The organism is Sphingopyxis sp. RIFCSPHIGHO2_12_FULL_65_19 (assembly GCF_001830555.1).
Lineage (GTDB): Bacteria > Pseudomonadota > Alphaproteobacteria > Sphingomonadales > Sphingomonadaceae > Sphingopyxis.
Window position 1 is genome coordinate 148189 of record NZ_MIAM01000014.1, and the last position, 57075, is coordinate 205263.

Here is a 57075-nt window from a genome sequence, read left to right on the forward strand (position 1 = left end):
GATCCTGTTCGCCTTCCAGCACTGGTGCCGCGGCTGCCATGTGCATGGCTTCCCGACGCTACAAAGATTGCATAGTGCATTGAGCCCCAGGGGCGTGGGATTTGCGGTGATCCAGACCGTCTTCGAAGGTGCGGATGAAAACACCTTCGAGAAGTTGCGTGTGAACCAGCTCGAATATGCGCTTCCTGTCGCCTTCGGCCATGATGAACCACTGGTCGGCGCGACGCTGCCTACCTTCATGGAGGATTATCGCACGCGAGGAACGCCCTGGTTCTCGATCATTGACGCTGGCGGCCGTATCGTCTTCTCGGACTTCCATCTCGACGCGGACAGGATCGTAAAGGATCTGGAGCTGGTGTAATCCGTGCGGCCTTGGCTCTTCCTGACCGCCAGCCACCTCGCAATGCTCGGCATTGGTTTTGCGGCCGGCATTTACACGCTGCCAATCCTCACCGCGGCCAGGCCGCCGAAGCCGGCAGCCTATCAGGCCATCGTCGACGTGCCTGTCGGGATCGATGTTCGCGACTACAACACGGTCGTCATCTGGTGCGAAGCGTTCGACCAGTTCATCAGCGCGGCAGCGTATCGACCGTCGCGTCAGGCGCTAAAATGAGCCCGGCGATGGATAGCATGCGGTCGGCGGGCCGACGTGGCCTCAAGCTCGCACCGGTGGCGGCGTTGCTGGCGAGCGTCGCGGCTCTGCTGCTGGGTAATGGTTTGCTGGGCACGCTCCTGATCGTCAGGGCCGGCCAGGAGGGCTTCTCGTCCGGCGCGATCAGCGCGATGATGTCGTTCTACTTCGCCGGTTTCACGATCGGCGCGCTCATGTTGCCGCGGATCATCGTCGCCGTGGGTCATGTCAGAACCTTTGCTGGCTTTGCGGCGATCGCCTCGATGACTGCCCTTCTCCATGTTGCGCTCGTGGAACCGATCGCCTGGATACCGCTTCGCCTGATCACGGGCTTCGCCTACGCGGGCATGATCCTCGCAACGGAGAGCTGGCTCAACGCCCATGCAGTGCCATCCACGCGCGGCCAACTCCTGTCGATCTTCGGAGTCGTCTCGATGGGCTCATGGGCCATCGGCCAGGCCTTGCTCAACGTCGCCCCGCCCGCCGACATGACCTTGTTCCTTATCGTGTCGCTGTTAATTTCCGCGGCGGTGGTTCCGATCACCTTGCTGCCCAGCCATCCGCCGGCGCAGGTGACACAGGAACGGGTCGCGTTCAGCGACCTCGTGCGCGCATCACCGCTCGCTGCGGCTGGCGCTTTCCTCGCTGGCCTGGCTATCGGCGGTTTTTGGGGCATGGGCCCGAACTTCGCCCAGAGGATCGGACTCGATGTCGGCGGCATCTCCGCTTTCATGGCTGCGGTGCTGGGTGGGACGCTCCTATTGCAGTGGCCCCTCGGCTGGCTTTCGGATCGCGTGTCGCGGAACCTTGTCATCGCCGCTGCGGCCCTGGCGTCCGCAGCGGCGGCCGTCGGCGTCGCCCTCGCGGTAGGGGCGCCCCTGCCGCTGCTCCTCGCGGCGGGCGCGCTGTTCGGCGGCTTTGGCATCCCGATCTATTCATTGTGTCTCGCGGTTGCCAACGACGACCTTCCGGCCGGCCGGCTGCTCGGTACCGCCCGCGGGCTTCTGCTGCTCAACGGGATCGGGACAGCCGCCGGACCCCTTATCGGGGGTGCTGCGATGACTATCGCCGGCCCCGGTGGGCTGTTCCTTTATGCGGCCGCATTGCTTGCCATATTGGCGGTGTTGGCTATCGGGAGCAGCCAGCCAAGGCGCCGCATCCACGCCAAGGCTGCCCGCTCTCCAAGCACACCGATGATCACGGGATCTCTTGATGTGATGATATGCATGGAGTCAGAGACGGAGGCCGCCCGGCACTAGCGCGCCTACTGCGACGGGCGTCCTATTCTACATCTTCTACGATGAGGTCCCGGCCGTTGAACTGCACGGTCTCTCCTGTTCGTGCTCCTTCGATCGCCTCGAAGATCGGCGCCATCGTTGAAATGCCCATGAACTCACGCCCATCACAGGTGAACTTGCTCGTTGACACTGCGATCACGAAATGGCGCCCCGACAGTTTGATGACAGCACCCTCCTCCACTGCCGACTTGGGGCCGAAGTCGATCGTCCTGAGCTTTTCAAGTTTATCGGCATAGTCGTGCAATGTGTCGTCAAGCGCTTCAGCCAAGTCGCTCGCGACTTCGGCCTGCGCCTGCTCGTCATTCTCGATCGGCTCGCTCCGATCCAGCTGAGCGATGGAGACATAATCCAGATAATTGGTGCGAGCGCTATGCAGGGCGGCAGTCTCCAGCGAAAGCATGGTTTCGCGGATGTGGCTTTTATTCCAGTTCATCATCACCTCGTTGTGTTTGGATCATTCGAAAGTTCGTGCTTCGGTCCGTCACCGCCGCGGGAGTGCCCCCATTGGGCTCGCCGGCCCGCTACTCGTCGCCTGGGGCGTCATCTCCCTGGTAGGGCGCTCTGATCAGCCGGGAATCCCGGATGATGCTGGTTACAAGCCAGACATAGGATTGCTCGGCGGTATCGAAGCCGAGAATGCTGAAGGCGCCGCCGAAAGGGCATAGCGGGAAGTCTGGAAAGCCCTCGCGCAGCACATAGCGCTCGGGATCGCGCTCAAACTCATTCTTGTAGACTTTGCGCAGGCCGTGCTTGCTCGGAACATCCTCGTCGCCCGCTGGCGTCGTTTGCCGATCCGCGACAAGCCGCTCGGAAAGGTCGCGGTGACAGATTTCGTCGAAGACATCGAAGGCGTCGATCAGCAGACCCTTATGGTTGGTCGCGGGATCGGTAATCGCGTATATGTTGGACGCGTCTTCTCCATCATCCCCGCTTTCGAGGCGCAACGCCGCATCGACGGTTATCGCGCATGGATCGAGCGTTGATCCCAGTTCGAGATCGATGAGATGGCCGTCCTTGACGCGGTACTCGCGGTCGTAGCCCTTCGCGACGAAGGACTGGACTGCTGCTAGGACGTCGGTCACTTGGGATGTCATTGTTGCACCTTGGCTTTGCATGGCATTGGACACGCTCTAATATCAGGGAGGCTGTTGCGGCTCAGCTGACGGAGATGAAAAGCAAACGCGCGCTATTCATATCCACTTGGCCTTCTTGAACCGCACGAACAGGTACAGGCAGAACATCGTCATCAACCCGAGCACGACAAAATAGCCATAGACCGTGTCCAGCTCGGGCATGTTCCTGAAGTTCATGCCATATATCCCGGCGATGGCCGTCGGGACCGCCAATATGGCGGCCCAGGCCGCGAGCTGGCGCGTGGTCACGCCCGTTCTTTGCGCTTCCAACAGGCTGCTGAACTCGAAGACGGTGGACAGAACCTGCAGGAGGCCATCGACCATGGTCTGCACGCGAGCGACATGATCCGCGACGTCGCTGAAATAGGGTCTGACTTCTGAACTGATGCAGGGGAAATGGCCTCGGACGAGTTTCCGGACCAGTTCAGCCATAGCGCCGAGCGTGCGCTGGAAGCGCGTGAGTTCGCTTCTCAGCCCGAAGATGCGGTCGATTTCTGCCCGTCCGAGAAAGTCGTCGAGCGATCGTCTCTCCATCGCCAGAACGTCATCCTCGATCATCTCGAAGATGGGAAGATATTGATCGACGATCCGGTGCAGGATCGCATGCAGCACATAGTCGACACCTTTGCCAAAAAGCGCCGGCGAAGCCTCGAGTTGCTCGCGAAGATTGCCGAGCGCTCCGCCGTTGCCGTGCCGTACGCTGATGAGATGGTTGTGACCGGTGAAGATCGCCATCTTGCCGTAGCGGATCTGGTCTCCATCCAGCTCGGCGGTCTGAGCGACAACATAGAGCTCTTCATTATACGCTTCGAGCTTGGGCGGGCAGAGCGGGTGCATCGCGTTGTCGATTGCCAACGGATGGAGGTTATACGTCGTTTGGATCGCTTTAAGCTCGTCGGCGGTGGGCTCGCGAAGCGCGATCCAGCAAAAGCCGGAGCGATCCTTATCGAGCTGGACCTGCTCGTCGATCGCGATTTCGCGGACCCGCAGGCCCTTGTTGTAATAATAAGCAGCGATGACGCTCATGCCGGTCTCGCAGGGATGCGCAGGCCGCGCTGCACCGCGGGCCGCGCCAGCCCGCGGCGGAGCCATGTCTGGACGTTCGAATATTCGCCGAGGCCGAGGATGTCGCCGGCCGCGTAGACTTCGGCCAGTGCGTTGACCCACCCAAGTGTCGCAATGTCCGCGATCGAATAATCATCGACAAGCCATTCGCGGCCTTCGAGCTGGCGGTCCAGCACCCCCAAGAGACGCTTGGATTCATCGATAAAGCGCTGCCGAGGGCGCTTGTCCTCATAGTCCTTGCCGGCAAATTTCAGGAAAAAACCAAGCTGACCGAAGGTCGGCCCGACGCCGGATACTTGAAAGAATACCCAAGCCAGCGTCTCGTAACGCTGCGCGGGCGCACTCGAATTGAGCTGGCCGGTTTTGTCGGCCAGGTAGAGGAGGATCGCGCCCGATTCCCATATGGCGATAGGGTTGCCGTCAGGACCAGCCGGATCGATGATCGCCGGTATGCGGCCGTTGGGGTTCAACGATACGAACGCTGGATCCTTCGACTCGTTGTTCGAGATATCGACCAGGTGGGGCTCGTACGCCAGGCCGGTCTCCTCGAGCATGATCGAGACCTTGACGCCATTGGGGGTGGGAGCGGCGTAGAGTTGCAGGCGATCGGGATGCAATGCGGGCCAGCGCTGCGTAATAGGAAAGGTCGAGAGGTCTGGCATAAATCTGCGATCCTGTGCTGCGATGGCGACTATATGGACCGACCCGTCTCTCTGAAGCAGGGTTGGATGACCGCGTCGTTGTACGACGCGGTCATGAAGATTGCGAACGGGATCGGCGGAGCGGCAACAGCAGTTAAGCCTATCCCGCTGCCGTCCCCGCCGCGGACTGATCATCATCAACTTTCTGGCGCTTTGGAAGCACCCAGCCGGGACGGACGAAATGGCAGGTGTAGCCGCCCGGGCGTTTCTCGAGATAATCCTGATGGTCCGGCTCGGCCTCCCAGAAATCTCCGACCGGCACGACCTCTGTCACCACCTTGCCATCCCACAGTCCGGAGGCATCCACATCGGCGATCGTGTCCTCGGCGACGCGCTTCTGCTCCTCGTCGACATAATAGATGCCCGACCGGTAGGAGAGCCCGATATCACCGCCTTGGCGATTCTTGGTCGTCGGGTCGTGGATCTGGAAGAAATATTCCAGGATATTGCGGAAGGTCGTCACTGCCGGGTCGAAGATGATCTCGATCCCTTCGGCATGCGTGCCGTGATTGCGATAAGTGGCGTCCGGGACATCGCCGCCGGTGTAGCCGACACGGGTCGATACGATGCCGGGCTGCTTGCGGATCAGATCCTGCATGCCCCAGAAACATCCGCCGGCGAGAATAGCGCGCTGGTGCATGTCAGGCCTCCTCGACCTGATCGAGATATTCGCCATATCCTTCGCTCTCCATCTCGTCGCGCGGAATGAAGCGAAGCGACGCGGAGTTAATGCAGTAGCGCAAACCTCCGCGATCGGAGGGACCGTCCGGGAATACATGACCGAGATGACTGTCGGCGTGCACCGATCTGACTTCCGTCCGCACCATACCGTGCGCGCTGTCGCGCAACTCGTTCACATTTGCTGCAACGATCGGCTTGGTGAAGCTGGGCCAGCCAGAACCCGAGTCGAATTTGTCGGTCGAGGCGAACAAAGGCTCTCCCGACACGATATCGACGTAGATGCCTGGTTCCTTGTTGTCATCATACTCCCCCGTGAAGGGCCGCTCGGTGCCCGACTCCTGGGTGACGTAGCGCTGCTCGGCAGTAAGGAGATCAACAGCTTCCTGCGACTTTTCGAACTTCATGATAGTCTCCGATATTGATCTGAGAGGGCGAAAAAGCCGCCGCTTATCGTGTCAGTCACTGCGCCGACTATCGCAGTGCGCCTAGGATTTATCCAATAGGCTGTGCCTATAGTTTCCATAGCACCGACGCTCTCGCGACGGGGTTTAGTGCCACGCATATCCGGCTGCCAGTTGCGCGATCTTCCGTATCTCGACGGGTGCGGTGGAGCCAGATACCGTCGCGATCACGACTTCGCGCTCCAGGGCAAATCCCTCGATCGGCCGCGTAACAAGACCGGGCGCCGTGGCGGATCGTTCCGGAAGAATGCATATGGCGGTGCCATCGGCGACGAAGTGTTGCACCCAGTCCTCGCGGTCCGATCGAAAGCGGGGCTGCATGAGCAGGTCGTGCCGCGCGAAATGATCGAGGATCTGATCGCGAAACTCGCACTTGAGGCGATCGACGAAAGGAAACTCGAGCAGGTCTTCTCCGCGCACGATTTCGCGGGATGCCAAGGGATGGCTCGCAGAACAGCCCAGTACGAAGCGCTCTCTGAATAGCGGATGCACATCGAGCTTAGGCTCCGGCCTTGTCTCGCGCGGCATGATGCACGCATGATATTTTCCGGACAGAATGTCCGAGGTGTCCTCGTTCGGCTGAAGCGAGTGCAGCTTGATTTCAATGGATGGCACCTCCGCCAACGCGCTCTCGAAAAACGCGGCAAACTCCTGCGGTCCGACAGTCGGCGCGACCGCCACATCCAGAACACGGTGCATCCCCATCGCCCAGTTCTCGGAATGATTGCGGACGCTTCGCATCGCCACCAGCATGCGCCGGAATTCTGTCTCGACGTCCCGGCCAAGGCCGGTCAGGCGACTGTTTTTCCCGTCGCGGTGAATCAGCGGCCCGCCGAGCTCCTCTTCCAAGCGGCGGATTGCGCGGGTCAGGCTCGGCTGCGACACACCGCTCAGGCGAGCGGCCGCTGTAAAATTCAGCGTCTTGGCCAAGTTGATGAAATAGCTGACCTGATTGAGTTCCATAGTCCGTCGATCCATGCGCCTGACTGATGCTTCTTCCGAAAGACCGCGTTCCTGGGAGAGGCGAAATAAGTATGCGCGACGCATATAATCATAGTGTGCAGCTTTGTCTATATGCGCGGCGCATATATTTTATACGCGATGCGATGCGTAGCCGTGGCCGTGGCCGTGCGCTCGGGCTGCCGAAAGGTCTGGGAACACAACGGCGAAGCCTCCAGACGGCGGTCCGACGCATATGACAGCGACAATATTCACGTGTATTCGCGAGGCTGGCTCTTAGCTGTCCGGACACCTCGAGGCGTCTGAAGAACTAGATTGATCTAAAGCTTGCGCCGCCTTGCTCTGCGACGGGGCCCTATGCGCCGCCCCTCCGCGCCCGGATCTCGGCGGGATCGAACTGATACAGGATACGGCCCGCAGGCATATAATTTAGGGTCATCAGTGCGCCGTTACGCACCTTGAGGAAATGCAGCGTGTCGCGCGCCGCGCAAACCCAGCCCAAACCCTGCCAATCGCCGGGCCCGGCGAGCTCCACCGCATCATCGACCGGAATCACCAGATCGATCTCACCATAGGGATGGCCGTGACAATGACCAACGAATATCGTGTCGGCGCCCGGCTGCCGGCCAGCCACCACCTCGGTACCGTGGTCTCATTCTTAGCGGACGGGTCACCGTCAGCCTGATTGGCGCCCCTGATATGCCTCTCTGTGAGCGGCGAGGAAGGCGGTCAGCTTGGTTGGCATGCGTCCCGTTATTTGCTCGACCTCTGTTGTGGTCCTGTCCTCCGACCCATATGAGATCGCGTCGTCCATGCGCGCGAGCGTGTCCGCATATCCCTCAGGAATGCCGAACCCGGCGTAGCGGCGTGCAAGCTGCTCCACCGATAACCGGCAGTGGTGGACGGGGCGCTGGGCCACGGCGGTGATTCGGTCCGCAACCTCGTCATATGAGAGAGCTTCAGGACCGGTCAGGATCCTTTCTCCTGACCCGAAAACTGGATCCACCAAGGCTTCGACTGCGACCGCCGCTATGTCGGCTGCGTCGATGAACGGGATACGCCCATGCTTCGTCGCCGAGTAGATGCAACCCTCGTTGATGATCGACGGGAGATGCTGCGTAACGAAGTTCTGCATAAACCAGCTCGGGCGCAGTATCGTCCAGCGAGGCGCGTTGGCGTTGAGCCACCCATGAACCTCACCCATCATCGGCCCGCCCTCGTCGATAGACGATGCGCTCAGCAGCACCAGCTGGGCCACTCCTTGTGCCACGGCCTGTTCCAGCAGCGGGCGCATGACGGTCAGGTGGTCCGTTCGGTCGGTAGGAGCGACCAAGTAGATCGCGTCCACACCCTCGAGCGCGGTACGGTGGGAGGCAACGTCGCCCCACTCGAAGCGAACCTGCTCCGGCATCGTGGCGTTGCGGGTTGCGATGCGGGGTTCGACACCGCGTGCCGTAAGCTGCTGCGCAACCAGCGCGCCCGTCTTGCCCGTGCCCCCAGTCACCAAGACCCGATCAACCATGGTCTGACGCTCCGCCGACAAGGGCATCGACAACCGCGCTGCCGCGAAGCGCGCGCAGCACCACCAGCGGGTTCCAGTAATCGCGATAGTGCATAATCCGCCCGGCGTCCGTCCGGATCACGGATATGTAGCGTTGGTCATAGGATTCCCCGGTCGCAACGCCGCTTCCGAAGCCTTCGAACTCGACAATGGTAACATCGGGGTCGGTCGTGGCGTGAATGGTCGGCTCACCCATGCGGTCGAAGGCTATCATGTCACCAAGGCTTTCAAGGTGACGCGCGATAGCAGCCTTTCCAACCAACCGGGTCGGAAGGCCTGGCGGCGAATAAGGAAATTCCATCACCCCATTTTCAGCCACCATGTCGAGAAAGGTGGCAGCATCGGGAGCGAGACGATCACCCAATGCCTTTCGAAGCATCGCTGAAAAGCTTTCCACACTGTCTGTCATGAACTAATCCCAATCGGTTGGAACGGTAGCGTTCCGCTGAGATATATAGGAAGGCATCGATGGAACACAAGCGTTCCGACGGAAATCCGAAAGCAGCCCGTGTTCTCAGCGGAGCAGCGGTCATGCGTGCTGACGTAACGAATGCACTGACGCGCAGCTTCTTCGAAGAATGGGCAAGGACTGGCTATGCGGGTCTGAGCCTCGAACGGGTGGCGCGAACTGCAGGGGTCGGCAAGGCTGCGCTTTACCGCCGCTGGCCGGACAAGGTGTCGATGGCCAGCGATTTGCTGTCGCATGTCGGGTTGACGATGACCGATGTGGAAGAGCACGGCTCGCTGGAGGCTGATCTGCAAGCGGTGCTCCTCGCCATCCGCCGCGTTCTGAGGCATCCCAAGGTGCGACGGATTCTGACCGACCTTCATGGCGAGATCGAGCGGACGCCGGCATTGGAAATGGCGATCCGGCCTTTCCAGCGCGCACGGCGCGAGCGGATCAATGGCCTGATTAATCGGGCGATCAAACGCCGGGAAGTGTCGCCCTTGGTGGACCGTGAGATGGCGGCCGACCTCATCGCAGCCCCGTTATACTGGCGGATCGCGGTATTGGGGGGACGATCGGATCGCGCCTACATCAAGCGGCTTGCCCTCGTCACGGGCGCCGCGCTTCGCGCAAGCGCGCCTTCGTAATTTGCCTTCCAGATCGGCCCATCACGTCCGCAAATTGCGAGCCCTACCCGTCGCCACTTTTCCCGCGTTCCACCCCCCGTTCGTGCAATTCGGCGTCGATGGGGCAGTTGGTGCAGCCTTCATAGCAGCACAGGCGGCAGATGCGGTAGGAATGCTCCAGGTTTTCCAGGCGATCGCGCAGGACGCGTTCAGCCATGTCGCATAGGATTTTCAGTTCGTCGGGCTTCAGGATCGATAATCCTTCGGCAATCACCTCGTCGCGCGAAGCAAGAACCTCGTCGCTCGCAATCTTTCCGGTTGGAGTGAGGTAGAGGGCCCGCGTGCGCCCATCTGACGAATGCTCCCTGCGTTCGATCAATCCCTCGGTAGCCAATCGATCCACCAGGCGAACCGTCCCTGCATGGGAAAGGCCTACCCCGACCGCAAGCATGCGGATCGAGAGCCCGGGCTGGTGCGCGAGTAGCGCCAGCGCTGAGGCGGCGGGGCCAGCTTCCGGTGCCCGCGATGAACTAGCGCGAACGATGTCGTCGCTGATCATCAGTGCGAACGCCCCAAATATATTGCGGTCTCGAGGTCCATCCATCGGCGCGTCTATATGTGCGCGGGGCATAGACAGCAAGTCATAGACTAGCCTCCTTTTATCCGCGCGTCCGGCGAGGAAATCTCGGTTTTAAAAGGGTTTTGATTCCACCGACTGATAGCGCGCGCCAAAAAAATCACTTCCATCTTATCAAGGCGCCGGGCTGGATTGATACCTTGGGGCTATGGCGCGCGACGAACGGGTTAAAAAAATGCCCGAGGTCGCGGCTAAGAATGTGTCAGCGCCGCCATCGACGCCGCGCAGGTGATGATATGCAAGACCTCAAGCTTCACCCCGGTGTCGCACCTCCACCATGTCACCGCGCGCAATCATGATTGTATCGATTTCATCCAAGAACAGTCCATGCTCCAGGACGCCCGGGATTGTGGTGATCGCGGCGGCGATCTCGCGCGGCCTTGGTATCTCATCCAAAGCTGCGTCCAGGATGTAATTGCCCTGGTCCGTGAGGAAGGGCGTCCCACCCGCTTCGCGAACAGTAACACGGGCTCCGAGTGCGGACAGGCGTGCACGAACAAACTCGGTGGCGAAAGGAACCACCTCCACGGGCAGAGGGAATTTGCCGAGCTGCGCAACAAGCTTGCTGGAATCGGCGATGATGATCACGCGCGTGGATGCGGACTCGGTGATTTTCTCGCGAAGCAGGGCGCCGCCTCCCCCTTTGATGGCTTGGAAGCGGTCATCGATTTCATCGGCGCCGTCGATCGTCAGGTCGACAGCGCTAAGCTGTTGAAAGGGAACAAGCGGCACCGCAAGACGGAGAGCTAGAGCTTCGGTCGCTTGGGATGTGGCGACCGCGGTGATGCGAAGGCCGTGCTTGATGCGCTCGCTGAGGCTTTTCACGGCATAAGCGGCGGTGCTTCCGGTCCCTAACCCGACAAGCATGCCATCGCGAACCTCATCGACTGCTCTCACCGCCGCGATCGATTTCTCAGCGACGAAGTTGGACATGGAGCGAGACCCCTCCTTTCTGGCCGAGCGGCCAGCCTTAATACCTGCGGAATGCAGTCGCGCGAACAAGGTTTGACGCTTCCAACTCGGTAGGCCGTTACCACTTCCTCTCTAAATTGTCGCGCTGCCGCCCATGAGGTGCACGGATACGTATATGAATGGCGCATATATCTGTTTTGCGTTTTATGCCTTCGATCTCACCGTCTGACGTTCCGCGCCCATGTTCAACTGCGCCGCGCGGACGCAGGGCGCAGATGCAGGACTGATTCTGCAAAGCAAGGGAAGACGCGAACAGTTATGTGCATCCGTGCGACCCAAATGGAGGGCTCTTCAACCAAAACTGGAACCGAAAATCGATGCAATTGGAACTTAGCCTTTTCGGATTACGACACGATTGAGCCGGCTCTGGAATCACTTCGCGATAGCCCCGCTCGCATTGTATTGCGAACCGCCCTCACTAGATTAGACCCATGCAACAAAATCTAGTTTCCTTGCGCGAGCATCGCGAGCTCGGCGACGTCGCCTGGCTGCGCGATCTGGACGCCGGTCTCGCGGTCGCAGCCGAGCAGAGAAAACCGGTTCTGCTGCTCTTTCAGGAGGTGCCGGGCTGCTCGACGTGCGTGCGTTTCGGGCAGGATGTACTGACCCATCCCTTGATGGTGGAACTTATCGCAGATCGGTTCGTGCCCGTGGCCATCTTCAACAACCGCCCGGGGGCGGACGCCGAGATCCTGCGCCGCTTCGACGAGCCATCATGGAATAATCCCGTGGTGCGGTTTCTCGGGCCCGATGGCGCCGAGTTGCTGCCCAAGCTCGCCGATCGTTATGATGCGCCGGCTCTGCACCAAAAGATCGTCGCCGTGCTGGAATTGCTCGGCGGCGACGTTCCTGGCTACTTCCGCCTGTTGGGGCGCGACCTGCTGATCGAAAATGGCCTCAGCAAATCGGCGACCTACACGACGCCGTGCTTCTGGTCGGGCGAAACGAGCCTCGCGCAGCATCCGGCGGTCATCACGACCGACGCTGGCTGGATCGATGGCGAGGAAGTGGTGCAGGTCCATTTCGATCCCCGCGCGGCGGCGCGTTCCGAACTCGATGCTTATGCCCACGAGGAGGGATTTGGCGCGATCGACAGTGGCGGGTTCGCGCTTGACGGTGAACCGCAATTCTATCTGCGCAAAAATGCGGCGCGCCATCTGCCGCTGACGCCGGCTCAGCGCACGCAGATCAACCTCGCTATACCCTATCGCACACCGCTCGCGGACTTTCTCAGCCCGCAACAATGCGCGTGGCTAGCCAATCCGCGGCTAGAAGCACCGGGCGAGAATGAAGCCTATCGCAAGGACATTCGCGAAAGCCGGCCCGTGCTGGCGCAGCGGCTTGGTTTGGTCGAAAAGGAGACATGATCATGGATATTGCTGCCATCGGCCTCATCGAAGACGAAGATATCCTGCTCGACCTGGCATCGCTCGCTCTCAGCCAACTCGATCATGAAAATGCGGACATCGCCCATTATCTCGACATGCTCGAAGATATTGAGGACCGGGTGTGCGCTGAAGGCCGAAGCGCGTTCCTTCCGGAAGAACGGGCCGCGGCGCTTTCGCGCGTTCTGCACGGCGAACTGGGGTTCGTTGGCGACGATGAAACTTATGATGCACCCGTCAACGCGGACTTCATCAGGGTGCTGGACCGAAAGCGCGGCCTGCCGATTGCACTGTCGATCCTCTATGTCGCCATGGCCCGCCGGACGGGCTGGAGCGCCTATGTGCTCAATCTCCCCGGCAAGGTGCTTGTCCAGCTGGGCGAGAAGAATCCGGTGGTGCTCGATCCGTTTGCCGGAGGCGCTGTGCTGTCAGCGGGACAAGTTGCAGCGGTGTACCGTGCGAGTCTAGGCCAGGAAGGCGGCGCCGCCGCACTCAGCGCCGTGCGGATGAGCAATCGCGATGTGCTGGCCCGGCTGCTGAACAATCAGGGAATCCGCGCAGAGCAGGAAAAGGATCATCAGCGGGGTCTCGCAATTTATCAGCGGATAACCAGGGTCGCACCGAGGCGCCTCGAGGCCTGGCAAAATCTGGCGCGTCTGCAGTTGCAATCCCGCGATGTCGAGGGCGCCAAGGCAAGCCTGTTCGCCATGTCGGAAGTTGCACCTGACAGGCGGACTCGTGACCGGATCATGGAAGCATTTGAAGCCCTGACCTAGACGAGGCCTGACACATCACATGTCGCTGCGCGCCGTTGCGCTCCTCTCCGGGGAGTCGACGTCGATGGCGATGTCCTTGGCTTCGAAGGGCGTCCCTACAAGCGGTGCGGCCTCGATAACGACATGCCGCGAAATGTCGCAGGGCTGCTCCCCGAAAGGCGGCTCGACCGCGCCGATCGCGCGAAAACGACTGACCACCCGCCGCCGGCATCAAAAAACCATGTTGAAGCCATAGAGGTGGAGAGCGAGCGTCACCCAGACAAACGTGACCCCAGCGAGGACCAGCAAAGTCGCGCCGAGCTTCACAGTCCATCGGCGCTTGTCCCTGATACTCAGCAAGAGATGCCAGAATGCTGTCGCGAGCAAGTAGCGGCAGATCCGCTCTTTCGTGTAGATTCGCGTATAGAGCACTTATTCCGCCCACATGGCATTGAACCGCTGGATGGACATATCTGCTGACCGTAAGTCAGGGCTTGCTCACGGCCAAATCTTGCCATTTAAGGCGCGACCGTCGGCAAAGGGGGCGGTCTTGCGACCGTCCCCTGCTCCACCTCAGGCACCAAATGCGCCGTCGATCGTGTGCATGGCGCCAGTGACAAAACCCGCTTCGGGGCCAGCCAGCCAAGCAACCATGCCAGCGACCTCTTCGGGCCGCCCGTGGCGCTTGATCGCCATGAAGCTGTGCATCAGCTCGCGCATCGGTCCGTCCTCGGGGTTGGCGTCGGTATCGATCGGGCCGGGCTGCACGATATTGATCGTGATTCCGCGCGGTCCGAAATCGCGGGCCAGTCCGCGCGCCATGCCCTGCAGCGCCGATTTGCTCAGTGCATAGGAGGCCATGCCGGGGAGAGGCATGCGGTCGCCGTTTACCGAACCGATCACGATGATGCGGCCGCCGTCGGGCATCTGCCGCGCGGCCTCGACCGACGCATGATAGGGGGCGGTGACGTTGACGCGGATCAGCCGGTCGACGTCGTCGGGATCGAGGTCGAGCGCGTCGCCGAACAGCGCGAAGCCGGCGTTGACGACCAGTATGTCGAGCGGGCCGCTCTCGCGCACGCGTGCAATCACTGCGTCGCGGTCGCCGCTGTCGGTCGCTACCGCGCTGGTGCCGGTTTCGGTCGCCAGCTGCTCGGCCGCCTCGCGCGATCCGTTGTAGGTGAAGACGACCTTGGCGCCGTCGGACGCAAAACGGCGGACGATCGCCGCGCCGATTCCGCGGCTGCCGCCGAGGACCAGAACGGATTTTCCTTGAAAGTTGGACATCGGGAGACTCCTTGCTTATTAATGTATCGTCCACTACATAATATCGCGAAAGCCATCGTCAAGGCATTTTGTAATGGTTACTACAAATAGATCCCGCACGCGTGGCCGTCCACGTAAGTTCGATCCCGAGGCAGCGGTGGCGACTGCGCAGCAACTTTTCCATGAACGCGGTTATGACGCCGTCAGCGTCGCCGATGTCACCGACGCGCTCGGCATCAATCCGCCAAGCTTTTACGCCGCTTTCGGCAGCAAAGCCGGACTTTACCAGCGCGTGCTCGATTATTGGACGGACACCGAAGCGATTCCGCTCGCGGACATTCTGCGTCCCGACGTCCCCGTCGCCGATGCCGTTGCGGCTATGCTGGAGGAGGCCGCGCGTCGCTATGCGTTCAACCCGGCGGCAGGCGGGTGCCTTGTACTCGAAGGCACGCGTTGCAACGACGACGATGCGCGCGAAGCCGCTCGCGCGCTCAACCTCGGTGCGGAAACGTTCATCCATGACTATATCGCGGCGCGCCATCCGGAGGCGGCCGATCAAGTGACCGATTTTGTCGCCACGACGATGTCCGGGCTTTCGGCAAAGGCGCGAAGCGGACACGACCTATCGCGCCTCCTCGCTACAGCGCGGCTTGCAGGCAGCGTTCTCACGCAGGTGCTGCCGGCTTGATAGCAGCATGATCAGAAGGTGGTGAATAAACCGGCCGATTAGAGCTAGCACGATTGACCGAAGATGCCCCTGATGCGCCCTGTGGACAGTACTGGCCGTTGCACGAACCGCTCCGCGGATTGGCGCTAGCCTCGATGTAAAGCGGCCCGACGAACGCCGCGCCTGATTGAACGTCTGCGGTCAGAGGCAGACCCTTTCGACTCCTTCAACTGAGGAGTCGAACGATGAACGAGCTTATCCAGATTGGCCCGATCAGCCCGCTGCGCCAGCGACTGATCGACGATATGACCTTGCGCGGGTTCTCCACGGAGACGCAGCGTAACTATCTTCGCGACGTCGGACGGTTCGCGACCTGGCTGCGTCGCTCGCCCCACACCGCGAGCACCGAGGATATCCGGCAGTTCCAGTTCGAGCAGCAGCAGGCGGGCGTGCCGGCGCCGACGATGAACAGCATCGTCGGCGCGCTGAGGTTCTTCTTTACCCACACGCTCGACCGCCCCGATCTCGTGCGTAAGCTGATCCGCACCAAGCAGGTCCGCAAGATCCCGGTCGTTCTGACCATGGCCGAGGTGAAGCGGCTGCTCGATGCCACACGCTCGCTCAAGCATCAGGCGGCGCTGTCGGTCGCTTATGGCGCGGGCCTGCGGGTGGCCGAGGTGGCAGCGCTCAAGATCAGCGACGTCGACAGCAAGCGGATGCTGCTCCGGATCGAGCGCGGTAAAGGCGGACGCTACCGCAACGCGATGCTGCCCGAAGGCCTGCTCCTGCTGCTCCGCGACTGGTGGCGCGCCGGACGGCAACAGGGCTTCCTCGTTCCCGATGGCTGGCTCTTCCCCGGACAGAGCGCTTCGGCTCCGATCAGCACGCGCCAGCTCTACCGCGTCGTCGTCGAGGCCGCTGAGGCCGCGGACATCGACAAGCGCGTCGGACCGCACACCCTGCGGCACAGCTTCGCCACCCATCTTCTCGAAGATGGTGTCGATATCCGCGTCATCCAGGTCCTGCTTGGCCACGCCGCGCTAAATACGACCGCCTTTTACACGAAGGTCGCCACCAAGACGATGCGCGCGGTGACCAGTCCGCTCGACAGGCTCGCGCTCGCATCGCCGAGCAAGGAAGCCCCTGACGGCTGAGGCGGGATGCGCGCCTCACTCGAGGTCGCCGACATCTTCCGCGCTGCCGGGCCAACCTACCGCGCCGCCCATGTCGGACATCTGAGCCTGCATCAGCTCAAGATCATGTCGGCGATCGAGCATTGCCGCACCGCCGCGCTCGGCGGTCACGTCGAGGCCTGTACCGACTGCGGGCACTGGCGGATCGCCTATAACAGCTGCCGCAACCGGCACTGTCCAAGATGCCAGGGCGCTGCCGCGCGCACTTGGCTCGATGCCCGCGAGGCCGACCTCCTGCCCGTCGGCTATTTCCATGTCGTGTTCACCCTGCCTGCCGAGGTCGCCGCGATCGCCTTCCACAACAAGGCGCTCGTCTATGACCTGCTGTTCAAGGCCGCGGCCGATACGATGCTCACGATCGCCGCCGACCCGAAGCATCTTGGCGCCCGGATCGGCATCACCGCCGTGCTTCACACCTGGGGCTCGGCGCTGACCCATCATCCCCACATCCACATGATCGTGCCGGGCGGCGGCATCTCGCGCGATGGAACACGCTGGATATCCGCCCGCCCCGCCTTCCTGCTCCCGGTCCGCGTCCTTGGTGCCCTGTTTCGCCGCCTGTTCCTGACCCGGCTGCGCGCGCTGCACGATGACGGCAAGCTCGCCTTCTTTGGCAGCCTGACGCATCTTGCCGAACGACGCGCATTCCTGCGCCACCTCTCGCCCGTCAGGAAGAAGCGCTGGGTGGTCTATGCCAAGCCGCCGTTTGCGGGCCCCGAGGCGGTGCTCGCCTATCTGTCTCGATACACCCACCGGGTCGCCATATCGAACAGCCGCCTCCTCCGCTTCGACGATGCCGGGGTCACCTTCCGCTACAAGGATTATCGCAAGGCCGGCGCCGGACGGCAGCAGGTCATGACACTCGCCGCCGACGAGTTCATCCGCCGCTTCCTCCTCCACGCCCTGCCTCGCGGATTCCACCGCATCCGCCACTATGGCCTCCTCGCCAGCGCACGCCGCAAGGATCATCTCGAACGCGCGCGACGTCTGCTCGATGTCGCGCCTCCCCCGTCCGAGGAACCGACCGACGATGCAGAGCCCCGACCGACCTGCCCGTGCTGTGGCGGCATCATGATCGTCATCGAGGTGTTCGAGCGCCGTTATCAGCCTCGCGCGCCGCCACCGCCATCCCTCGCACCCGGGACACCTACGCCGTGATCCGGCACGGCCTGGCACCGACACGATCCAGCGCACCCCCGCCCCTGGAAGCGACCCCGCTCGCGCCGGTGCTGCTCAAAAGCAGACGTCGCCATATCAAAATCGGCCCGTCCGCTTTTCCACGTCCGCTTTTGCGATCTAAATTCAGAAGGTCCGCTATCGCGCACGTCCGCTTTTGGGCAACATCTGGCCTTCCCACCATCAGCACAAAACTGCTTTCCCCATAGCTCAGCCCACGATCCCCGCGGTTCGGGCATCGAAGACTTTCTGACGCCTAACGGCGTCTGAAACTCTCAACGTTTGCTGACTGGCCGCTATTGGCGTCCAAACAAACAGAGCGGACGTTCAGCTGCACGTCAGAGCGCTCGCCCTCAGGGTGTTCAAATCGACACGTCAGACTTCGATGCCTTCCGCCAACGTCAGCGCAACTTCCAAATCAACGCCGAGGTACCCCACTGTGTTTTCAATGCTGATGCGACACCTTGGCCGGCCCCTCTTTCGATCATGCCATGCGTGTAGGCGGTTCGGCTGTCGCTCGATCAGCCGCCGCCTCTGACCATACAGGACGGTTCTGTCCCCACTTCCGCAGCCAGGCCGGCACGCGTTCGAAGCTGATTGCGCGGCTGAACAGATAGCCTTGCGCGATATCGCAGCCGAGATTGCGCAGCTGAACGAGCTGGTTATCGTTTTCCACGCCCTCCGCGACCGTGACGATGTTCATACGATGCGCGATGTCGATCACGCCGTGAACGATTGCGAAATCGGCGCTGTCTGCGCTATCGAGCCGTGAAATGAACGATCTGTCGATCTTCAGAACATCGACCGGAAACTGCTGTAGGTGCGTCAAGGATGCATAACCGGTACCGAAGTCGTCGAGGGCGATCGACACGCCCTCGGCTACCAAGGCTTGCAACGCACGCTCTACATTGAGGGCAAGATGATCGACGAAGACGCTTTCGGTAACTTCCAGTTCGAGCTGCGTCGGCGGAATGCCGGCGCGGTGAAACTTGCCGAGAATACGGTCCGCGAAGTCGTCGCGCCGGAAATCCGCGAGCGAACCGTTGATTGCGATACGGCCGAAGGCAACGCCCTTATCGCTAAAGTCCGCTACGTCAGCAAGTACGCGGTCGATCATCCGGTCGGTCAGTTCACTGGCGAGCAGACTGTCGTCGAATGCAGCCTGAATGCTATTGGGGGGCAGAAGGCCACGCCGATGATGGTGCCAGCGTAGCAGCGCTTCGAAACCGATGACGTCGCCGCTGCGAAGGTCGACTTTTGCTTGATAGAAAGGGATGATCCGGTCGTCGCGAAGAGCCTCGCGCGCCTCGCGCAGCATGGCCTTGCGGCTCTCAGCAGCCTCGCGCATCTCGGAGCGAAATTCGCGTACGACCCCCGCGCCTTCTGCCTTCGCCGCGTAAAGCGCGAGGTCTGCGCTCTTCAGAATCCCTTCGGCGTCGTCGCTGTCGGCCGGCCACACTGCGGCGCCCGCGCTAATGCTGACGGGCAAGACGCTCTCGTCGATGGTCAGTGTATCCGCGACGCCCTTGAGGATTGCATCAACAGCCGAGGCGCGCGCGGAATCAGGAGCCAGCCCCGGCACAATCACCGCGAATTCATCGCCGCCGAGCCGGGCCACCGTCGCACTGGCAGGAAGGTTACCCTGCAGGCGTCGCGCTATAGTTTTGAGAAGCTCATCGCCCGCCGCATGCCCCATGCTGTCGTTGAGGAGCTTGAACCCATCGACATCTATAACGATAACGCAAACGCACGAAGTGTCTGCGGCGGCCCCGGCGAGCGCCTGTTCCAGTACTTCGCTAAAGAGCTTGCGGTTGGGCAGTCCCGTGAGGGGATCGTGGTTCGCAGCCCATCGCAGCTCCTCCTCGGACCGGCGCGCGGCGGTGACGTCAAGAAGCGCGCCGATCGACCGTACTGCATGCCCCTCGTCATCGCGCACGACGTAGCCCCGCGAAAAGAGGTTGATGAAATTGCCATGCGCAGCGCGGAACCGATATTCATGACTCCAGCTATCCTGGACGTTGCGCAGCACCGTGTCATATGTCGCGTCCACGCCGGGCAAGTCATCAGGATGAATCCGCTCCTTCCACCAGCTGACCGGAGTGCCTTTCGACGCTTCCGGATAACCCAGCACGTCTACCGCTCCGTTGCCCCATTCGATGCGGTCGGTGCGGTGCGACCAGTCCCAGATCACATCGTTCGTGGCGTGGGAAGCCAAGCGGTAGCGCTCCTCGCTCTCCCGCAAGGCCAGTTCCGCAGTCACCTGATCGTGGATATCTTCCAGAGTTCCATACCAGCTGACGATCCGCCCGTCAGCGTTGCGACGCGGATTGGCTCGCGCGCGGCACCATCGGTAACTGCCGTCCGTGTTACGAACTCTGTACCGCACGTCAGCAACAGCATTGTCGACCGATGTCAGTGCCTGGCTCCAGTGCGCGAGAACGCTGGGCAGGTCGTCGGGATGGAGATAATTGGTCCAGCCCCCGCCGAGCGCCTCCTCAGCGGGCACGCCGGTGAGCTCGGTCCAGCGCGGCCCCACTTCGACGATCTGTCCTTCGGGATCACTGATCCATGGAATCTGGGGGTTGAGTTCGACCGAAAACCGGTAATGTTCCTCGCTTCGCCGAAGAGCTTCGATCAGCGCAGACATTTCCGACCGCGACCGAAGCGATTCATACACCGCCGACCGCGTGGTCGCGATTGTTCGCAGGATGACCCCGGCTCCAAGCAGGAATGTCAGGCCCATCCCCGTGAAATACCAGTCACGCGAGACGAGTAGGCCGATGGTGACCGGCAAAGCTCCGAACAGGAGAACAAGCCGGGCCGCGGCGGGGAGGGCCTGCAGGCAATAGCAACAGCTGATCGAACCAACGAATATGAACAGCGCGATAGCGGTCGTGTGAAAGGGATCGGCAACCAGGAAAAGAAAGAGGCCCCAGCCTCCGAACATGAGACTGAAGGCACCGGCTCGAAGGACCGTGCCGCGCAGATATCGGCGAATATGATCATCGGTGGCGACGGTGCCTCTTCGCAAATACCACGCTGCTCCGCGCACCCCGATGATCACCGTCAAGGCCAGCGGCGCCATGAAGCTGATGGCCCAAGATTCGCCGTCGGCGGTTACGATCGCGAGAAACAAGACGTTGAGGAACATGAGCGCGTACATGAGCGGAACTTGCCGCGCCAAGCTCGCATATTGCTCGCGTAGGACAGCGTCCGATTGAACGGACAAATTACCGCTGGCGCCGAGGGCCATTTTTACTGCAATCCCGCAAATAGTGGTCAGAGACGATAGTGCTTCCCCGCTTAACGAAGCGTTTAGCCACTCGTTGCGCGAACGGCAGAATTGCGCGCGGTGTCGGGCGACAGCCTTTGATGTTTCGCAGAGCGAGCTCCCAGTAGTCCGTCTGGAGGAACGGCGTCCTTCGGCTCAAAATGGCCGGTTTCAGACGGTCTGCTTCCAGGCGCGAACTGTGAAAAGGAGACGCTCGCCGATTTTGAAAATTTTTTAGCGGGATTCCAATTGATAAAGTGTCGCGCAGAATAGCTCTCGTAAATTGAACTCACGCCACACCAAGCCGCCAGCGAACCAGAAAAGAGGTAATGCTTAAATCTACAAGCCCGCGCGCGCCGAATCCAGACCGGACAAAGCTGCCAAAAGACGAGCGCCATGTTTCATTTCAATTCGATCCTCCCCTTCGACCAAAGCGCATTCGCCGCTGCAGATAGCGACGCCACCAAGTTCGACATGGCCAGCGATCGGGATGATAAGTGTGGACGTCGTCAAATTGACGATTCGACTGTCTGCCGCGCTATAATGGAAAACATTCAATGCAGCCGATCGGAGCAGAGGCCGAGTCTGCATTGGATCGACAAATTGCCTGAGAGCCTGTGGCATCGGACCCGCGTGAGCGACATCGATTGCCTCTCGAAGGTGCAACGGCCGCGGCCGCCCGTAGTCATACAAGCGATAGGTAACGTCACTATTCTGCTGAACTTCGATCAGCGAGATGCCAGCGCCGATCGCATGGACGGTGCCGGGCGGCACATGAAAGAACATGCCTGCGGAGACCGGATGCCACTCCAGCAGCTCTTCGATTTCGCCTGACAAACAGGCAGTTCGCAGCCCGGCAGCGTCAAGTATTCTCCAGGTTCCGATACCGATCACGGCGCCCGGCCGGGCGTCGACAATGTACCAGCACTCCTCCTTTCCCGATGCCTTACCCCTCTGCTTCGCCTGCTGATCGTCGGGGTGAACTTGTATGGAGAGGCGATCGCTCGTGAACAGATATTTGACCAGCAGCTCCGCTCCTGGAGGCGGATCAAACCATATTTCGCCGACCGGGGCGCCGGAAAGATGACCGAACGGCTCAGGAAGTTGTGTCAAACCCCATGGTTTCTCGTGCACGCTGATCGGAAGCTTGGTAATCATGCTCTTTTCGTCCCGGTAAGCAGGTAATCCAAGTTCGCCGGCCGGGCCGCAAACGCCAGGGCGCCGAGCAGGCCGGTATTTTCACCAAGTGCTGGCGCAACGATGATCTCTTCCGGCGTACCGGCAAAATAGCCCGCCGCCGCCTTGCCAGTCTCCGCCCGAACGCGATCGAGCAGGCCGGGTGTCCCCATCACTCCGCCGCCGAGAATGATCCGCGCCGGTTCGAGAATCGCCTGAAAGGTCTGCGCCGCCTGCGCGAGATACCAGGCGATGATCTCGTGCCCTATGTGATCGGCGGGCAGGTCGGAGAGAGATGCGCCCCAGCGCGCAATGATCGCGGGGCCGGCGGCGAGGCCTTCGAGGCAGTCGCCGTGGAACGGGCAATGCCCCGCGAAATCGAGATCGGCAGGATGGCGCGGCATGCGGATATGCCCCATCTCGGGGTGGCTGAGGCCGTGGATCGGCCGTCCGCCGACGACTGCGCCGCCACCGACACCGGTGCCGACGGTGAGATACAGCGTCGAGCTCGTCCCCTGCCCCGCGCCCCACTTCCATTCGGCGAGCGCGGCGCCGTTGACGTCGGTGTCGATCGCGACCGGGCAACCGAAGGCGCGCGCGAACGGCCCGGCGATGTCGGCGTCGCTCCAGTGCGGTTTGGTGGTGCGGGTGATATGGCCCCATTTGGGCGAGGCGGGGTCGAGGTCGAGGGGGCCGAAGCTCGCGATGCCGACCGCCGCATAGTCGCCGCCCTGCGCGCGGAGCCATTCGACCGCGGCGGGGATCGTTTCGTCGGGGCGCGTGGTGTCGATGCGGGTGCGGGCGTGGATGTTGCGCGAGGCATCGCCGACGCCAACGATGAACTTGGTGCCGCCCGCTTCGATCAGCGCAATCTTGTCGCTCATATCCTGTCCCTTGCGCCTGCTTTTAGAGGAAGGACGCGCCGGCGTGGGCGCGTTCGACCATGATTAGCGGCTTGTTGCCTTCCGGCGTGCGATAGCGCGCTTCGATGTGGGCCACCGCCGTTTCGACCGCATCGGCCGCGACGAGCGCGACGACCGCGCCGCCGAAGCCGCCGCCGGTCATGCGTGCGCCGCCGCGCGGGCCGGCCGCGGCCTGCAGCTCGGCGACGAGCTGGTCGATCGCGGGAAGCGTGATCTCGAAATCGTCGCGCATCGAAGCATGTGAGGCGGCCATCAGCTCGCCGAGCGCGGCGAGATCGCCTGCGGCCATCGCATCGGCGGCGGCGAGCGTGCGGGCGTTCTCGGTGACGACGTGGCGCGCGCGGCGGTAGGCGACGGGGTCGAGGTCGGCGCGCGCGGCTTCGAGCTGGCCGAGCATGACATCGCGAAGTGCGGGGCCGTCAAGTTGGCGCGCCACGGCTTCGCACTGGGCGCGGCGCTCGTTGTAGTGGCCATCGACGAGGCCGCGGCTGATCCCCGAGTGGACGATCAGGATAGCGGTATCGGTCGGCAGGGCGACCGGGCGAACGTCCAAGCTGCGGCAGTCGATGAGCAAGGCGTGATCGGCCGTACCATGGGCCGACGCGAGCTGGTCCATATTGCCGCAGCGCATGCCGACGAAATCGCATTCGGCGCGCTGGGCTATCAGCGCGATCCCGGTCGCGTCGAAGCGGCCGGGTGCGAACAGTTCGCCGAACGCCATCCCGCTCGCGACCGAGAGCGAGGCCGAGGAGGACAGGCCCGAGCCCTGCGGAATGTCGCCCGCAACGAGCATGTCGAGACCGCCGAGATCGACGCCTTCCGCCTGCAGGATGGTGGCGACGCCGCGGATATAGTCGGACCAAGGCTGGTTCGGGTCGCGCGCCATCGGCTGTGCGAGATCGAACGCGCTAACCGCATCGCCGAAGTCGGCGGCGATCATGCGGACGATGGAGTCGGGGCGGCGGCGGACCGCGACGATGCTTTGCAAGCCGATCGCGGCGGGGAGTACGAAGCCGTCGTTATAGTCGGTGTGCTCGCCGATCAGGTTGACGCGGCCGGGGGCGCGGACGGCAAAGTCGGGCGCGGCGCCGACGAGTTCGGCGAAGCGTACGAGGATGCGGTCGGCGAGCGTCATGGCTTGACGGCGCGGAGGCGCTCGGCGGCTTGCTCGGGGGTGAGGTCGCGCTGCGCCTCGGCGAGCAGTTCGTAGCCGACCATGAACTTGCGCACCGTCGCCGAGCGGAGGAGCGGCGGATAGAAATGGGCGTGGAGCTGCCAGTGGCCGACGTCGCCTTCACCGAACGGCGCGCTGTGCCAGCCCATCGAGTAAGGAAAGGCGCAGTCGAAGAGCGCATCGTAGCGACGGGTGAGCTCGCCGAGGATCGCGGCGAGGCTTTGGCACTGCGCGGCTTCGAGATCGGGCAAGCGCTGCACCGCGAAGCGCGGCAGCAGCAGCGTCTCGAACGGCCAGCTTGCCCAATAGGGGACGATCGCAAGCCAGTCGTCATGCTCGACGACGACACGCGGGCCGCCGACTTCGCGTTCGGCGAGTTCGAGGAGCATCGGCTTCGCGCCGGCCCACGCGCGCTGGCTCGCGTCCTCGCATGCGATCTCGGCGGGGATGTGCTTCGTCGCCCAGACCTGCCCGTGCGGGTGCGGGTTCGAGCAGCCCATCATCGCGCCGCGGTTCTCGAAGACTTGCACGTTCGCGTGCGTGCGGCCGAGGTCGGCGCATTGCTCGCACCAGCAGTCGACGACCGCGGCGATCTCGGCGTCGGACAGCAGCGGCAGCCCGCGCGCATGATCGGGCGAGAAGCAGATCACGCGGCAGGTGCCCGATGCGGCTTCGGTGCGGAACAGCGGATCGCCCGACGTTTCGGGCGCGGGCGTGTCGGCAAGCAGCGCGGCGAAGTCGTTGTCGAAAACGAACGGTCCCGCATAGGCGGGGTTGGTCGTGCCATTGGCGCGCGTGTTGCCGGGACAGAGGTAGCAGGTCGGATCGTAGCTCGGCGGCAGCTCGGTCACGTCCCTGCCCTGCTCGCCCTGCCACGGGCGTTTCGCGCGGTGCGGCGATACCAAAATCCACTCGCCGCGCAGCGGATTGTAGCGCCGGTGCGGATGTTCGGTCGGGTCGAAGGTCATGGCCAGACCGCCCCGGCGCTGTCGGTGCAGCGGCTCTCGCCGGTTTCGGGATCGAGCCGGAGTTCGAGCGTCCGGCCGTCGGCGAGCGTCGCGCGCTGGACGATCAGCGCCTCGCCATTGCCGAGCGACGGATAGCGGCAGTCGACCACATCGAGCGCCGCGAGCGCGTCGAACAGCGTTGCGCGTTCGGGCGTAAGTTCGCCGAGATGATCGCTCGTCATCAACACCCCGCCGGACAGACCGGCCAGCAATGCGAGACTTTCCACCTGCGCGTCGGTCAGATCGTGGAAGCGGTCGCGGAGCAGGATGCAGTCGGGATCGGCCTGCCACAGCCGGCCCGCGGCATGGTTGCGCGTCGCCTGATCGCGGAGCAGGCTCTCGGCCGACTGATCGCCCGACCATTTGACCCCGACGTCGCGCCCGATGCGGATCGCATCGACCAGCCCGACCGAAGCCCAGAGTGGGCAGCCGCAGCCCAGCCACAAGGCATCGCCGATCTCTTCGCGGATGATCGCGCCCATCTTGCGCCAGATTTCGACGCGCGACAGGCCGCTCTCGTGCCAGACAGCGCGGTCGGGGCCATATTCGGCGCCGAAGAACATGAAGTCGGTCTTGAAATAGCGCGCACCCCATTCATGCGCCCAAGTGCGGAAAACGCGCCGGATATACGCCTCGGCATCGGGATGCGTGATGTCGAGGACATAATATTCCTCGCTGCGCTTGTGCCAGCGGAACTCGCCGTAAAAGGCCATCTGGATCAGCGGCTTGCCGGTCGCCTTCTCGCGCACCACCCAGTCGGGATGCTCGACATAGAGCCGGCTGCGGTTGCCGACCATGAAGGGTGCGATCCACAGACCGGGGGTGAAGCCCGCCCCGGCGATCTCGCCAAGCAAAGGCTGCATTCCGTGCGGGAATTGCGGTTTGACGTCGAGCCAGTCGCCCATTTCGGGGGTGAAGCCGTCATCGATCAGGAAGATGTCGAGATCGGGGCCGTGGGTGTCGCGATAATGCGCGGCCGCGGTCAGATGCTCGCGGATATTTTCTTCGTTGATCGCGGCGTAGAGATTGTACCACGAGCACCAGCCCTTGATCCGCTTGTCGGGGATGCGCGGCGGCGTCGGAGAGGCGGCGGCGACCCGATCGGACCAGCGGATCAGCGCGGTCTCGACGTCGGGGTCGGCGTAGACGAACAGGCTTTCGGCCGCGACCCGGCCGGTGCGGTCGAGCAAGGTTTCGACGTCGATCGTCATCGCCGCCGCATCGCCGCCGAAGCGAAAGCGGTTCTGAAAGCGATCGTGGCGGTCGAAGCCGAGTATGAGGGCGCCCTGCGCTTCGGTTGGCACCAGCGCGGTCATCGCGAAGCCGAGAGTCGGTTCCTTGCCCGGCGGCGCGTCGCCTGCGGGGGTGCCGGGATCGGCGAAGAAGCTGCCGTCCCAGCTGTGATAGCCGTTGCGGAGATAGCGGCGGACGCCGCGCACCGCGCCGAAGCGCAGACCGAGCGACAACGGCGCTTCGTCGAGGCCACTCGCCGAGACGTCCAAGCGGACCGTATCGCAATCCTGGCCGATCGCGAGGCGGATCGCACCGCCCGCTTCGAGCGCCCATTCGATCCCGCCGGGGATTTCGCTCGCGGGCCAGCAGGCGGGGACCGTGCCGTCGAGCAACGGCTGTATCCCGTCGAGGCGGACGCCGCTCTTTTCGAGAGCGATCATGCGGTCAGCCGGATTTCGCGGCGTTCGTCGGCCGATTGGCGGGCCGCCAGCGCCAGCTTGAGCGAAGCCGCGCCTTCGGCGAGCGGAATATAGGGCGCGCCGCCGGTCGTGATCGCACGATGCACGTCGGCGAGCTGCGCGACGAAGGGATCGGTCGGTCCGGCGATTTCCTCGGCCGAGACCTCGCCGGCGGTGCGTGTCAGCACGGCGTCGTTCCAGCTGGTGAAGCGCCCGGTCATGCGCTCGGCATAGACCGCCCACTCCTTGTGCCACACGCCGGGCACCGCGATGTTCGACGCGTTGAGCGTCGCGATGCGGCCGTCGTCCCACCCGAAGACGATCGCGCTGATATCCTCGACATCATAGCCCGGCGTGTCGTGGTGCGCGAAATTGGCGCGGCGGGCATAGACGGTATCGGGCTCGCCCATCAGATGACGGATCAGGTCGACCTGATGGATCACCTGCTCGAGGATCTGGCCGCCCGATTTCGCCTCCTCGCGCCACCAGTCTGCGTGGAGCGCGTTGCAGTGATAGGCGCCGGCGTAGAGTCCGACCTCTCCGGTATCGGCCGCCTTCCAGCGCCGTACCGCATCGCCGAAGCGGTACATGAAGCCGATGGCGGCGACGACGCCGGTGGCCGAAACATCGGCGACCATCGCGTCGGCGGCCGGCTGATTGAGCGCGATCGGCTTTTCGACGAGCAGATGGGCGCCCGCTTTCGCAACGCGCTCGATCTCGCCACCGCGATTATAGGGGGGCAATGTCGCAATGACGAGATCGAGACGCTCCTGCCGCAGCATAGCATCGAGGTCGGTGTAGGCGGCGGCAGTGCGACCCTCCGCAAACGCCCTCGTCCTCTCCGCATCGCGGCCGCAGCAAGCGACCAGTTCCATATCGTCGGGCAATGCAGCGACCGCGCCAGCATGGCGCGCACCGATGCCGCCGCAGCCGAGCAGGCCGACGCGCAGCGCGCTCATGCGCCGAACTCCAGCATCGCCTGCAACATGCCCGGCGCGCCTTGGTCGAGCTGGTCGAACAGCTTCGGTGCGTCCTCGAACGGCGCGCAGTGGGTGATCAGCGGGATCAGGTCGAGCGTGCCGTCGTGCTGCAGCTCGATCGCGCTGCGCCACAGCCGCGGCTTCGACCAGCGATAGCTCGCGTCGGGAGAGACGCCGGAAATCTGCGAGCAGATGAGCTGGATGCGGTTGTGGTGAAATTCCTCGCCGAGCTTGAGGCCCGGAATCGCGCCCTGGAAGAAGCCCATCGCGACGACGCGCGCGTTGTAGGCGGCGGCGCGGATCGCTTCGCCGAGCGCGGGCGGCGCGCCGGACACCTCGATGCACGCGTCGGCGCCGCGGCCGCCCGTGAGGCGCTTGATTTCCTCGGCCGCGCCTGCGGGTTCGATCGCGAGATGTGCGCCATGGCGGAGCGCGATGTCGCGGCGCGCGGCGTCGGGGTCGATCGCGATCACGCGCGCACCCGACGCGCGGGCGGCTTGCGCGACAATCTGGCCGGGTACGCCCAAGCCGAATACGGCGATCGTGTCGCCGATGCGGATCTGGGCGTCGTGGACACCGTTCAGCGCCACCGCGCCGATGTGCGAGAAGATGCCGATGCGCGGGTCGGCGCCCTCGGGCAGCAGCCGGTCGCGGGTATAGTCGGCGGTCGCGACATGATGCGTCTTGTGGTTCCACGTGCCGAAGAGGCGCTGGCCGACCTTCAGGTCGGAGATCCCGCTGCCGACCTCGACAATCTCGCCTGATTCCTCATAGCCGAGGTTGCGCACCGGCCAGTCCCAGCTCGGCACCTCGGCATCGACGAACAGGCGCTGCGCCTCGTCGAAGCGGCGGTGCATGAAGGGGTTGGTGCCGCGATATTGGGTCAGCTCGGTGCCCGCGCTGATCCCCGAGAAGAGCGTGCGGATGCGCACCTCTTCGGGACCGAGCGGGGCGAACGCGCTTTCCTCGAACGCCAGCGTGCGCGGCGCGGTGAGGATCAGCGCCTTACTCGACGACATGGACGACCTCCTGATTGGCCGCGACGCCGCGGCGGGCCTGCAGGCGGGTGCCGAGCAGGATGAGAACGGCGACGGCGTAAAGCCCCGCCATCGCGACGATTCCCGACCCCATGCCAAAGCTCTCGCCGATCCACGCGACGAGGATCGGGGTGATGCCGGCGCCGAGGAAACCGATCATCGTCATCATGCCGACCGCGGTGGCGCGGGCGTGCGGCGGGACGACATCCTGCATCGCGGCGTAGATGCAGCCGTCGAACAGGCCCTTCGCGATGCTGGTCGCAACCAGCACCATGCCGATCTGCGTCGCGGTCTTTGCGCCGAGCAGCGGCAGCAGCAGCAGTCCGGCAAGCCCGAGCCCGATCGCAAGCGTCGTGAAGCGGCCGATCGGCGATTTCTTCGCCAGCGTGTCCGCGAGCAAACCGCCGAGCGGGACCGCGCAGAAACCGGCGATATTGATCGTCGCCGAGCCGACCCAAGCCGAATCGGCCAGATTGAGGCCGAGCAGATTCTTGACGAAATAGGGCGCCCAGAAGGTGACCCCCGTCGAGGCGCCCGTCGCCAGCGCGAAGACGGCACAGAGAATCAGCGCCGCGGGAATGCGGAGCACGATACCGATGGGTTCGGCGGGTTTGCCTTCCTCGGCGGCGGTGCGGACGATCGGCGCGTCGTGGAGGAAGAACCACAGCATGACGGCATGAACCAGCCCGACCGCGCCGAAAATCAGGAACGGCGCGTGCCAGCTCAACGCGTCGGCGATATAGCCGGCCGCGACGGCGCCCAGTCCCGACCCGGCGAACACCGCGGTCTGGTGCAGCGACAGCGCGCGGCTGCGCATCTGCGGCTTGTGCCAGTCGCCGATCAGCGCAGTGGCGGTCGGGTAGTATGTCGACTCGCCGACCGCGACGAGCCCGCGCATCGAAAGCAGCAGCGCAAAGCCGGTCGCGAGGCTGGATGCCCCGGTCGCGACGCTCCAGAAGACAAGGCCGAAGATGATGAGGCGGCTGCGGCGCACGCTGTCGCCGACGCGGCCCGCGACGAAGGCGCCGACGGCGTAGATCCAGAAGAAGACCGAGCCGAGCAGCGCGAGCTGGGTGTCGGTGAGGTCGAATTCGGCCTTGAGGTCGGGAAGGACGGCGAGCAGGATGTTGCGGTCGGCCGCGTTGAGGAACGCGACGAGCCAGAGCAGCCCGATCATGATCCACGGATAGTTGACGCGGGCCGCCAGACCTCCCTTGTTCCCCACCATGTCTCTTCTCCCTTACGCCGTCGGGTCGATCAGGATCGCCCTAAAGTCGTTCACATTGGTCAGCGTGGGCCCGGTTATGACCAGGTCTCCGAGTTTTTCGAAAAAGCTGTAGGCATTGTTCGACGCCAGATATTCGGCCGGGTCGATCCCCGCGGCGCGGGCGCGCGCAAGCGTGTCGGGGCCGATCGTCGCGCCCGCCGCATCGTCGGTGCCGTCGATCCCGTCGGTGTCGCACGAGATGGCGAAGATGCCGCGCTCGCCATTCAACGCAATCGCGAGGCCGAGCAGATATTCGAGATTGCGGCCGCCGCGCCCCGCCTTGTTGGTGACGGTGACGGTGGTCTCGCCGCCCGAAATGATCACGCGCGCGGTGCCGTCCTTCGCCATCCGGCGCGCGAGCGCGGCGTGGCTGGCACCGAGATGACGCGCCTCGGCCTGAAGCTGGTCGCCGAGGTTGGTGACCTGATACCCCGCCTCGCCCGCCATCGCCTGCACGGCAGCAAGCGCGTCGCGCGCCTTGGCGATGATCTGCGTCTCGCCGCCCGCGATGCCGAGCGCATCGGCGGCGGGGGTCTCGTTCGCGGGGTCGTCCAGCGCCGCAGCGACCTGCATCGAAGGCTCGATGCCATATTTGGCGACGATGTCGCGCGCGTCCGACAGGCTGGTGAGATCGGCAACGGTCGGCCCCGACGAGACGAAACTGGGATCGTCGCCCGGAATGTCCGAGATGATCCACGTCGTGACATGCGCGGCGCCCGCCGCCACCGCCAGCCGCCCGCCCTTGACGCGCGAGAGATGCTTGCGGACGCAGTTGATCTCCTCGATCGTCGCGCCTGATTGCAACAGCGCGCGGGTGATCTGTTGCTTGTCGGTCAGCGTCAATCCCCCCGCAGGCGCCGCGAGGAGCGCCGAGCCGCCGCCCGAGAGCAGCAGCAGCAGATTGTCGCCCGCCTCGAGCCGGGTGGCGATCGCGAGCGCGCGTTCGGCAGCGCGCAGGCTGTTCTCGTCGGGATAGGGGTGCCCCGCCTCGATGATCTCGACATCAGGCCACGACGGCGCGGGCTCGGGCAGATGGCCGTGGCGCGTGACAACGAGTCCCTTCAGCGGTTGTTCGGCTCGGTCCTGTGCGACACGCATCATCTCGGCGGCAGCCTTGCCGACCGCGATGACGACGGTACGGCCGTGCGGCGAGTGCGGGATCTTCCGCGGCATCGCAACCTCGGGGCTCACCGCGCGCACCGATTCGCGGAACAGCGCGATCAGCTGCTCGCGCTGGCTCGTCCGGCTCACCTGTTCGGCCTCGGTAGCGATGACACCCTCCACTTATGATTTGCCCCATGGGGTGAAGCAGAGCGGCGAAAGCGCCTAGCGCCAGATTGTGGAACTATTTGTTCCGTTTTTCGCAACGGCGCTAAATTTCCCACGAAAGCGTGGGTCTCAGCTTCTCGGTCAGATAGTCGATCAGCGACCGGACGCGCACCGGCACGCCCTTGGGATCGGCAAACAGCGCATAGAAGCTCATGTCGGGCGCCTGCCAGCCGGGGAGCACCTCGACGAGCATTCCCTCGGCCAAATCGGCCTTGCAAAGGAAGGCGGGCAGCGTCGCTATGCCGAGTTCGGAACGCACCGCGTGGCGGAGCAGATTGAGGTCGTTGCAGACGAGGCGCGGCGAGAATTCGACCGTCACCTGCTCGGTCTCGGTGTGGAGCGGCCAGCGGTGGCGTCGGTCGACGGTGCCGGTCGCGAGCAGGTCGAAGCGCGGCAGCTCGACATGGTTCTGCGGCATGCCCTTGCGCTCGAAATAGCCGGGCGCGCCGAACAGCCCGCATTCGGTCACGCCGAGCTTGACCGCGACGAGTTCGGAGTCTGCGAAGGGGCCCACCGCGAGCGCGACGTCGAAGCCGGCGCGGAGCAGCCCGACGGCATCGTCGGTCATCACGCTGACGAGTCGCACGTCGGGGTAGAGATCGAGGAAGCTTGCAAGCAGCGGACCGATCAGGCTCTGCCCGAGCACATAGGGGATCGCGATCTTCACCACGCCGCGCGGGACGTTCTGGCGATTCTGCAATGCGCGCTCGCCGTCGCGCAGCACCCCGAGCGAACGCAGGCAATATTCGAAGAACATCGCGCCGTCCTCGGTGACCGTCACCGAGCGCGTCGAGCGGTGCAGCAACTGAACGCCAAGATTCTCTTCCAGACGGGAAATACGCCGGCTGACGGTCGACTTGGGAAGCCCCAGCGCCTGCCCCGCCTTGGTCAGACTTTCGGTCTCGACGATCTTCGAAAAGACCTGCAGATCGCCCAGATCGAGCATCGGAATCTCCCGTAATATTGTTGCTTATAGTGCCATTGCTAGCAACACAGCGTTGCAACAATACGGGCTTTCGTCAACCGGCCTCGCCCTTCAGTTTTTATGACAAAGGCCTGTCAGAGGCCGGAAGAGACCTATGGGAGGAGACCAGCATGACCGTCCGCCGCCGCTTTTCGCGCACTTTCCGTAACGCCCTGCTCTGCACCGCGCCGCTCGCCGCGACGCTGATTCCGCTGCAGTCGGCCTGGGCACAGGACGCCGAGGTCGCTCCCGCCGACGAGGCCGTCGCGGACGACGCCGACACCATCATCGTCACCGGTACCAGCCGCGGCCGTATCGCACTCGACACCCCGCTCGCGGTCACTTCGGTCGGCGAAGATTCGCTCGCACGCCTCGGCGTCAGCAGCCAGGCCGACATCCTTGCGAGCATCCCGACGATCAAGGCCGATGCCGGCGGCGGCGAGGTCGCATCGAACGTGTTCGTGCGCGGCCTGCCTTCGGGCGGCCAGTATCAGTTCACCCCGCTGATGTACGATGGCGTCCCCGTCATGTCGACGTTCGGCCTCAACTCGTCGGCCTATGACGTTTACTACCGCAACGACCTCGGCATCTCGCGCCTCGAGTTTGTGCGCGGCGGCGTGTCGAACCTGTTCGGCCCCGGCTCGGTCGCGGGCCTGATCAACTATATCAGCAAGACCGGCCGCGACGAGCTGGAGGGCACGGCGCAGATCGAATGGGCTGAAAAGGGCCGCTATCGCGGCGACCTTGCGGTCAGCGGGCCGCTCGGCGAAAATCTGTTCTTCGCGCTGTCGGGCTTCTACCGCTCAGACGACGGCCCGATCAAGACGGGCCTCGATACCGAAGGCTTCCAGATCCGCGGTAACCTGAAGTACGAGTTCCCCGACGACAGCGGATCGATCACGCTTTACGGCCAGTATATCGACGATCAGGCGCAATTCTATTTGCCCGTCCCGCTCGACGGCACGACGCGCAGCCGCGTCGCGGGCAACGACGGCAAGAAGGTCTATCAGCTGCTGACCCCCGACGTCGCCGGGTTGGGCTTCAACACCCCCGACGGCGCCTTCACCACCGGCATCACCGATGGCGTGACGAGCAAGGGCGGCCAAGTCGCGATCGCGTTTGACAAGGACTTCGGCGACAGCGGCTGGGGCATCAACGGCCGCGTAAAATACTCGGATTACAAGCATAAATTCGGCCTGTGGTCCGACGGCGACGGCGTCGTCAACGTCCCTGAGACGCTGAGCGCCTTCGTCACCAACGCCGCCCGCCGTGGCCAGATTCCCGAGCTGAACGGCATCACCGCCGCGAACGCCAGCTTCACTTATGTCGGTGGCGGCGCGGTGCCCGCGAATGCGATCCTCTTCGCCAACCGCTTCACCGACCGCAACAGGCCGATGCACGACCTTTCGGCCGAGCTGAACCTCACCAAGCAGGCGACCACGGGCAGCGTCGAGCACAGCTTCACGCTCGGCGGCTTCTACGCCGATACGGTCGCTAGCGACGTCAATGTCACGACGACCTTCCTCGGCGCGTTCAACAACCAGCCGCAGCTCGTCAATCTGACCGTCACTAACCCGATCAGCGGCGCCACCACGGTCATTTCGCGGAACGGCCTGCTCAACGCCGGCGGCGGTTATGTGAACAACCGGCACCAAGCCGAGCGTTACGCGGTCTATTTCGCCGACCAGATGCAGATCGGCGACCGCTTCAACCTCGATATCGGCGGCCGCGTCGAACATTATAAGGGCGACATCAGCCGCGAGCGCACCTCGACGACGGTCACCGACGCGACGACGCCGAACCTGTCGGGCGCACTGCGCGACGTGATATGGGGCAATGACGGCTATCTGACCGGCAAGGTGTCGACGACCGAATGGGCGATCGCTGCGGGTGGCCTCTACAAGCTTACCGACGACGTCAGCCTCTATCTCAATGCGAGCCGCGGTTACTTCTTCCCCGAAGTGCGCGCGGTCGGCTTCCTGCCGCTGCCTGCCGGGACCGCGGCGAATGCGAGCGCCTCGCCGGGCACGCAGAGCTACGAGGGCGAAATCATCAAACAGGTGCAGGGCGGCATCAAGGTCAGCCAGCCGGCCTTCAGCCTCGAGGCCTCGGCCTTCTACACCAGCCTCAAGAACCGCCGTCAGGTCCTGTTCGTCAACGCGCCGGGCGGCGGCTTCCAGGAGCTCGTCAACCTCGTCGCGACCGAATCCTACGGCGTCGAGGCGGTGTTCGACCTGAAGCTGCTCACCAACCTGCGCTTCAACGGCAACCTCACGCTGCAGAAGGCCAAATATACCGAGTTCCAGTCGAACGTCGGCGGTGTCCCGACCTCGAACCCGGCGATCATCGGCAACGATCTGGAGCGTCAGCCGCAGATCCTCTACAACGCCGGCCTCTATTACGACGACGGCGCGCTCGATGTGTCCTTCTTCACCAACTACACCGGCGACAATTTCACCGCGTCGAACAATTCGATCAAGCTCGACGGATGGAATATCGTCAACCTCGACGCCGGCTATACGGTGCCGATGGGCAACAAGAGCCTGCGTCTCGGGGTCAATGTGTTCAACCTGTTCGACACCGACGCCACGACCGAAGGGTCGCCGCGTCTCGACAACAACCAGACCGTCGGCGGCGCTTACTTCGTCGGCCGTCCGGTCCTGCCGCGCCGCATCACCGCACGCGCAACCTTCAACTTCTGACGAGAAAACGGGCATCCGCGACAATGACTATCGAAACGCTTGACGTGGGTGCCCGCGCCATCCTGACTGCCAACGACCGGGGCGGCTACACCGTCCCCAACGGCCGGGTCTATCCCTTCCAGTGGAACTGGGACTCGGCTTTCGTCGCCCTCGGCTTCGACACCTGGGATCGCGACCGCGCGTGGAAAGAAGTCGAGACCCTGTTCAACGCGCAGTGGGACGACGGCTTTCTGCCGCACATCGTCTTCTGGCAGGACGATCCGGGCTATTTCCCCGGACCCTCGGTCTGGGCGACGGGCAAGACCCCCGTCACCTCGGGCATCACCCAGCCGCCGGTCGCGGCGACGGTCGTCCGCAAGCTGTGGGACAGCGCGATCGCGGCGGACGCCGACGACGCCTATCGCCTGCGCCTCGAAAGCCTGTTCGACAAGCTGATCGCCTGGCACCGCTGGTTTCGCGACTATCGCGACCCTGACGGCCGCGGCGTCGTCGTCGCCATGCATCCGTGGGAAACCGGCCGCGACAATTCGCCCGAATGGGACATTCCCGGCGAGCCGATCGATATTTCGAACGTCGGCGAATATGTCCGCCGCGACACCGGCCATCTCGACGCGAAGATGCGTCCGACCAAGCTCGAGTATGACCGCTACCTCGCGCTCGTCCAATATGGCGTCGCGCAGGGCTGGGACCATGCAAAGATCACCGCGGGCAATCCGTTCAAGGTCGCCGACATCGGCATGTCGATGATCCTGCTGCGCGCCAACCGCGACCTGCTGCACCTCGCCGACTATCTCGGCCGCGACGAGGAAGCCGCCGAAATCCGCGCGATGATCGCGACGGCCGAAGCCGGGATCGACTGGTTGTGGGACGAGGAAAAGCACAGCTGGTGCTCGCGCGACCTGCTCACCGGCCGCTCGTCGGGCTTCATCACCAGCGCCTCGTTCCTGAGCTTCTATGCCGGGCTCGCCGACCCGGCGAAGGATGCCGCAATGCTCGCGCACCTGCACCGTATCGGCAGCAAGGTCGAATATCTGATGCCCAGCCTCGACCCCGAGGATCCCGGCTTCCAGATGATCCGCTACTGGCGCGGCCCCGTGTGGGCGGTGGTCAACTACATGATCGGCACCGGTCTGGCCGAAGCGGGCTTCGATGCCGAGGCGGCGCGCGTCCGCCACGACACGCTGGCGCTGATGGAGCGCAACGGCTTCTACGAAGCGTACAGCCCCGTCGACGGATCGGGCAGCGGCGGCGACGATTTCTCGTGGACCGCGGCGATCTGGCTGGCGTGGCGCTGATATATTGAACCCCGGCGAAGCCGGCCCCCCCAATTTACCCTCCCAACCCTGGACCCCGGCTTTCGCCGGGGTTCATTTTGCACGCTATCGATCGGGATCGACCACCGGTCCCCGGACCCGCGCCCTCACCGCGCTCGGGCTGGCGCCGAGCAGGCTGCGCACCATCTTGTTGAAGCGCTGCGCATCGGCGACGCCGCAGCGCTCGGCGACGCGCCAGATCGGCAGGTCGGTCGATTCCAACAGGAAACGTGCATGTTCGGCGCGGCGCTGAAGCAGGCGGTGGGGCACCGTGGTGCCGAAGCGGCCGCGGAAAAGACGCGCGAGGTAAGCGGACGAACGGCCCGCCGCGGCTGCGACCTCGCGCACGCCGATCGCTTCGGGAAAATGATGGTCGATATATTCGGCGGCGCGCGCTGCAGCGTCATCTTCCGGCAACGGATCGGTACGCCGCGCGAGCGTCACCAGCAGTTCCTGCGCCGCGAGCCGCGCCGCGATATGCGCGATCGGGTCGCTCGCGGTCGCGAAGAGGCCGCTGACATGTGCAAACCGTTCGCGGAGCGCGCCACAGTCCGACACGTGCAGCGCGACCGGCGCGCGCGTCCCCCGTCCATCGCCCGCTTCGATATGGATGCACCAATGCGTGCCCGGCCCGGCAAGGTCGTAGCTCGAAGACAGGCCCGCGGGGCTGAGCGTCACATCGCCGGGCGCAATCCGAATGCGTTTTCCCGCCAGCTCCATCTCGCCGGTATAACCGTGAAGGTGCAGCGCGTGCGTGCGTCCCTGATGGATCGTCGCAAATCCGCGATCCGCCAGCAGGAACTGCCCGGCGACCGCGATGCGCGGCAAATCTTCCAGCGGCAGATCGATCATTTCCATGTTCGATTTTTTACCACAAGATTAGGCGCACGCCAATTGCGATGGTCGACCGGAAGCGGCACCATCAGGCCATATCGAGACTATGAGGATGCCGCGGCGATGCTGAGCGAAGAGCAGAAAAAATTCTACGATGATCAGGGCTATGTCCTCGTCCCCGGACTGTTCAGCGCCGAGGAGGCCGCGGCCTTCCGCGCCGAAATGCACCGCATCGCCGACAATGAAGGCAACAGCGACGCGACATGGGACAGTGTGCGGGGCAGCGGCACGACGATCACCCATTGCCACGACGTCCATTTCCGGTCGGCGATGGTGACGCGCCTGCTCACCGACCCGCGCCTCACCGAGATCGCGCAGGACATCATCGGCCCGAACGTCCAGCTTCATCACAACAAGATGTTCATCAAGCCGCCCGAAAAGGGCTCGCCCTTCCCGATGCATCAGGACTATCCTTATTTTCCGCATCGCGACCATTCGATGATCGCGGTGATCCTGCACTTCGACGATGCACCCGAAGAGAAGGGGTGCCTGCGCGTCTATCCGGGGACGCACAAGCTCGGCCCGCTTCCCGCCGAGGGCGCCGACCATCATGCTTCGACCGAAACCTACCCGATCGAGGGCGCCACCCCCCTGCCGGCGAAGGCGGGCGATGCGCTGTTCTTCCACTATCTGACCGTCCACGGATCTGGCCTCAACACGTCGGACGAGCCGCGTACGACGCTGCTCATCCAGCTCCGCGATCCGGCCGACGTGCCGCTGAACGACCGGCATAGCTCGCGCGGCCAGGGGATGATGCTCGCCGGCGTCGACCCGACCGCGGGCGCGTTCAAATTCGCGTGGGAAGACGAGAAAGCTGCCTGACGTCCTCGCCTGGCTGCTGCTGCTTTTGTCGTTCGGCAGTCCGCTCGTGGATGACCCCTGCGCGAACCTCGCGAAGCTGACGATCGACAAGGCGGTCGTCGAGAGCGCGGTGCTGTCTGACGGCGTCTGCCGGGTCAACGGGTCGGCGCACCCGGTACCGGGATCGGACATCCGCTTCAGCGTGTACTTGCCCGCCCCTAACCGCTGGAGCGGACGCTATTACCAGATCGGCAATGGCGGGTTCGCGGGAGCGATCCACCTGCCGACGCTCGACGAGGGCGCGCGGCGCGGCGATGCCATTGCGGCGACCGATACGGGGCATCGCGGCCATGGCTTCGATGCGAGCTGGGCGCCGGGCAATTCGGTCGCGCTTGCCGATTACGGCTGGCGGTCGATCAAGGCGACGCGCGATGCCGCCGCGGCGCTGGTCGGGGCCTATTATGGCCGCGCGCCCATCCGGCATTATTTCATGGGCTGTTCGAACGGCGGGCGGATGGCGCTGATGGCGGCGGCGCGCTGGCCCGACGATTGGAGCGGGATCATCGCCGGGGCGCCAGCGAACCCGTGGACGCGGCAGTTTCGCAATTTCGGCGCGATACAGTATGCGATGCGGGCGCCGGGCGGGTGGCTTGGAGCCGCCGAGCGGACGCAGGCTAAGTTACCCGCGCAGAAGCGGGCGACGCTCGATGCGATCATCGCAGCGGGATATTCTCCTACAGCGATCACTGCGGAAGACTGGGCGTACTGGATCGCCAACCCGGACACGGCCGCGCAGTCGCAGCTGACCTTTGCCGAGCAGTCGCGCGCGCATCTCTTGGGGCATTTCAGCGACGAAACCCTCGCTGGCGAACTCGACATCAAGCCGGGCGACCTGCAGGGCTTCCATGATCGCGGCGGCAAGATTCTTTCCTATTTCGGTCAGTCGGACCCGGTGATCGCGCCCGGCCTCGGGGTTGACTGGTACCGTGCGGTGCAGGCCGCGACGCGCGGCAAAACCACCGACTTCTATCGCCTGTTCATTATTCCCGGCATGTCGCATTGCCAAGGCGGCGCAGCGGCGACGAGTTTCGGCCAGTCGCTCGACGCGCCCGCGGTGCACCAGGACCGCGAGCACGACGTGCGGCTGGCGCTCGAAGCTTGGGTCGAACGCGGCATCGCGCCAGCGGCGCTCAAGAGCGAGGCCGGGACGAAGCGCACGGTTATCCGCCCGCTTCGCTGAGCGCCGAGCGCGCCTTGTCGTTCCATCTCGGTGAGCGAGCGCCCAATGCCGTCGCACAGGGCAGCACGACCAACAAGATCACCGAACCGCGGTTGCATACCAAGGATGATCGCCGGCCGATTGAGCGTGATAAATCGCCGCCATTTAATGCGATGACTCCATTGAGGAAGCGGACACGCGCGTCCGAAGCAAGGGACAATGGCCGGTAGCGGTCAGTCGCCTTTTTAGAGGTCAATCGCAAAAACCGATCGAACGCCCCTTAGGCAGATGGGCCATCCGTCAATTCGCTAGCCGCCGTCAAACGCATCATCGGGTTGCCTCTTGGCTCCAGCGACCCGCATTTGTTGCGCCGACTCGAACCGTCTGGTCCTAGCTACCGCGTTCAAGCGCGGCGACAACATGTTGGGCAAGGCGGTGCGCCGTGTCGGCCAGGCCCGCCGCCTCGATCAACGCGATTTCGGTGTCGTAAAGCAGCGGAAGATCGGCTTCTCCGGCAATCGGGGTCAGGTGCGGCGGCACCATTTCGCGAGGGAGCACTGCAATGCCGAGGCCTTCGCTCACCGCCGAAAGACTGCCCGCGAGGCTCGTCGAAGTATAGGCCACGCGCCAGTCGCGACCGATCGCCTCGAGCGCATCGACGGCTCGCTTGCGATAAACGCAAGGCTCGGGCGAGACGACGAGCGGAATGCTCGCGAGGCCTGTTGCAGCCGACTGATCGCGGGCCACCCAGACCAGCGGCTCGCGCCACACCCGCACGCCCTCAAGCGGCGCAGAAGGCTCACGCTTGACGAGCACGAAGTCGAATGCGCCGGCATGAAATTTGTCGAGAAGGTTGAGCGTGAGATCGCAAGTCACCTCGAGCTCAACGAGCGGATGCGCCTTGGTGAAGGTCGCCAGTACGGCAGGGAGATGCGCAGTGGCAAAATCCTCCGGTACCCCGAGCCGGACGCGTCCGGCCATATCGGGCTCAAAAAGCTCGGCGATGGCCGCGTCGTTCAGACGCAGCAGCTGCCGCGCCGGACCGAGCAAGCGCCTGCCCTCCTCGGTGAGGCTGAGCGACCGGGGGGTGCGCGCGAAGAGCGCCCTGCCCAATTGCCTCTCGAGCCGCTTGACTTGCAAGCTGATCGTCGATTGCGTTCGGCCAAGGCGGTCGCCGGCCCGGGTAAAGCTTTCCACCTCGGCAATGGTCACAAAGCAGCGGAGCAAATCAAGATCGAGGTTTAGCGTGCCGGTCATGGCAGGAATTTGCCGCAGCCATTGTAATTGTCAATGAATGACATTTTAAAAACTCGTTTTGTCAATTTTTGGCGGTGCGCCATTGGCGGCGGCGAAAGGAAGTCGCATGTCCGACAACACCGCCCAAAATGCTGCCGCTTCGACGCTTCCGGGCGTGCGCCCGCCCGTCTGGATCGCCCTTATCGGAATCGCCGGATTGGCTTTGCTGGCGGCTGACGGCCGCCTGGCGTTCTCTCCCCTTCAACTCGTCATTGCTCTGCTGACCATGTTCGTGGGCACCATCGTCGCGGCCTTTTCGTGTAGACATATGCGGACTGATCGTCGGCGAGCATCCTATTTCGCGCGGATCGCCCTGCTGATAGGATCGGTCCTGCTATTCGTCCTGACGGACGATCTGCTGGCCTTCGGCGCCGCCTGGATAGCAAGCGGACTTCTGCTGGCCAGTCTCATCGGTCATTCCGATGCCCTCCCCGAAGCTCGCGAAGCCGCCATGCGCGCGCGGCGGACCTTCCTGATCGGCGATCTCGCGCTGCTCGCCGCGCTTGCGATTGTCGGGGGACATGGCGGAACAACCGATGTAAACGCCGCACTTTCGCGAAGCGGCAGCCTCTCTCCTCTCGCTAGCCACCTCGCGGCGCTGCTTCTCGTGATCGCGGCGGCTGCGCGATGCGCTCTGCCGCCTTTCTCGGCTTGGCTGCTTTCGTCGATGACAGCACCAACGCCGGTGTCGGCGCTAATGCACGCGGGGCTTGTCAATGCCGGCGGCTTTTTGCTGCTGCGGCTGGCACCGGTCCTCGAGGCAGCGCCTGCGGCGCGCTATGCGGCAGTCGGCCTGGGGCTTTTCGCAGCTCTGTGGGGCCTCGGCGTCATGGCCGTCCGCCCCGACGTCAAGCGCGCGCTAGCCGGGTCGACCGTATCGCAAATGGGGTTTATGATCATGAGCTGCGGCCTTGGCGCCTATGCCGCCGCGCTCTGGCATATCGTGGCGCACGGACTGTTCAAGGCCTGGCTTTTTCTCGGGGCGGGTTCGCTTATCGGGATGCGCCAACGCGAGCGGGCTCCGATTTCCCGCTCGGCCGTCCTGATGGCCGCTCTCCTCGCGCTGTGCGCCGGCGCCTGTATGGCCTTCAAAGCCGAAGTGGGCGGCGACCTGGTGGCGCTAACCCTCGCCGTGGCCGCAGCCGCCGCTACGCTGATTGCAGGATATGGCGCTCCCGCCTCGCGCCGCGCGCGCGCATGGCTGGTCGGTCTGGTCACGGCACTGATCGCGGCAAACGCAGCAGGTCTTTTGCTGATCGGCAGCCTTTATCAAGCGCACGCCGAACCCTTGCTTCCGTCACCCTTGCTGATTGCGATTGCCGCCCTCTTTCTGATCGCATGGCTCTTCCAAGCCGCGCGGATGGCGCGCGGCGCAGCGCTTCCCCCGGCGCTCTACGTCCGCCTTCTCAACGCCGGCTCCCTTCCCGCCCACCGTACCGGAGATCTCGCATGAACATGATTGCTCCAATCGAACGCACAGGGGAACGGCTCGGCCGGACCGAAGTCGCCGGGCTCGTTGCGCTCGCCGCGCGCACGGTTGCGCCGCTCTGGCCGCTCGAAAGCGCGATTGCCGTCAACCCGCTGGCGAGATTCGAAGAGCTGCCGTTCGCGCAAGCCGTGGCTGAAGCATCGAAGCTTTTCGGCGCGCGCCGCACGCTGCCGCTCGCGCTTTGGCGGCGGCTTTACGAAAATGACCGCATCGACGAAGCCGCCTTGCGCGATGCGGCCATCGCACATCTGGGCGGCATCTATCACGCCGCCGCGCCTATTGCGCCCGGCGTAACGATGCTCGACGCGCTGATGGCGTGCCTGTTGGCGATCGAACCCGGCGACCAGCCCGAGCGGAAAGACGGACTTGGCCCTGATGCGGCGTTCATCGCAAAATGGTGCGGCGCCTTTTTCGACCATGGCATGACGACGATGCCATTGCCGTACCGCGACCTCGGGCTTTATCGCGCCGTGCTGGCGATGGCAGCGTATGACCCTGATTACCGGACGCTCACAGGCGCGCGGGGCGCAGCGTTGCTGCTGAGCGTCCCGCGCGACCCGCTTGAGGCCATTTCCGAGGGGCTGGCGAGTCTGGAAGTACCGGTCGACGAACTCGCCTATCTGTCGGGTCTGGTGGCACGTCTCCCGGGATGGGCTGGCCATATCCGCTGGCGCACCGACCATGCCGACCCTGACCGCGTGGCCGATGTCCCGGCAACTATGGCCGATCTCGCCGCGCTCTGGATCTTGCTGGCGCGCGCCGACGCAGTGTCCGCTTTGCCCCCCGCGCCGTCCGCCGGCAAAGACAGGCGCGCCGCGCTCTTGGCCCACTTCGGCTTGACCGCCAAGGCGCTCGACGCGCGCAATGCCGAAAGGCTCGACGCGGTGGCGCGCGTCGATGACGACGCGCTTGGTGCCTTGTTCATGACGGCCGCCGAACGGAGCTATGCAAACGGCCTGATGCCGGCACTGCAAAGGGCCGCTCGAACCAGCAACCCACCCCTCCGGCCCGATGCCCAGCTGGTTTTATGCATCGACGTGCGCTCGGAGCCCTTCCGACGAGCTCTGGAAGCAGAAGGCAATTATGAAACCTTCGGCTATGCCGGATTTTTCGGTTTGCCCATTGCGCTGCATCCCTTCGCCGGCGCGCATCGCGCCCGCCTGCTGCCGGTGCTTCTCTCGCCCCGGCACGACATTTCGGAGCGTCCAGTCCCCGGCCGGGAAAGCGAAGCGGAGGCAATCGCTGACGGGGCGCGTCGCGATGCCTGCACCAGCGATCTTTTCGCGGCTGCGAAAGTTGGCCCGGCAACTGCCTTTGCCGCTGCAGAGGCGACCGGACCGCTCGCCGCAGCCCTGATGCTGGCGCGGACCTTCGCGCCGCTCGCGGCAAGCCGCGCGGCCGCCACGCTCCGCAAGCGCCGGCAGCTCGCTCTCGCGCCCGCGCCTGAAGGCTATGCGAATCACACCGGCGTCTCGCTTGCCGACAAGGTCGGTTATGCCTCTGCCTTGTTCCGCCTGACCGGGATGCGGCCCGATACGGCACGGCTTGTCGTGTTGACGGGACATGGCGCAAGCGCGGTCAACAATCCCTATGCGGCCGCGCTCGATTGCGGCGCCTGCAGCGGCCATGCGGGCGGCTCGAACGCGCGACTGCTGGCAGCGATGCTGAACGATGCAGATGTGCGCTCGGGCATGGCGGAGGAAGGCCTCAAGCTGCCGCCAACCACCTATTTTCTGGCTGCAGAACATAACACGACGACGGACGAGGTGACGATCTTCGATGCCGATAGCATACCCGATACCCACGCCGCCGACCTCGCCGCGCTTTCAGCAAGTCTCGCGCGTGCCGCCGGAGCCAACCGCGCCCGCCGCGCCCGGTCGCTGGACCGAGCGCCGGGCGACCTGCTGACGGGCGCCGTGCATTGGGGCGAAGTCAGGCCCGAATGGGGTCTTGCCGGGAATGCCGCCTTCATCGTCGGCCCGCGCGACCTGACCCGCGCCATCGACCTTCAAGGGCGCGCCTTCCTCCATAGCTACGATTGGCGGGCCGACCGCGACGGCAGCGCGCTGGCGACGATTCTGACGGCGCCAATGGTCGTGGCGCAGTGGATAAACTGCCAATATCTCTTTTCCACGATCGACAACGAGCGTTACGGGTCGGGCGACAAGGTCACCCATAATGTCATCGGCGGCATTGGCGTCGTCCAGGGAAACGGCGGCGATCTCAAGATCGGCCTGCCCCGCCAGTCGCTCTTTCGCGACAACGGACTTCCGCACCACGTTCCGCAGCGTCTGCTGGCCATCGTTCATGCACCGTTCGATCGCGTGGCTGCGCTCGTCGAGACCAGCGACATCCTCCGGCGACTGTTCGGCAAGGGCTGGGTGCAACTTATCGTGATCGATCCCGAAACGGCGCGCGCGCGGCGCTGGCGCGAAGACGGCGCCGACTGCGGCGAAGGCCGGAACCTTCTCTGTGTCGATTGTTAAGGAGGAGATTTGATCATGACCATGAAGCAAAATGCCTTGCCCCTGCCGCTTCACCGGCGCCGCAAGATCGAAATCGTCATGCGGGCGGAGGATCGAACGATGGTGGAAGACTTGCTGCGCGCGGCCGGCGTCAGCGGCTGGACCATGATCCGCGACGTTGCCGGAATGGGCCATCACGGCTTTCATCAGGGCAGGACGATCTTTAACGATGAAAGCGGCCTGGTGATGTTCGTGGGCGTCGGCGACGAGGCGGTCATCGCCGATGTCGCCGGCGGCCTGTCACGCCTATTCGAAAGCCGTCCGGGAGTGACCTTTCTGTCCGATGTCGAGGTCATGCGGTCTGACTATTTCTCGCCCGCGCGTAGCACACCCCGTGGACCGTCCCTTTGAAACGCGCGGCCGCACGGCCGTCGTTGCGACGATGCACGGCAAGGAGCGCGTCATCATTCCTGCCCTTGCGCCGCTGGGTCTCGCGTTTCTGCCCTGCCCGGCGATCGACACCGATCGCTTCGGCACCTTCACGCGCGACATCCGACGCGCGGGGAGCCAACGGGCGGCCTTGGATGCGAAAGCTCGTGCCGGACTCGCCGCCGCGCCGGGAGCCGATTATGCGGTAGCGAGCGAGGGGGCGTTCGGACCGCATCCCGCCTTCCCCTTCATCCCGTCCGGCTTCGAACTGGTTGGGCTCCTCGAGAGGCAGTCCGGCGCGATGATCGTGGGCCGATATCTCAGCCTCGACACCAATTTCCGCCAGGCGCAGGCCTCGACGATCGACGAGGTCGAAGCCTTCGCCCAAGCAATCGGCTTTCCGAGCCATGCGATCGTGTTGATGGCAGGCCGCGACGGCCCGATCATCGCCAAGGGGGTGTCGGATCGGAGCATTCTGATTTCGCAGGCTCAGGCCGCTATCGAATGCGGCGGCTCGGTATGGCTGGAAGCCGATATGCGCGCAAATCGCAATCCGCAGCGGATGGCATCGATATCGCTCGCGGTGCAGGAACTGCTAAGCACCCTTACCACGCGGTGCCCGGCTTGCGATTATCCCGGCTGGACGCCGCAGACGAAAGATGGCCGACCCTGTCTCTGGTGCGAAAACCCGACCTTCGAGTCATGGATCGAGGTTCGTCAATGCGGAAACTGTGGTCATCAGGCGGAACGATGTCTTGATGCCGACCGAAGAGCCGAACCCGGGCTCTGCCTCATCTGCAACCCATGAACCGCCATCTGCGTGCGATCAGCCTACGGCGAAGACTGCCACGAGCGCGGGCCCGCTTCCGCGGTACGACGCCCTATCGATCAATATTTGGTCATACGAATCAGCGTCAAATCATAGCCCGAATCCTTAACGCCCCCCTCCCGCGCAGCGGATCGCGTGAAGATTTTCCGCTCGGGTGAGCGCCCACAGATTGTACCCCGATAGCTCGCCGACGGTCGACTATCCATAGTCGTCGCCATGACCGAGCAGCTAAGCATACCAGAATGGTCTGGGCTTCAATGGCTGCTTAAAATGGGATTGGTCGACCATCCCAGCCAAAGAACCCCCCGCTATCCGCCGGAATGAGCTGGTTAATCACGGCGAGCATGTGGGCGGCGCTGTTTTCAGCAGCGAAGAGCGAAGTTGGGGGGATCCGCGCCTGAAAGGGCTCGGAAAGGGGCGTATCGACGGTTCCAGGATGCAACACTGCCACGATCGCCTCTGGGTTGCGATGACGAAGCTCGATAGCGAAGCATCGCACAAGGGCATTGAGCGCCGCCTTCGATGCGCGATAGCTGTGCCATCCCCCCAGTCTGTTGTCCGCAATCGAGCCGACTCTCGCCGACAGGAAACTTGCGGCCACCCGGCGCTTTGCGGCAAGAACGGGAAGGAAATGCTTGGCAACCAGCGCAGGGCCGATGCTGTTGACCGCGAACACCCTGGTCATTGCCGCAGCATCGATGTGGCGAAAGCTCTTCTCGGGGTTTATCGAGCCCTCGCCGTGCAGAAGGCCCGTTGCCAGGATCAGAAGATCAAGATCGCCATCCTGTGCGACCGCACGAGAAGCTTCGGAAAGCGCGCTTTCATCAAGGATATCGACCGTTATCGGCGTGATCACATCGTCATGGGCCGGGATCCGGTTCCGGCTTGCAGCATATATGCGGCCGTATTTTCCGGAAGAGCGAAGCGCATCAACAAGGGCTCGGCCGATACCGCCGCTGCTCCCGATGACGAGGGCGCGCTTGCCTTCCAGAGAGTCCTCCCGCGCTCGCCGACGATGCGCTTGAAGACCGCGCGTAACGTGCATTCGTCTTTCCCGCGACCTGCCCAAAGGGGAAAACCGCGGACTGGGCTCGGCAGCTTGAAGCTTCGCCTTTGCCGACATCCTGATTGCATTTGCCGTGGTCTCAATGCCGACCGCGCTGAGCACAGCCGCGTGGTGCATCTTTATCCTCCGTTCGCAGAGCGAGAGTGCGGACGCGATCTGCTTGCTCGGTTGTCGGCTTGCCCTCAGCTTCATGACCTCGCGCTGACGCGGCAGGAGCGCATCGATTTGCAAACGGGCCGCATATTTCGGCCTCCGACGGCGTCCCCTTTGTCATCGGCCTCCGCGAACCGAGGAAATATTCAAGCGTCCCTCCAGTGAAAATCGACGCGGAAAGCACCGCGCTAAGAACAGGCGACCCAAGCGGCATCGTTGCTCCGCAGCCAAGGCAGCGATATTTTCTTGAAGCCCATTCATATTTGCCTTCGCCCTGCCACAAGACGGTTCATGATTATTCCTATATTGATATTAGCCTGGCGGCGAGTTCCTCTACCAGCTCTGCCCGATTCCATACTGGCGGCTCGCAAACATAGATCTCAGATAGCTAGAGAGTATTCGATCGCCCCTGCTTTCTGGGAGCAAGGTCAGGCCTTAGGGTTAAGCTCCTTCGCGCCAGCATGAGCGAGACAGATTTGGCCGCAGCAGCGATTTGCCGCTGTCAACAAATGTCCGCTAACGGGCTTCCCATTACGTGGCCGGCTACGTCTTAAATCAGGCGCATAGCAGCCGTAAACGATGGCTTAGCCACCCAGCGACTATTCGATATTTAGTCCGACATGGTGTCAACCGCGCTTGCGCCGCCCGGCGCTCTCGCGAGTTGGCCGCGCGCCGCGCATGCAAACGGGTAGCAACCGGATTTCTACGGTATCTTGCAGATGGGCGGTCACTTTGGGTATCTGGTTCACGACATCAAGCAGGATCTGGAGGCGTGTGGCGCTCGCGTATCGGTTGGCATTTTCGCCGCCATGCTTCTGACCGAGAAGATCCGACCGAAATTCTTCGAATGTCTGCAACATCTTCAATTCAGTGCTGACCATATGCCGACCGCTGTGAACCGCCTGTCCCGGCTTTACGAGTTTCAGACGTGGCTTAATGTGAAGCCATATATTTTTGAAAAATACATCTCCCAGCGCACGCCCTGTGCGACCGGGTTGGATTTCTGGAAAGAGGTACTGCTCGCCAGCTTCCTTCATGGCTTGGACATAATGCATGAAGCCCAAGCGACGCAGCTCTTCGCAAACAGGAATCTTACGAACGCTGGTCGCGTTCTTGACGCCGCCCGCAGAAGTTTTCCTGATGTTGACAAAAAAGATACCGTCTTCTTCGCCGATATCATCGACCAAAAGCTTACAAGCTTCCTCGCGCCGCATACCTGAATACCAGACCAGCGGCATGACCCAATAGGCTGCGTCGTGCCAAATCGAGCCTCCCGGCGTCACGGACAAACGCTGAGGCAAATCGACGCCCGTACCGCCGGTCCAGATGCCGAGACGAAACAATTCTTCACCCTGCGCAATCGTATAGGGGTCGCGCTCGTCGCGCTCGTCCCTGTCGTCCTCATCGAGGATAAAATCTGAAAAATCGAGAGGCGCCATTGGCGTTTTCGTCGCAAGCCACGCACACAATCTCTTGAGGTTGGCGAAATGACGATTGATGGTTCCTACGTCGAGGCCAATCGCGAACGAGATTTCTTCGCCGCGCTCCTCTTCTTCAGTAAGACGATCGAGCGCCTCGCTGCAAATTTCCTCCAGCGACATCGCTTCGTGTCGAGGCGACTTATGATGCGACGACGGTAACCGGTTCAACAGGTCGTAAAACTGGTTCAGGTCTTCCTGGCATGTTGCTGCCATGGCCTTGCCATTATTTGACTTGCCGAACAGAAAGGGCGCGGCCTTGAACTGGCGCTTCTGGCTGGCGCCCCAGACCTTCGGCTGCGACTTGCGCTTTTTGGGGTTCGCACCCTCGGCCAGGACCGGCGCATCTTCCCGTCCGCGCGCCTTTGGTTTCAGCTCCATATATTTTTCTACTGCCTGCACCGGGCTAAGGGTGGCATAATGGGTCTGCACATCGGTGAGTGTCGACGCTGACGCAGGCACAATGGTGCTGGCGTTCCACGCGTTTGGAGGCGCAGGGGCGGAGATCGGGGGAGGCATCGAAGTCTGCAGAGGCGCTCGCCCGAGCGCGTTCATCAGCGCCAAGCTGTGTTCGATCGCCCGAACCTCGGGGCTGTCGTAGGTTGCCGCGGCCGTCAACCGTGCCCCACACATGACCTGCCGGGCAATTTCGATTCGGTCAGCCGCTGGCTCGATGCCGAGCCGCTCCAGCAATGCCTTTGCCTCATTCAGCAAATTGCCGGGAACATCGCCGGCTTGGGAAAGCATCGCATAAAGATTGGCGCGGGCCTCTTCGTCCAGCGACGGAAAGCGCTTGTCGAATGACCCGATGTAATCGATGCCCATATAGTCGTCGAAGCCATTTGCGATGAAATCGCCGTTAAACGCTGCATAGATCGAGAGCATCTGGTGGAAGCGAGCGGTGACATTGCCCTCACCGTCCTTCTCGATCACCGCCAACTGATGCGCCAGCATGTTGCGATACCGCACCATCTCCTCTCGAAAGAGATGGTTCACCTGCTCGCTGGTCAGTCCTTCCTGCTCGATCCGTTCGTATAAGCTCATTCGCACAACCTCGCTTCGGCTGGTCATCGCGACCGCGCGCCGTCGCGCGACCGACTGGTCCTTCGTCAAAAGGCTGACCGTTGTTACGATGGTTATAGGACGTTCAAGCCGTCCAACGAAGCGCACCCGGCGACGCCACCAGTAGGTGGCCCCGCGACGGTTCACATTTTCGATTGCTGGCATCAGGCACTGGCTCCACCCACTGGTAGCAATTGATGCCACTGCGATGGTCGGCCTTGCTCAGTTAAGGGAGAAACCTGGGGTTTTCCGTCCCTTGGCTGAGGCACAGCACCGGCTGGCTGGGGCGGCAGGATTCGAACCTGCGCATGGCGGCATCAAAAGCCGCTGCCTTACCGCTTGGCGACGCCCCAACGGCCGGTTGCGAGCGCGTCTATAGCGCGCGCGACATGAATGGCAAGTTGCGGCCTTAAAGCCGCGTTACCCAGCCATAGGGATCTTCGGCACGGCCGCGCTGGATATCGACGAGCTTGTCCTTCAGCTTTGTCGTGACCTGCCCCGGGCCGCCGGCGCCGATGGTAAAGCTGGAGTCGCCGCGCGTCACCTTGCCCACCGGGGTCACGACCGCGGCGGTGCCGCAGGCAAAGCTTTCGGTCAGGCGGCCGCTTTCCGCATCGGCCTGCCATTGGTCGATCGCATAGGGTTCCTCGCGCACATTCAGCCCGGCATCGCGCGCCAGCGTGATGATCGCGTCGCGGGTGATGCCGGGCAGGATCGTGCCGGTCAGCGAAGGCGTGACGATACTGCCGTCGTCGAACACGAAAAACATGTTCATGCCGCCCAGTTCCTCGATCCAGCGACGTTCTGCGGCGTCGAGAAAGACGACCTGGTCGTGGCCCTTCGCAATCGCCTCGCGCTGCGCGACGAGGCTGGAGGCATAGTTGCCGCCACATTTGGCAGCGCCAGTGCCCCCGGGCGCGGCGCGGGTATAATCCTCCGACACCCAGAGCGAGATCGCGGGAGCCCCCGACTTGAAATAATTGCCGACCGGCGAGGTGATGACGAGGAACTGATATTCGGAGGCGGGCTTCACGCCGAGGAATACCTCGCTCGCGAACATGAAGGGGCGCAGATAGAGCGCGCCGCCATCAACCGGCGGGAACCAGCGGGCGTCGGCGGCGACGGCTTCCTTGACCGCGGCGATGAACAGCTCCTCGGGCAGTTCGGCCATCGCCATGCGGCGCGCGCTCGCATTAAAACGTGCGGCATTGGCTTCGGGCCGGAACAGCGCCATCGAACCGTCGTCGAGACGATAGGCCTTCAGCCCTTCAAAGATTTCCTGGGCATAATGGAGCACCGCGGTCGCGGGATCGAGCGTCAGCGGCCCGCGCGGCATCACCTGCGCATCGTGCCAGCCCTGTCCTTCGGTATAACGGATCGACACCATATGATCGGTGAAAACGCGCCCGAACGCCGGATCGGCGATCGCCGCCGCCCGTACATCGTCCGCGATCAGATTGGGGTGCGGAAGATGGGTGAAGGCGGGAGCGGACATCGAAAAATCCCTGTTGTTGCGGGCCTGTGGAGCGCGCCTCTTGCCAAAGACGGGCGCGGCGCGCAACGGTAGCAACTATGCCGGATGACAATTTTCTTTCACAAGTACCCGCTGCCTCTGCCCTTTTCTTGCGCGAAGACGAGGTGCGCCGCGGCATCGAGTTTTTGTTTTTCGCCCACGCCTCCTTATGGCGCGCGATCGACGCGCGGCTGACCGAGAAGGAATTGGGGCGGGCCCATTATCGCGCCCTCTATTTCATCGCGCGGCAACCGGGACTGACGATTTCGGACCTGCTCGCGCTGCTGGGCGTCACCAAGCAGTCGCTCGGCCGCGTGGTCAAAGACCTGGAGGCGCGCGATTATCTGACGACCCGCCCGGGAAATCGCGACCGCCGCCAAAAGGAGTTGCGGCTGACCGATGCGGGCCGCGCGGCCGAGGCCGCCATCTTCACCACGCTGCGCGACACGATGAGCCGCGCCTATACCCACGCGGGGCAACAGGCCGTGACCGGATTCTGGCAGGTCAGCGAAGCGCTGGTGCCGCCGCGCGAGCGCCGCCGAATCGTCGCTCTCGGGAAAGACGCGGGCTAGCCCTTTCGCCAATCCAAGTCCCCGTTCGCATCGAGCGGGTTATGATTCAGGTCAGCCCTCGCCCCGTGCAATATCGGCCAGTTCGCGCCCGCGGTCGCGCGCCGCGCGGAGCACATTGGTGAGCAACGCGGCAAGCTGGCCGTCGCTGTCGAGCACGTCTAGGCCCGCTTGCGTCGTGCCCCCCTTGCTCGCGACCTGCGCGATCAGGGCGCCGGGCTTTTCGCCGCTGTCGGCCAGCAGCGCGGCCGCGCCGCCGAACGTCGCGGTGGCAAGCTGCAACGCGTCTTCGGGCGACAGGCCGAGGCGTTCGCCCGCCGCCGCATAGGATTCGATCAGGCGAAACACGAAGGCCGGCCCGCTTCCGGTAAAGGCGGTAACAAGGTCCATCGCCGAATCGTCGGCGAGCGTTACCGTCTGGCCGAGCGGGTCGAGCAGCGCATGGATCGCCCGGTCATCGGCATCGCCCAGCGTTGCCACGGCCGACACGCCGGCGCCGATGCGCGCGGCGAGGTTGGGCAGGATGCGAACCTGCGCGCCCGCGCCGGGGAAACGTTCGGCAAGATCGGCGAGCGATACGCCCGCGAGGATCGACAGCAGATGGACATCCCCCGTCGCAAGCGGCGCCAGCACTTCGGCCACGTCGCCAAGCTGCTGCGGTTTCATGCCGAGCATGATCCAGTCGGCCGCCCCGCCCGCAGCTTGCCATTCGTCCAGCGACGCGTGCTGGACGATCCCGACCCGCGGCGCCGCAAAGGGGTCGACGATCGCGATCAGCGCCGGGTCAAGCCCCGCCGCCAACCAGCGATCCAGCATCGCCCCGGCCATGTTGCCGCAACCGACCAGCAGGAGCCGCCCGGAAAAATTCCGCAAAACTTTGGTCATAGGTCCTTCTTTTCTTGTTCTTTAACGGCAGCTGTTCTCGGGCCCCGACAACAGGTCCAGACAGCGGCCGTCGATCTTGCCCGCATCGACGGGCAGGCCGATCACTGATGCCAGCGTCGGCATGATATCGACGGTCATCACCGCATTGGGCTGTTCAAACCCGGCCAGCCCCTTGCGCCAGAACAGCATCGGCACGCGGCGGTCATAATCCCATACCGACCCGTGCGTCGCAACATAGCCAAGTCCCGATTCGGGAATGGGGGTGACGCGCGGTGTGAGCACGACGATGAAATCGCCCGACCGGCCCGGGTGGAAGGACGCACGCAGCTTGTCGAGCAAGCCCCATGTGTCAGGGGCCTGCTTCGACATCGCACGACCTGCCAGCTCGTCTGCCGTGACCACCGCTTCGATCTGCGGATGCGCGCGCAGTCGCACCAGAATTTCGGCAAGCGCCGCCTTGCGCTGCGCCGGGGTCAGCGATTTCGCCAGATACATGTCGCCGAACGGACCGTCACCGTAGAGCAGCGGTTGCGGCAGGCCGAGCTTTTCGGCGACCGCTTTGCCCAGCGTATCGGGATCGAGCGCCGGATCGACGCGCTCGGCGGCGGGCCAGGCGTTCTGGCGATTGCGTTCGGGCATGTCATGCCCGCCATGATCGGCGGTGAGCGCGACGGCATAGTCGATGCCCGTCGCATCGAGCCGGGCAAAGAAATCGCCCAGTTCGCGGTCGAGCCCCATCATCTGGAGGCACATTTCGCTGCCTTCGGTGCCGGCGCCGTGGCCGACATAATCGGTCGCCGACAAACCGACGATCAGCAGGTCGGTGCCGCTGCCCTCGCCCATCTTGCGGGCCTGGCGCAGCGCCGCGGCGGTCGCAAGGACCGCGCCGTCGGCTTCGGGCGACGCCATGAAGCGGCGGAAGTCGCCGCCCTCGCGCGCCATGCGGCCCGTGCCGACGCTGCCGCCCTTGTCACCCACCGGGATCGCGATGTCGTGGTTTGCGCAGTCGGCCGGAAGCGCCATCGCCGGGCGCGGCTGGGCGATCGCCGCGGCGATCACGGCGCCCGCCTGCGTCGCGGTCGGCGACAGGGCGGTGCCGCGATAGCTGGTCAGGCCGGTGGGGGCGAGCCACATCAGCTCGTCGGCTTGCCGCCCGCCCATCATGATCGCCGCGCGGTCCTTGCCCGCAACCGACACGACCTGTGTCTTGGGATCGCGTGCCTTCATCAGGTCGCCGAGGGTGGGGACGAGCAGATGCGCCACCGACGGCGCATATTTGCCGCCGCCCGACGCGGTGCCAGCGACGCTTTCGTCTTCGGCGCAATAGATGCGCTTGTCCTCGCGCGCGACCGACAGGTCGAAATAATTATTGGCAACGATGCCCGCGCGGCCGGGATGGCTGCCGGTCAGGATCGTCGAATGGCCGGGGCAGGTTTCGGTCGCGCCATGCGCCTGATACCCCGACGGAAAAACGATGCCCGATGCCAGCCGAGCGAGACCGCCTGTGAATTTGCCGCGATATTCAGCGAACAGATCGGCCGAAAACTGGTCGACCGCAACCATCACGATCAGCTTTGGCGCCGGGGTCGCGGACGTCACCTTGGGCGTCGGCGGCGCAGCATTCTGCGCAAGGCCGGTTCCCGCGGCCGCGACGCAAAGCACGGCAGCAAGGGCGGTGGACAGATATTTCAGCTTCACGGGCGACTTCTCCAATCGGTAGGTGTCAGCGCGGGCTGTCCTCTCGTCGAAAGCCGCCTATATGGCAAGCCTTCCAACGGTGAACAGCTGCGGGCATGCCATGAATTTGCAGAGTGAGGCTTTTGTGACACGCCTATGGCACGCGGCGCTGGCCCTGCTGCTGTGCGCCGTGATCGGCGTCAGTCCCGCCGCAGCGCAATCGACGCATATCCGGCCGAAACTGGTGGCCGAATCGGTGGTGCCCGCGCCGGGGAACGTCACGACATTGGCGCTGACGATGACGCCCGCCCCGACCTGGCACGGCTATTGGGTCAACGGCGGCGACGCGGGGTTCGGCCTATCGGTCGAATGGAACGCGCCCGACGGTGTCACCGTCGCGCCTTTCCGTTACCCGGTGCCCGACGCGCTGATTCTTTTTGGCATGATGAACCATGTCTATGAACATCCCTATGCGCTGCTCGCCGATGTCCGGATCGACCCGTCGATCGCGCCGGGCACCGACCTGACGCTGTCAGGCGTCGCCAACTGGCTCGCGTGCACCGACAAGGTGTGCGTCCCCGAAAAAGCTGTCATTTCGGTCGCGCTCAAGGCGGGCGATGGCAAGATCGCGGCGGCCGACCGCGAACGGTTCGACGGCTGGCGCGCGTTGCTGCCGCAACCGCTTGACCGGCAAGGCAGCTGGCAGCGGCGCGGCGACACCGTGCGCTTTGCGATCCCGCTGCCGGCGAGCACCGCGATCGACGCACCGCACCTGTTCGTCGAGACGCAGGGCGTCATCGACTATGCCGCACCGCAGCGCGTCAGCCGCAATGGCGATCGCATCATCGTCGAAGCGCGCGCGAAGGGAGAGAAAGAGGGGCCGGTTTCGGCGCTGCTGAAGCTTGGGCCAGGGCGCGGGCTTTCGTTGCAGCTCGCCCCCGGCGCCGTGCCCGCAGCGGGCGACGCGATCGCCGGATCGGCGGACGGAATCGACCCCGGCCTGTTCTGGACCGCACTGGGCGGTGCGATTCTCGGCGGGCTGATCCTCAACCTGATGCCCTGCGTCTTCCCGATCCTCAGCCTGAAGGCACTCAGTCTTGCCCGCTCGGGGGGCGATGCGCGCGGCGCGAAGGTGGAGGCGATCGCCTATACCGCCGGCGCCGTTGCCACCGCGCTGCTGCTCGGCGGCGCGCTGCTCCTGTTGCGCGGCGCGGGCGAACAGGTCGGCTGGGCATTCCAGTTGCAGCACCCGCTGAGCGTGTTGGCGCTGTTGATCCTGGCGCTGGCAATCACCTTGAACCTGCTCGGCGCCTATGAACTGCCGTCCTTCGGCGGCGGGCAGGCGCTGGTCGACAAGGGCGGCGCAGCGGGCGGTTTCTGGACCGGCGCGCTGGCGGCCTTTGTCGCCACGCCGTGCAGCGGGCCGTTGCTCGGCGCGGCGCTTGGGGCGACGCTGGCGCTGCCCGCCTGGGCGGCTCTGCCGGTCTTTGGCGGGCTCGGGCTGGGGCTTGCCCTGCCGTTCCTCGCGATCGGCTTCATTCCGGCGCTGCGCAATCGATTGCCGAAGCCGGGGCCGTGGATGGAAAAATTTCGCAAATGGATGGCGCTGCCGATGGGGCTGACGGCGCTGGGTCTGGGCTGGCTGCTCTGGCGCCAGCTCGGCAGCGGGTCGCAACTTGCGTGGCCCGCGGTCGCGGTCGCTATGGCGATCGTTCTGTTCACCCATTATGGCGCCATCCAGCGCGGCGACCGCCGTTCATGGCTGCTGATCGCCGCCGGCCTGCTGTTCGTGGGCAGCCTTGTCGGCACGGTGAGCGACGTCGCCGACAGCGAGCGGGCGACGGGCACGGGATCAAGCTTTTCGCCTGACGCGCTCGCCAAGGCCCGCGCCACCGGCAAACCCGTGTTCGTCTATTTCACGGCCGACTGGTGCCTGTCGTGCAAGGCGAACGAAGCAGGTGCAATCAACCGCGAGGCGGTGCAACAGGCGTTTGACAAGGCGGGCGTCGTCACGCTCGTCGGCGACTGGACGAACGGCGATCCCGTCATCACGCGCACGCTGGCCGAACATGGCCGCAACAGCGTGCCGCTCTATCTTTGGTACGCGCCCGGCGCCGTAAAGCCCGAAATCCTGCCGCAGATATTGACGCCGGGGATGCTGACGGATTTGGCCGCACAATGATTTTTCAGTTCGCAATGACAAGAAAAAGGTGATGAAAAAACAGCGCGCCGACCAATTGCTCGTCGACCGCGGCCTCGCGGAAAGCCGGACCCGCGCGCAGGCGCTGATCCTGGCCGGACTGGCCTTTGTCGGCGACCGCAAGATCGACAAGGCGGGGCAGCAGGTCGCGGCCGATGCCGAGATCAGCGTCAAGGGCCGCGATCATCCATGGGTGTCGCGCGGCGGCATCAAGCTGGACCATGCGCTGACCCTTCTCGATTGGGACGTGACCGGCGCGGTCGCGATCGACGTCGGATCGTCGACGGGCGGGTTCACCGACGTGCTGCTGAGCCGCGGCGTTACGCGTGTCTATGCGGTCGATTCGGGGACCAACCAACTTGCGTGGAAACTGCGGCAGGACGAGCGCGTCATCGTCCACGAACAGACAAGCGCGCGCATCCTGACCCCCGCGCACATCCCCGAGCCGATCGACCTGATCGTGTGCGACGCGAGCTTTATCGCGCTGTCAAAGGTGCTTCCCGTGCCGATGTCGTTCGCCAAAACCGGCGCGCGCATCGTCGCGCTGATCAAGCCGCAGTTCGAGGCCGAGCGGCACGAGGTCGGCAAGAAAGGCGTCGT

At 63.8% G+C, this 57075-nt stretch carries 51 protein-coding genes and 1 tRNA gene (2 of these 52 cut by a window edge); 20 read left to right on the forward strand and 32 right to left on the reverse strand.

The window, feature by feature from the left end:
* The 3 genes in view from A3E77_RS03495 to A3E77_RS03505 are tightly spaced (at most 3 nt apart) and all read left to right on the forward strand, a layout consistent with a single transcriptional unit that may run on beyond the window.
* Positions 1–361, forward strand: the 3' portion of a protein-coding gene (locus A3E77_RS03495; RefSeq protein ID WP_011540436.1) for a peroxiredoxin family protein. Its footprint begins 110 nt before the window's first position; 361 of the gene's 471 nt are visible here — the last part of the coding sequence; its start codon lies off the left edge, out of view; its stop codon occupies positions 359–361.
* Between the two features lie 3 nt (positions 362–364).
* Positions 365–613: a DM13 domain-containing protein gene (locus A3E77_RS03500; RefSeq protein WP_003044972.1), complete on the forward strand. Its 249-nt coding sequence runs from the start codon at positions 365–367 to the stop codon at positions 611–613.
* Positions 610–1890, forward strand: a complete 1281-nt coding sequence (locus A3E77_RS03505) for an MFS transporter (protein ID WP_011540435.1) — start codon at positions 610–612, stop codon at positions 1888–1890. The genes A3E77_RS03500 and A3E77_RS03505 overlap by 4 nt, the downstream gene beginning before the upstream one ends.
* A gap of 22 nt (positions 1891–1912) precedes the next feature.
* Here the strand turns inward: A3E77_RS03505 and A3E77_RS03510 are convergent, their stop codons facing one another.
* The 10 genes from A3E77_RS03510 to A3E77_RS03555 form a co-directional block, all read right to left on the reverse strand.
* On the reverse strand, positions 1913–2362 hold the full coding sequence (locus A3E77_RS03510) for a hypothetical protein (protein WP_192807430.1): 450 nt from the start codon (positions 2360–2362) through the stop codon (positions 1913–1915).
* An 88-nt stretch (positions 2363–2450) separates the two neighbouring features.
* The gene (locus tag A3E77_RS03515) at positions 2451–3011 is read right to left on the reverse strand and encodes a hypothetical protein (RefSeq protein ID WP_003044962.1); all 561 of its coding nucleotides are present in this window, start codon (positions 3009–3011) and stop codon (positions 2451–2453) included.
* Positions 3012–3119: 108 nt separating this feature from the next.
* Complete coding sequence (locus tag A3E77_RS03520; RefSeq protein ID WP_003044960.1) at positions 3120–4088, reverse strand: magnesium and cobalt transport protein CorA; 969 nt, start codon at positions 4086–4088, stop codon at positions 3120–3122.
* Positions 4085–4789: a glutathione S-transferase N-terminal domain-containing protein gene (locus tag A3E77_RS03525; RefSeq protein ID WP_003044957.1), complete on the reverse strand. Its 705-nt coding sequence runs from the start codon at positions 4787–4789 to the stop codon at positions 4085–4087. The genes A3E77_RS03520 and A3E77_RS03525 overlap by 4 nt, the downstream gene beginning before the upstream one ends.
* Before the next feature lie 139 nt (positions 4790–4928).
* Positions 4929–5468, reverse strand: a complete 540-nt coding sequence (gene msrA / locus A3E77_RS03530; protein WP_003044954.1) for a peptide-methionine (S)-S-oxide reductase MsrA — start codon at positions 5466–5468, stop codon at positions 4929–4931.
* 1 nt (position 5469) lies between these two features.
* Positions 5470–5913, reverse strand: a complete 444-nt coding sequence (gene msrB / locus A3E77_RS03535; RefSeq protein WP_003044951.1) for a peptide-methionine (R)-S-oxide reductase MsrB — start codon at positions 5911–5913, stop codon at positions 5470–5472.
* Between the two features lie 144 nt (positions 5914–6057).
* The gene (locus tag A3E77_RS03540) at positions 6058–6933 is read right to left on the reverse strand and encodes a LysR family transcriptional regulator (RefSeq protein ID WP_003044949.1); all 876 of its coding nucleotides are present in this window, start codon (positions 6931–6933) and stop codon (positions 6058–6060) included.
* 352 nt (positions 6934–7285) lie between these two features.
* Positions 7286–7564, reverse strand: coding sequence for a 4-hydroxylaminobenzoate lyase (locus tag A3E77_RS03545; RefSeq protein ID WP_003044946.1), 279 nt, complete (start codon positions 7562–7564; stop codon positions 7286–7288).
* 42 nt (positions 7565–7606) lie between these two features.
* The gene (locus A3E77_RS03550; RefSeq protein WP_003044938.1) at positions 7607–8452 is read right to left on the reverse strand and encodes an NmrA family NAD(P)-binding protein; all 846 of its coding nucleotides are present in this window, start codon (positions 8450–8452) and stop codon (positions 7607–7609) included.
* Entirely contained in the window at positions 8445–8900 is a 456-nt protein-coding gene (locus tag A3E77_RS03555) for a nuclear transport factor 2 family protein (protein WP_231292902.1), read from the reverse strand. The genes A3E77_RS03550 and A3E77_RS03555 overlap by 8 nt, the downstream gene beginning before the upstream one ends.
* 59 nt (positions 8901–8959) lie before the next feature.
* On the opposite strand from A3E77_RS03555, the gene A3E77_RS03560 reads away from it, so the two are divergent.
* Entirely contained in the window at positions 8960–9586 is a 627-nt protein-coding gene (locus A3E77_RS03560) for a TetR/AcrR family transcriptional regulator (protein ID WP_003044933.1), read from the forward strand.
* 43 nt (positions 9587–9629) lie between these two features.
* Here A3E77_RS03560 and A3E77_RS03565 read toward each other — a convergent pair whose 3' ends face one another.
* A complete protein-coding gene (locus A3E77_RS03565) occupies positions 9630–10124 on the reverse strand; it encodes a MarR family winged helix-turn-helix transcriptional regulator (RefSeq protein WP_231292901.1) in 495 nt (164 codons plus the stop codon).
* Between the two features lie 324 nt (positions 10125–10448).
* Complete coding sequence (gene rpiA / locus A3E77_RS03570; RefSeq protein ID WP_003044927.1) at positions 10449–11135, reverse strand: ribose-5-phosphate isomerase RpiA; 687 nt, start codon at positions 11133–11135, stop codon at positions 10449–10451.
* Positions 11136–11626: 491 nt separating this feature from the next.
* Between rpiA and A3E77_RS03575 the strand changes: the two genes are divergently transcribed.
* Together A3E77_RS03575 and A3E77_RS03580 are read left to right on the forward strand one after the other, a co-directional pair.
* Positions 11627–12541 carry a VPGUxxT family thioredoxin-like (seleno)protein, type 2 gene (locus A3E77_RS03575; protein WP_003044924.1) on the forward strand — a complete coding sequence of 305 codons (915 nt, stop codon included), beginning with the start codon at positions 11627–11629 and terminating at the stop codon, positions 12539–12541.
* A 2-nt stretch (positions 12542–12543) separates the two neighbouring features.
* Positions 12544–13335, forward strand: coding sequence for a SirB1 family protein (locus A3E77_RS03580; RefSeq protein ID WP_011540427.1), 792 nt, complete (start codon positions 12544–12546; stop codon positions 13333–13335).
* Between the two features lie 552 nt (positions 13336–13887).
* Here A3E77_RS03580 and bdcA read toward each other — a convergent pair.
* Positions 13888–14601 (reverse strand): SDR family oxidoreductase, encoded by a 714-nt coding sequence (gene bdcA, locus A3E77_RS03585; protein ID WP_003044917.1) that lies wholly within the window; start codon positions 14599–14601, stop codon positions 13888–13890.
* A gap of 73 nt (positions 14602–14674) precedes the next feature.
* Here bdcA and A3E77_RS03590 point away from each other — a divergent pair, with 73 nt between their 5' ends.
* The 3 genes from A3E77_RS03590 to A3E77_RS03600 all read left to right on the forward strand — a co-directional run bounded on the left by A3E77_RS03590 (position 14675) and on the right by A3E77_RS03600 (position 17598).
* Positions 14675–15268 (forward strand): TetR/AcrR family transcriptional regulator, encoded by a 594-nt coding sequence (locus A3E77_RS03590; protein ID WP_011540425.1) that lies wholly within the window; start codon positions 14675–14677, stop codon positions 15266–15268.
* A 224-nt stretch (positions 15269–15492) separates the two neighbouring features.
* A complete protein-coding gene (locus A3E77_RS03595; RefSeq protein WP_003044904.1) occupies positions 15493–16401 on the forward strand; it encodes a tyrosine-type recombinase/integrase in 909 nt (302 codons plus the stop codon).
* Positions 16402–16407: 6 nt separating this feature from the next.
* Positions 16408–17598 (forward strand): IS91 family transposase, encoded by a 1191-nt coding sequence (locus A3E77_RS03600; protein WP_251644548.1) that lies wholly within the window; start codon positions 16408–16410, stop codon positions 17596–17598.
* A 502-nt stretch (positions 17599–18100) separates the two neighbouring features.
* Here A3E77_RS03600 and A3E77_RS03605 read toward each other — a convergent pair.
* The 11 genes from A3E77_RS03605 to A3E77_RS03655 form a co-directional block, all read right to left on the reverse strand.
* Entirely contained in the window at positions 18101–20869 is a 2769-nt protein-coding gene (locus A3E77_RS03605; protein WP_251644547.1) for a putative bifunctional diguanylate cyclase/phosphodiesterase, read from the reverse strand.
* 357 nt (positions 20870–21226) lie between these two features.
* Entirely contained in the window at positions 21227–22045 is an 819-nt protein-coding gene (locus A3E77_RS03610; RefSeq protein WP_293643480.1) for a class I mannose-6-phosphate isomerase, read from the reverse strand.
* On the reverse strand, positions 22042–22947 hold the full coding sequence (locus tag A3E77_RS03615; protein ID WP_293643481.1) for an ROK family protein: 906 nt from the start codon (positions 22945–22947) through the stop codon (positions 22042–22044). Before A3E77_RS03615 ends, A3E77_RS03610 begins: the two co-directional genes overlap by 4 nt.
* Positions 22948–22969: 22 nt before the next feature.
* Positions 22970–24121: a galactokinase gene (gene galK, locus A3E77_RS03620; protein ID WP_293643482.1), complete on the reverse strand. Its 1152-nt coding sequence runs from the start codon at positions 24119–24121 to the stop codon at positions 22970–22972.
* Positions 24118–25128, reverse strand: coding sequence for a UDP-glucose--hexose-1-phosphate uridylyltransferase (locus A3E77_RS03625; RefSeq protein ID WP_293643483.1), 1011 nt, complete (start codon positions 25126–25128; stop codon positions 24118–24120). The genes galK and A3E77_RS03625 overlap by 4 nt, the downstream gene beginning before the upstream one ends.
* A complete protein-coding gene (locus A3E77_RS03630) occupies positions 25125–26840 on the reverse strand; it encodes a glycoside hydrolase family 36 protein (protein WP_293643484.1) in 1716 nt (571 codons plus the stop codon). The genes A3E77_RS03625 and A3E77_RS03630 overlap by 4 nt, the downstream gene beginning before the upstream one ends.
* Positions 26837–27817, reverse strand: coding sequence for a Gfo/Idh/MocA family protein (locus A3E77_RS03635; RefSeq protein WP_293643485.1), 981 nt, complete (start codon positions 27815–27817; stop codon positions 26837–26839). The genes A3E77_RS03630 and A3E77_RS03635 overlap by 4 nt, the downstream gene beginning before the upstream one ends.
* Positions 27814–28857: a zinc-binding dehydrogenase gene (locus A3E77_RS03640; RefSeq protein ID WP_293643486.1), complete on the reverse strand. Its 1044-nt coding sequence runs from the start codon at positions 28855–28857 to the stop codon at positions 27814–27816. Before A3E77_RS03640 ends, A3E77_RS03635 begins: the two co-directional genes overlap by 4 nt.
* A complete protein-coding gene (locus tag A3E77_RS03645) occupies positions 28844–30103 on the reverse strand; it encodes an MFS transporter (RefSeq protein ID WP_293643487.1) in 1260 nt (419 codons plus the stop codon). The genes A3E77_RS03640 and A3E77_RS03645 overlap by 14 nt, the downstream gene beginning before the upstream one ends.
* 12 nt (positions 30104–30115) lie before the next feature.
* On the reverse strand, positions 30116–31426 hold the full coding sequence (locus A3E77_RS03650) for a glycerate kinase type-2 family protein (protein ID WP_293643488.1): 1311 nt from the start codon (positions 31424–31426) through the stop codon (positions 30116–30118).
* 88 nt (positions 31427–31514) lie between these two features.
* A complete protein-coding gene (locus A3E77_RS03655; protein ID WP_293643489.1) occupies positions 31515–32417 on the reverse strand; it encodes a LysR substrate-binding domain-containing protein in 903 nt (300 codons plus the stop codon).
* Between the two features lie 149 nt (positions 32418–32566).
* Between A3E77_RS03655 and A3E77_RS03660 the strand changes: the two genes are divergently transcribed.
* Entirely contained in the window at positions 32567–35137 is a 2571-nt protein-coding gene (locus A3E77_RS03660) for a TonB-dependent receptor (RefSeq protein ID WP_293643490.1), read from the forward strand.
* 23 nt (positions 35138–35160) lie between these two features.
* Entirely contained in the window at positions 35161–36432 is a 1272-nt protein-coding gene (locus A3E77_RS03665) for an MGH1-like glycoside hydrolase domain-containing protein (RefSeq protein WP_293643491.1), read from the forward strand.
* Positions 36433–36516: 84 nt separating this feature from the next.
* Here the strand turns inward: A3E77_RS03665 and A3E77_RS03670 are convergent, their stop codons facing one another.
* Positions 36517–37308, reverse strand: coding sequence for a helix-turn-helix domain-containing protein (locus A3E77_RS03670; protein WP_293643492.1), 792 nt, complete (start codon positions 37306–37308; stop codon positions 36517–36519).
* Between the two features lie 99 nt (positions 37309–37407).
* On the opposite strand from A3E77_RS03670, the gene A3E77_RS03675 reads away from it, so the two are divergent.
* Positions 37408–38166, forward strand: coding sequence for a phytanoyl-CoA dioxygenase family protein (locus A3E77_RS03675; protein ID WP_293643493.1), 759 nt, complete (start codon positions 37408–37410; stop codon positions 38164–38166).
* Between the two features lie 46 nt (positions 38167–38212).
* Positions 38213–39385: a tannase/feruloyl esterase family alpha/beta hydrolase gene (locus A3E77_RS03680; protein WP_293643494.1), complete on the forward strand. Its 1173-nt coding sequence runs from the start codon at positions 38213–38215 to the stop codon at positions 39383–39385.
* A 369-nt stretch (positions 39386–39754) separates the two neighbouring features.
* On the opposite strand, the gene A3E77_RS03685 is transcribed toward A3E77_RS03680, so the two are convergent.
* The gene (locus A3E77_RS03685; protein WP_293643495.1) at positions 39755–40621 is read right to left on the reverse strand and encodes a LysR substrate-binding domain-containing protein; all 867 of its coding nucleotides are present in this window, start codon (positions 40619–40621) and stop codon (positions 39755–39757) included.
* 106 nt (positions 40622–40727) lie between these two features.
* On the opposite strand from A3E77_RS03685, the gene A3E77_RS03690 reads away from it, so the two are divergent.
* From A3E77_RS03690 to A3E77_RS03705, 4 genes are read left to right on the forward strand one after another with little or no spacing between them, the layout of a single operon-like run.
* Positions 40728–42113, forward strand: a complete 1386-nt coding sequence (locus tag A3E77_RS03690; RefSeq protein ID WP_293643496.1) for a proton-conducting transporter transmembrane domain-containing protein — start codon at positions 40728–40730, stop codon at positions 42111–42113.
* Positions 42110–44635 (forward strand): DUF2309 domain-containing protein, encoded by a 2526-nt coding sequence (locus A3E77_RS03695; protein WP_293643497.1) that lies wholly within the window; start codon positions 42110–42112, stop codon positions 44633–44635. Before A3E77_RS03690 ends, A3E77_RS03695 begins: the two co-directional genes overlap by 4 nt.
* A 15-nt stretch (positions 44636–44650) precedes the next feature.
* Entirely contained in the window at positions 44651–45025 is a 375-nt protein-coding gene (locus A3E77_RS03700; RefSeq protein ID WP_293643498.1) for a P-II family nitrogen regulator, read from the forward strand.
* Between the two features lie 31 nt (positions 45026–45056).
* Positions 45057–45851: a DUF6671 family protein gene (locus A3E77_RS03705; RefSeq protein ID WP_293643499.1), complete on the forward strand. Its 795-nt coding sequence runs from the start codon at positions 45057–45059 to the stop codon at positions 45849–45851.
* Between the two features lie 286 nt (positions 45852–46137).
* Here the strand turns inward: A3E77_RS03705 and A3E77_RS03710 are convergent, their stop codons facing one another.
* The 4 genes from A3E77_RS03710 to A3E77_RS03725 form a co-directional block, all read right to left on the reverse strand.
* A complete protein-coding gene (locus A3E77_RS03710; RefSeq protein ID WP_414713075.1) occupies positions 46138–47169 on the reverse strand; it encodes an SDR family NAD(P)-dependent oxidoreductase in 1032 nt (343 codons plus the stop codon).
* Between the two features lie 548 nt (positions 47170–47717).
* Positions 47718–49796: a site-specific integrase gene (locus A3E77_RS03715; RefSeq protein ID WP_011540389.1), complete on the reverse strand. Its 2079-nt coding sequence runs from the start codon at positions 49794–49796 to the stop codon at positions 47718–47720.
* Between the two features lie 113 nt (positions 49797–49909).
* Positions 49910–49984: transfer RNA gene (locus A3E77_RS03720), tRNA-Gln, on the reverse strand.
* Positions 49985–50040: 56 nt separating this feature from the next.
* A complete protein-coding gene (locus A3E77_RS03725) occupies positions 50041–51126 on the reverse strand; it encodes a branched-chain amino acid aminotransferase (protein ID WP_293643500.1) in 1086 nt (361 codons plus the stop codon).
* Between the two features lie 77 nt (positions 51127–51203).
* On the opposite strand from A3E77_RS03725, the gene A3E77_RS03730 reads away from it, so the two are divergent.
* The gene (locus tag A3E77_RS03730) at positions 51204–51716 is read left to right on the forward strand and encodes a MarR family winged helix-turn-helix transcriptional regulator (protein ID WP_293643501.1); all 513 of its coding nucleotides are present in this window, start codon (positions 51204–51206) and stop codon (positions 51714–51716) included.
* 51 nt (positions 51717–51767) lie between these two features.
* Here A3E77_RS03730 and proC read toward each other — a convergent pair whose 3' ends face one another.
* Together proC and A3E77_RS03740 are read right to left on the reverse strand one after the other, a co-directional pair.
* The gene (gene proC / locus A3E77_RS03735) at positions 51768–52598 is read right to left on the reverse strand and encodes a pyrroline-5-carboxylate reductase (RefSeq protein WP_293643502.1); all 831 of its coding nucleotides are present in this window, start codon (positions 52596–52598) and stop codon (positions 51768–51770) included.
* A 21-nt stretch (positions 52599–52619) separates the two neighbouring features.
* Positions 52620–54311 carry an alkaline phosphatase family protein gene (locus A3E77_RS03740; protein ID WP_293643503.1) on the reverse strand — a complete coding sequence of 564 codons (1692 nt, stop codon included), beginning with the start codon at positions 54309–54311 and terminating at the stop codon, positions 52620–52622.
* 85 nt (positions 54312–54396) lie between these two features.
* Here A3E77_RS03740 and A3E77_RS03745 point away from each other — a divergent pair, with 85 nt between their 5' ends.
* Both A3E77_RS03745 and A3E77_RS03750 read left to right on the forward strand, forming a co-directional pair.
* A complete protein-coding gene (locus A3E77_RS03745; protein ID WP_293643504.1) occupies positions 54397–56457 on the forward strand; it encodes a protein-disulfide reductase DsbD family protein in 2061 nt (686 codons plus the stop codon).
* A gap of 31 nt (positions 56458–56488) precedes the next feature.
* Positions 56489–57075, forward strand: partial view of a TlyA family RNA methyltransferase gene (locus tag A3E77_RS03750; protein WP_293643505.1) — the 5' portion only. The gene runs 154 nt beyond the window's last position; only the first 587 of its 741 coding nucleotides appear in the window; the start codon lies at positions 56489–56491; its stop codon lies off the right edge, out of view.

Coding starts and splice junctions, on each gene's coding strand:
- A3E77_RS03540 (WP_003044949.1), bottom strand. CDS start 6,933: ATGGAACTCAATCAGGTCAGCTATTTCATCAACTTGGCCAAGACGCTG.
- A3E77_RS03645 (WP_293643487.1), bottom strand. CDS start 30,103: ATGGTGGGGAACAAGGGAGGTCTGGCGGCCCGCGTCAACTATCCGTGG.
- A3E77_RS03600 (WP_251644548.1), top strand. CDS start 16,408: ATGCGCGCCTCACTCGAGGTCGCCGACATCTTCCGCGCTGCCGGGCCA.
- A3E77_RS03565 (WP_231292901.1), bottom strand. CDS start 10,124: ATGATCAGCGACGACATCGTTCGCGCTAGTTCATCGCGGGCACCGGAA.
- A3E77_RS03655 (WP_293643489.1), bottom strand. CDS start 32,417: ATGCTCGATCTGGGCGATCTGCAGGTCTTTTCGAAGATCGTCGAGACC.
- A3E77_RS03665 (WP_293643491.1), top strand. CDS start 35,161: ATGACTATCGAAACGCTTGACGTGGGTGCCCGCGCCATCCTGACTGCC.
- A3E77_RS03625 (WP_293643483.1), bottom strand. CDS start 25,128: ATGACCTTCGACCCGACCGAACATCCGCACCGGCGCTACAATCCGCTG.
- A3E77_RS03695 (WP_293643497.1), top strand. CDS start 42,110: ATGAACATGATTGCTCCAATCGAACGCACAGGGGAACGGCTCGGCCGG.
- A3E77_RS03690 (WP_293643496.1), top strand. CDS start 40,728: ATGTCCGACAACACCGCCCAAAATGCTGCCGCTTCGACGCTTCCGGGC.
- A3E77_RS03670 (WP_293643492.1), bottom strand. CDS start 37,308: ATGGAAATGATCGATCTGCCGCTGGAAGATTTGCCGCGCATCGCGGTC.
- bdcA (WP_003044917.1), bottom strand. CDS start 14,601: ATGTCCAACTTTCAAGGAAAATCCGTTCTGGTCCTCGGCGGCAGCCGC.
- A3E77_RS03550 (WP_003044938.1), bottom strand. CDS start 8,452: ATGGTTGATCGGGTCTTGGTGACTGGGGGCACGGGCAAGACGGGCGCG.
- A3E77_RS03700 (WP_293643498.1), top strand. CDS start 44,651: ATGACCATGAAGCAAAATGCCTTGCCCCTGCCGCTTCACCGGCGCCGC.
- galK (WP_293643482.1), bottom strand. CDS start 24,121: ATGACGCTCGCCGACCGCATCCTCGTACGCTTCGCCGAACTCGTCGGC.
- A3E77_RS03520 (WP_003044960.1), bottom strand. CDS start 4,088: ATGAGCGTCATCGCTGCTTATTATTACAACAAGGGCCTGCGGGTCCGC.
- A3E77_RS03685 (WP_293643495.1), bottom strand. CDS start 40,621: ATGACCGGCACGCTAAACCTCGATCTTGATTTGCTCCGCTGCTTTGTG.
- A3E77_RS03660 (WP_293643490.1), top strand. CDS start 32,567: ATGACCGTCCGCCGCCGCTTTTCGCGCACTTTCCGTAACGCCCTGCTC.
- A3E77_RS03610 (WP_293643480.1), bottom strand. CDS start 22,045: ATGATTACCAAGCTTCCGATCAGCGTGCACGAGAAACCATGGGGTTTG.
- msrB (WP_003044951.1), bottom strand. CDS start 5,913: ATGAAGTTCGAAAAGTCGCAGGAAGCTGTTGATCTCCTTACTGCCGAG.
- A3E77_RS03705 (WP_293643499.1), top strand. CDS start 45,057: ATGCACGGCAAGGAGCGCGTCATCATTCCTGCCCTTGCGCCGCTGGGT.
- A3E77_RS03590 (WP_011540425.1), top strand. CDS start 14,675: ATGGTTACTACAAATAGATCCCGCACGCGTGGCCGTCCACGTAAGTTC.
- A3E77_RS03675 (WP_293643493.1), top strand. CDS start 37,408: ATGCTGAGCGAAGAGCAGAAAAAATTCTACGATGATCAGGGCTATGTC.
- A3E77_RS03580 (WP_011540427.1), top strand. CDS start 12,544: ATGGATATTGCTGCCATCGGCCTCATCGAAGACGAAGATATCCTGCTC.
- A3E77_RS03595 (WP_003044904.1), top strand. CDS start 15,493: ATGAACGAGCTTATCCAGATTGGCCCGATCAGCCCGCTGCGCCAGCGA.
- A3E77_RS03725 (WP_293643500.1), bottom strand. CDS start 51,126: ATGTCCGCTCCCGCCTTCACCCATCTTCCGCACCCCAATCTGATCGCG.
- A3E77_RS03640 (WP_293643486.1), bottom strand. CDS start 28,857: ATGTCGTCGAGTAAGGCGCTGATCCTCACCGCGCCGCGCACGCTGGCG.
- A3E77_RS03615 (WP_293643481.1), bottom strand. CDS start 22,947: ATGAGCGACAAGATTGCGCTGATCGAAGCGGGCGGCACCAAGTTCATC.
- A3E77_RS03510 (WP_192807430.1), bottom strand. CDS start 2,362: ATGAACTGGAATAAAAGCCACATCCGCGAAACCATGCTTTCGCTGGAG.
- A3E77_RS03525 (WP_003044957.1), bottom strand. CDS start 4,789: ATGCCAGACCTCTCGACCTTTCCTATTACGCAGCGCTGGCCCGCATTG.
- proC (WP_293643502.1), bottom strand. CDS start 52,598: ATGACCAAAGTTTTGCGGAATTTTTCCGGGCGGCTCCTGCTGGTCGGT.
- A3E77_RS03605 (WP_251644547.1), bottom strand. CDS start 20,869: ATGGCCCTCGGCGCCAGCGGTAATTTGTCCGTTCAATCGGACGCTGTC.
- A3E77_RS03630 (WP_293643484.1), bottom strand. CDS start 26,840: ATGATCGCTCTCGAAAAGAGCGGCGTCCGCCTCGACGGGATACAGCCG.
- A3E77_RS03560 (WP_003044933.1), top strand. CDS start 8,960: ATGGAACACAAGCGTTCCGACGGAAATCCGAAAGCAGCCCGTGTTCTC.
- A3E77_RS03505 (WP_011540435.1), top strand. CDS start 610: ATGAGCCCGGCGATGGATAGCATGCGGTCGGCGGGCCGACGTGGCCTC.
- A3E77_RS03745 (WP_293643504.1), top strand. CDS start 54,397: ATGAATTTGCAGAGTGAGGCTTTTGTGACACGCCTATGGCACGCGGCG.
- A3E77_RS03730 (WP_293643501.1), top strand. CDS start 51,204: ATGCCGGATGACAATTTTCTTTCACAAGTACCCGCTGCCTCTGCCCTT.
- rpiA (WP_003044927.1), bottom strand. CDS start 11,135: ATGTCCAACTTCGTCGCTGAGAAATCGATCGCGGCGGTGAGAGCAGTC.
- msrA (WP_003044954.1), bottom strand. CDS start 5,468: ATGCACCAGCGCGCTATTCTCGCCGGCGGATGTTTCTGGGGCATGCAG.
- A3E77_RS03715 (WP_011540389.1), bottom strand. CDS start 49,796: ATGCCAGCAATCGAAAATGTGAACCGTCGCGGGGCCACCTACTGGTGG.
- A3E77_RS03635 (WP_293643485.1), bottom strand. CDS start 27,817: ATGAGCGCGCTGCGCGTCGGCCTGCTCGGCTGCGGCGGCATCGGTGCG.
- A3E77_RS03555 (WP_231292902.1), bottom strand. CDS start 8,900: ATGACAGACAGTGTGGAAAGCTTTTCAGCGATGCTTCGAAAGGCATTG.